Annotated in this window: 49 protein-coding genes and 2 pseudogenes (1 of these 51 cut by a window edge); 31 read left to right on the plus strand and 20 right to left on the minus strand. The window is 39.6% G+C overall.

Annotated features, from left to right (window positions below; all coding sequences use genetic code 11):
* Window positions 1–13: 13 nt before the first annotated feature.
* From gcvT to V6260_RS04830, 4 genes are all read left to right on the plus strand, one after another.
* The gene (gene gcvT / locus V6260_RS04815; protein WP_341592933.1) at window positions 14–1,096 is read left to right on the plus strand and encodes a glycine cleavage system aminomethyltransferase GcvT; all 1,083 of its coding nucleotides are present in this window, start codon (window positions 14–16) and stop codon (window positions 1,094–1,096) included.
* Between the two features lie 73 nt (window positions 1,097–1,169).
* Window positions 1,170–1,559, plus strand: a complete 390-nt coding sequence (gene gcvH / locus V6260_RS04820) for a glycine cleavage system protein GcvH (protein WP_002958029.1) — start codon at window positions 1,170–1,172, stop codon at window positions 1,557–1,559.
* A 161-nt stretch (window positions 1,560–1,720) separates the two neighbouring features.
* On the plus strand, window positions 1,721–4,612 hold the full coding sequence (gene gcvP, locus V6260_RS04825; protein ID WP_341592934.1) for an aminomethyl-transferring glycine dehydrogenase: 2,892 nt from the start codon (window positions 1,721–1,723) through the stop codon (window positions 4,610–4,612).
* A 336-nt stretch (window positions 4,613–4,948) separates the two neighbouring features.
* Window positions 4,949–5,233, plus strand: coding sequence for an addiction module antidote protein (locus V6260_RS04830; protein WP_341592935.1), 285 nt, complete (start codon window positions 4,949–4,951; stop codon window positions 5,231–5,233).
* Window positions 5,234–5,933: 700 nt separating this feature from the next.
* Here the strand turns inward: V6260_RS04830 and V6260_RS04835 are convergent.
* The 5 genes from V6260_RS04835 to V6260_RS04855 form a co-directional block, all read right to left on the minus strand.
* Window positions 5,934–7,124: a hypothetical protein gene (locus V6260_RS04835; RefSeq protein ID WP_341592936.1), complete on the minus strand. Its 1,191-nt coding sequence runs from the start codon at window positions 7,122–7,124 to the stop codon at window positions 5,934–5,936.
* Window positions 7,121–8,167: a nucleoid-associated protein gene (locus tag V6260_RS04840; protein WP_341592937.1), complete on the minus strand. Its 1,047-nt coding sequence runs from the start codon at window positions 8,165–8,167 to the stop codon at window positions 7,121–7,123. Before V6260_RS04840 ends, V6260_RS04835 begins: the two co-directional genes overlap by 4 nt.
* A 78-nt stretch (window positions 8,168–8,245) precedes the next feature.
* Window positions 8,246–8,611 carry a hypothetical protein gene (locus V6260_RS04845; protein ID WP_341592938.1) on the minus strand — a complete coding sequence of 122 codons (366 nt, stop codon included), beginning with the start codon at window positions 8,609–8,611 and terminating at the stop codon, window positions 8,246–8,248.
* A gap of 797 nt (window positions 8,612–9,408) precedes the next feature.
* Window positions 9,409–10,557, minus strand: a complete 1,149-nt coding sequence (locus V6260_RS04850; protein WP_341592939.1) for a hypothetical protein — start codon at window positions 10,555–10,557, stop codon at window positions 9,409–9,411.
* A 306-nt stretch (window positions 10,558–10,863) separates the two neighbouring features.
* Window positions 10,864–11,172, minus strand: a complete 309-nt coding sequence (locus V6260_RS04855; protein ID WP_341592940.1) for a hypothetical protein — start codon at window positions 11,170–11,172, stop codon at window positions 10,864–10,866.
* A 402-nt stretch (window positions 11,173–11,574) separates the two neighbouring features.
* Between V6260_RS04855 and V6260_RS04860 the strand changes: the two genes are divergently transcribed.
* Window positions 11,575–12,810, plus strand: coding sequence for a virginiamycin B lyase family protein (locus V6260_RS04860; RefSeq protein WP_341592941.1), 1,236 nt, complete (start codon window positions 11,575–11,577; stop codon window positions 12,808–12,810).
* 238 nt (window positions 12,811–13,048) lie between these two features.
* The gene (locus V6260_RS04865) at window positions 13,049–13,543 is read left to right on the plus strand and encodes a hypothetical protein (protein WP_210999023.1); all 495 of its coding nucleotides are present in this window, start codon (window positions 13,049–13,051) and stop codon (window positions 13,541–13,543) included.
* Window positions 13,544–13,725: 182 nt separating this feature from the next.
* Here the strand turns inward: V6260_RS04865 and V6260_RS04870 are convergent, their stop codons facing one another.
* Window positions 13,726–13,971: a DUF4235 domain-containing protein gene (locus V6260_RS04870; protein ID WP_058547062.1), complete on the minus strand. Its 246-nt coding sequence runs from the start codon at window positions 13,969–13,971 to the stop codon at window positions 13,726–13,728.
* A gap of 221 nt (window positions 13,972–14,192) precedes the next feature.
* Window positions 14,193–14,573, minus strand: a complete 381-nt coding sequence (locus tag V6260_RS04875; protein ID WP_341592942.1) for a hypothetical protein — start codon at window positions 14,571–14,573, stop codon at window positions 14,193–14,195.
* A 261-nt stretch (window positions 14,574–14,834) separates the two neighbouring features.
* Here V6260_RS04875 and V6260_RS04880 point away from each other — a divergent pair, with 261 nt between their 5' ends.
* A complete protein-coding gene (locus V6260_RS04880; RefSeq protein ID WP_341592943.1) occupies window positions 14,835–15,425 on the plus strand; it encodes an ACP phosphodiesterase in 591 nt (196 codons plus the stop codon).
* Between the two features lie 233 nt (window positions 15,426–15,658).
* Window positions 15,659–16,336, plus strand: a complete 678-nt coding sequence (locus V6260_RS04885; RefSeq protein WP_341592944.1) for a glutathione S-transferase family protein — start codon at window positions 15,659–15,661, stop codon at window positions 16,334–16,336.
* A 595-nt stretch (window positions 16,337–16,931) separates the two neighbouring features.
* On the opposite strand, the gene V6260_RS04890 is transcribed toward V6260_RS04885, so the two are convergent.
* The 3 genes from V6260_RS04890 to V6260_RS04900 all read right to left on the minus strand — a co-directional run bounded on the left by V6260_RS04890 (window position 16,932) and on the right by V6260_RS04900 (window position 22,067).
* Window positions 16,932–19,871, minus strand: a complete 2,940-nt coding sequence (locus V6260_RS04890; protein ID WP_341592945.1) for a TonB-dependent receptor — start codon at window positions 19,869–19,871, stop codon at window positions 16,932–16,934.
* Between the two features lie 616 nt (window positions 19,872–20,487).
* Complete coding sequence (gene dps, locus V6260_RS04895) at window positions 20,488–21,003, minus strand: DNA starvation/stationary phase protection protein Dps (RefSeq protein ID WP_341592946.1); 516 nt, start codon at window positions 21,001–21,003, stop codon at window positions 20,488–20,490.
* A gap of 632 nt (window positions 21,004–21,635) precedes the next feature.
* Entirely contained in the window at window positions 21,636–22,067 is a 432-nt protein-coding gene (locus V6260_RS04900; protein WP_341592947.1) for a CBS domain-containing protein, read from the minus strand.
* Window positions 22,068–22,398: 331 nt separating this feature from the next.
* Between V6260_RS04900 and V6260_RS04905 the strand changes: the two genes are divergently transcribed.
* The 4 genes and pseudogenes from V6260_RS04905 to V6260_RS04920 all read left to right on the plus strand — a co-directional run bounded on the left by V6260_RS04905 (window position 22,399) and on the right by V6260_RS04920 (window position 26,690).
* Window positions 22,399–23,232: a mechanosensitive ion channel family protein gene (locus tag V6260_RS04905; RefSeq protein WP_341592948.1), complete on the plus strand. Its 834-nt coding sequence runs from the start codon at window positions 22,399–22,401 to the stop codon at window positions 23,230–23,232.
* 241 nt (window positions 23,233–23,473) lie between these two features.
* Window positions 23,474–25,546, plus strand: a complete 2,073-nt coding sequence (locus V6260_RS04910; RefSeq protein ID WP_341592949.1) for a catalase — start codon at window positions 23,474–23,476, stop codon at window positions 25,544–25,546.
* Between the two features lie 100 nt (window positions 25,547–25,646).
* Window positions 25,647–26,116 (plus strand): annotated as a pseudogene (locus V6260_RS04915) (GFA family protein).
* Between the two features lie 100 nt (window positions 26,117–26,216).
* Window positions 26,217–26,690, plus strand: a complete 474-nt coding sequence (locus tag V6260_RS04920; RefSeq protein ID WP_341592950.1) for a VOC family protein — start codon at window positions 26,217–26,219, stop codon at window positions 26,688–26,690.
* A 30-nt stretch (window positions 26,691–26,720) separates the two neighbouring features.
* On the opposite strand, the gene V6260_RS04925 is transcribed toward V6260_RS04920, so the two are convergent.
* Window positions 26,721–27,485 (minus strand): DUF6515 family protein, encoded by a 765-nt coding sequence (locus V6260_RS04925; protein WP_341592951.1) that lies wholly within the window; start codon window positions 27,483–27,485, stop codon window positions 26,721–26,723.
* A 245-nt stretch (window positions 27,486–27,730) separates the two neighbouring features.
* Window positions 27,731–28,236: pseudogene (locus V6260_RS04930) on the minus strand (alkene reductase); the annotation flags it as partial.
* On the opposite strand from V6260_RS04930, the gene V6260_RS04935 reads away from it, so the two are divergent.
* Window positions 28,201–28,560 (plus strand): NAD-binding protein, encoded by a 360-nt coding sequence (locus V6260_RS04935; protein WP_341592952.1) that lies wholly within the window; start codon window positions 28,201–28,203, stop codon window positions 28,558–28,560. The pseudogene V6260_RS04930 and the gene V6260_RS04935 sit on opposite strands and share 36 nt — an antisense overlap.
* 186 nt (window positions 28,561–28,746) lie before the next feature.
* On the plus strand, window positions 28,747–29,019 hold the full coding sequence (locus V6260_RS04940) for a YdcH family protein (protein WP_341592953.1): 273 nt from the start codon (window positions 28,747–28,749) through the stop codon (window positions 29,017–29,019).
* Window positions 29,020–29,106: 87 nt separating this feature from the next.
* Here the strand turns inward: V6260_RS04940 and V6260_RS04945 are convergent, their stop codons facing one another.
* On the minus strand, window positions 29,107–30,003 hold the full coding sequence (locus V6260_RS04945) for a LysR family transcriptional regulator (RefSeq protein ID WP_341592954.1): 897 nt from the start codon (window positions 30,001–30,003) through the stop codon (window positions 29,107–29,109).
* Window positions 30,004–30,463: 460 nt separating this feature from the next.
* Between V6260_RS04945 and V6260_RS04950 the strand changes: the two genes are divergently transcribed.
* The 7 genes from V6260_RS04950 (at window position 30,464) to V6260_RS04980 (ending at window position 38,981) form a co-directional block, all read left to right on the plus strand.
* Window positions 30,464–30,700, plus strand: coding sequence for an acyloxyacyl hydrolase (locus V6260_RS04950; protein ID WP_341593073.1), 237 nt, complete (start codon window positions 30,464–30,466; stop codon window positions 30,698–30,700).
* A gap of 116 nt (window positions 30,701–30,816) precedes the next feature.
* Window positions 30,817–32,178 (plus strand): TolC family protein, encoded by a 1,362-nt coding sequence (locus V6260_RS04955; RefSeq protein WP_341592955.1) that lies wholly within the window; start codon window positions 30,817–30,819, stop codon window positions 32,176–32,178.
* Window positions 32,175–33,320: an efflux RND transporter periplasmic adaptor subunit gene (locus tag V6260_RS04960; protein ID WP_341592956.1), complete on the plus strand. Its 1,146-nt coding sequence runs from the start codon at window positions 32,175–32,177 to the stop codon at window positions 33,318–33,320. The genes V6260_RS04955 and V6260_RS04960 overlap by 4 nt, the downstream gene beginning before the upstream one ends.
* On the plus strand, window positions 33,320–36,508 hold the full coding sequence (locus V6260_RS04965; RefSeq protein ID WP_341592957.1) for an efflux RND transporter permease subunit: 3,189 nt from the start codon (window positions 33,320–33,322) through the stop codon (window positions 36,506–36,508). Before V6260_RS04960 ends, V6260_RS04965 begins: the two co-directional genes overlap by 1 nt.
* A complete protein-coding gene (locus V6260_RS04970) occupies window positions 36,508–37,191 on the plus strand; it encodes a response regulator transcription factor (RefSeq protein ID WP_341592958.1) in 684 nt (227 codons plus the stop codon). The genes V6260_RS04965 and V6260_RS04970 overlap by 1 nt, the downstream gene beginning before the upstream one ends.
* A complete protein-coding gene (locus V6260_RS04975) occupies window positions 37,188–38,480 on the plus strand; it encodes a HAMP domain-containing sensor histidine kinase (RefSeq protein ID WP_341592959.1) in 1,293 nt (430 codons plus the stop codon). Before V6260_RS04970 ends, V6260_RS04975 begins: the two co-directional genes overlap by 4 nt.
* Window positions 38,481–38,636: 156 nt before the next feature.
* The gene (locus V6260_RS04980; protein ID WP_341592960.1) at window positions 38,637–38,981 is read left to right on the plus strand and encodes a PDZ domain-containing protein; all 345 of its coding nucleotides are present in this window, start codon (window positions 38,637–38,639) and stop codon (window positions 38,979–38,981) included.
* Between the two features lie 265 nt (window positions 38,982–39,246).
* Here V6260_RS04980 and V6260_RS04985 read toward each other — a convergent pair whose 3' ends face one another.
* Both V6260_RS04985 and V6260_RS04990 read right to left on the minus strand, forming a co-directional pair.
* A complete protein-coding gene (locus V6260_RS04985) occupies window positions 39,247–40,104 on the minus strand; it encodes an MBL fold metallo-hydrolase (RefSeq protein WP_341592961.1) in 858 nt (285 codons plus the stop codon).
* 193 nt (window positions 40,105–40,297) lie between these two features.
* The gene (locus V6260_RS04990; RefSeq protein WP_341592962.1) at window positions 40,298–42,181 is read right to left on the minus strand and encodes a propionyl-CoA synthetase; all 1,884 of its coding nucleotides are present in this window, start codon (window positions 42,179–42,181) and stop codon (window positions 40,298–40,300) included.
* 186 nt (window positions 42,182–42,367) lie between these two features.
* Between V6260_RS04990 and V6260_RS04995 the strand changes: the two genes are divergently transcribed.
* Window positions 42,368–42,769: a nucleotide triphosphate diphosphatase NUDT15 gene (locus tag V6260_RS04995; RefSeq protein WP_024589726.1), complete on the plus strand. Its 402-nt coding sequence runs from the start codon at window positions 42,368–42,370 to the stop codon at window positions 42,767–42,769.
* Here V6260_RS04995 and V6260_RS05000 read toward each other — a convergent pair whose 3' ends face one another.
* Window positions 42,770–43,867 (minus strand): polysaccharide lyase family 7 protein, encoded by a 1,098-nt coding sequence (locus V6260_RS05000; protein ID WP_341592963.1) that lies wholly within the window; start codon window positions 43,865–43,867, stop codon window positions 42,770–42,772.
* A 566-nt stretch (window positions 43,868–44,433) separates the two neighbouring features.
* Here V6260_RS05000 and V6260_RS05005 point away from each other — a divergent pair.
* Window positions 44,434–45,606 carry a GGDEF domain-containing protein gene (locus V6260_RS05005; protein WP_341592964.1) on the plus strand — a complete coding sequence of 391 codons (1,173 nt, stop codon included), beginning with the start codon at window positions 44,434–44,436 and terminating at the stop codon, window positions 45,604–45,606.
* 345 nt (window positions 45,607–45,951) lie between these two features.
* On the opposite strand, the gene V6260_RS05015 is transcribed toward V6260_RS05005, so the two are convergent.
* On the minus strand, window positions 45,952–46,332 hold the full coding sequence (locus V6260_RS05015; protein WP_341592965.1) for a hypothetical protein: 381 nt from the start codon (window positions 46,330–46,332) through the stop codon (window positions 45,952–45,954).
* Window positions 46,329–46,634, minus strand: a complete 306-nt coding sequence (locus tag V6260_RS05020; protein WP_341593074.1) for a hypothetical protein — start codon at window positions 46,632–46,634, stop codon at window positions 46,329–46,331. Before V6260_RS05020 ends, V6260_RS05015 begins: the two co-directional genes overlap by 4 nt.
* A 272-nt stretch (window positions 46,635–46,906) precedes the next feature.
* Between V6260_RS05020 and V6260_RS05025 the strand changes: the two genes are divergently transcribed.
* Complete coding sequence (locus V6260_RS05025; RefSeq protein WP_341592966.1) at window positions 46,907–47,326, plus strand: VOC family protein; 420 nt, start codon at window positions 46,907–46,909, stop codon at window positions 47,324–47,326.
* Window positions 47,327–47,381: 55 nt separating this feature from the next.
* Here the strand turns inward: V6260_RS05025 and V6260_RS05030 are convergent, their stop codons facing one another.
* Window positions 47,382–48,278, minus strand: coding sequence for an AraC family transcriptional regulator (locus V6260_RS05030; RefSeq protein WP_341592967.1), 897 nt, complete (start codon window positions 48,276–48,278; stop codon window positions 47,382–47,384).
* Between the two features lie 185 nt (window positions 48,279–48,463).
* Between V6260_RS05030 and V6260_RS05035 the strand changes: the two genes are divergently transcribed.
* Both V6260_RS05035 and V6260_RS05040 read left to right on the plus strand, forming a co-directional pair.
* Window positions 48,464–49,609: an iron-containing alcohol dehydrogenase gene (locus V6260_RS05035; RefSeq protein ID WP_341592968.1), complete on the plus strand. Its 1,146-nt coding sequence runs from the start codon at window positions 48,464–48,466 to the stop codon at window positions 49,607–49,609.
* A 218-nt stretch (window positions 49,610–49,827) separates the two neighbouring features.
* Complete coding sequence (locus tag V6260_RS05040; protein ID WP_341592969.1) at window positions 49,828–50,274, plus strand: DoxX family protein; 447 nt, start codon at window positions 49,828–49,830, stop codon at window positions 50,272–50,274.
* A 51-nt stretch (window positions 50,275–50,325) separates the two neighbouring features.
* Here the strand turns inward: V6260_RS05040 and V6260_RS05045 are convergent, their stop codons facing one another.
* Window positions 50,326–53,421 (minus strand): beta-galactosidase, encoded by a 3,096-nt coding sequence (locus tag V6260_RS05045; RefSeq protein ID WP_341592970.1) that lies wholly within the window; start codon window positions 53,419–53,421, stop codon window positions 50,326–50,328.
* Between the two features lie 111 nt (window positions 53,422–53,532).
* Between V6260_RS05045 and V6260_RS05050 the strand changes: the two genes are divergently transcribed.
* From V6260_RS05050 to V6260_RS05070, 5 genes are all read left to right on the plus strand, one after another.
* Window positions 53,533–54,351 carry a helix-turn-helix transcriptional regulator gene (locus V6260_RS05050; protein WP_341592971.1) on the plus strand — a complete coding sequence of 273 codons (819 nt, stop codon included), beginning with the start codon at window positions 53,533–53,535 and terminating at the stop codon, window positions 54,349–54,351.
* Window positions 54,352–54,431: 80 nt separating this feature from the next.
* A complete protein-coding gene (locus V6260_RS05055; RefSeq protein WP_149594040.1) occupies window positions 54,432–54,740 on the plus strand; it encodes a hypothetical protein in 309 nt (102 codons plus the stop codon).
* 150 nt (window positions 54,741–54,890) lie between these two features.
* Window positions 54,891–56,153, plus strand: a complete 1,263-nt coding sequence (locus tag V6260_RS05060) for a TolC family protein (RefSeq protein ID WP_341592972.1) — start codon at window positions 54,891–54,893, stop codon at window positions 56,151–56,153.
* Window positions 56,150–57,397: an efflux RND transporter periplasmic adaptor subunit gene (locus tag V6260_RS05065; RefSeq protein WP_341592973.1), complete on the plus strand. Its 1,248-nt coding sequence runs from the start codon at window positions 56,150–56,152 to the stop codon at window positions 57,395–57,397. Before V6260_RS05060 ends, V6260_RS05065 begins: the two co-directional genes overlap by 4 nt.
* Window positions 57,398–57,405: 8 nt before the next feature.
* Window positions 57,406–57,671 carry the beginning of a CusA/CzcA family heavy metal efflux RND transporter gene (locus V6260_RS05070; protein ID WP_341592974.1) on the plus strand. The gene runs 2,872 nt beyond the window's last position, so 266 of the gene's 3,138 nt are visible here — the first part of the coding sequence; it begins with the start codon at window positions 57,406–57,408; its stop codon lies off the right edge, out of view.

Here is a 57,671-nt window from a genome sequence, read left to right on the forward strand (position 1 = left end):
GTGAAGGAATGTTATGACTGCTAAAACTGTACTACATGCTAAGCACCTTGAAGCAGGCGCAAAAATGGTTGATTTTCATGGCTGGGAAATGCCAATCAACTACGGCTCACAAATAGAAGAACACAATGCCGTGCGTACCGATGCAGGTATGTTTGACGTATCACACATGACCATTGTTGATATTGAAGGCCCTCAAGCAAAAGCATTTTTACGCAAGTTAGTAGCAAATGACGTTGCAAAATTAACAGTCCCTGGTAAAGCACTTTACACAGGCATGCTTAACGAGCAAGGCGGCGTAATTGACGACTTAATTATTTACTACTTTAGCGAAACCTTTTATCGCCTAGTTGTTAATTCAGCCACACGCGAAAAAGATTTAGCGCACCTAGCCAACGTATCAAGCGACTTTGATGTAACTGTTACTGAGCGCCCTGAATTTGCAATGATTGCAGTGCAAGGCCCTAACGCTAAAGCAAAAACAGCCACATTGTTAAATGCTGAGCAACAAGCAGCCGTTGAAGGTATGAAGCCGTTTTTTGGTGTTCAAGTAGGTGATTTATTTATTGCCACAACGGGTTATACTGGCGAAGACGGTTACGAGATAGTAGTACCGAACGAGCAAGCTGCCGATTTATGGCAACAACTGCTAGACGCAGGCGTTGCGCCTGCTGGTTTAGGTGCACGCGACACGCTACGTTTAGAAGCAGGTATGAACCTTTACGGCCTAGATATGGACGAAAGCGTATCACCACTTGCTGCTAACATGGCATGGACCATTGCATGGGAACCAGAAGATCGTGACTTTATTGGTCGTGACGTACTTGTTAAGCAACGCGCAGAAAAAAGCACTGACAAACTTGTTGGCCTAGTGTTTGGAGAAAAAGGCGTTTTGCGTAGCGGCTCAAAAGTAATTGTTGATGGTGGTGAAGGGGTTATTACCTCAGGTACTTTCTCACCAACACTTGGTTTTAGTGTAGCCCTTGCACGTGTACCACGTTCAACAGGCGATACAGCTCAAGTAGAAATGCGTAAAAAATTAGTAAACGTTAAAGTAGTAAAGCCTAGCTTTGTACGTAACGGTAAATCAATAATTTAAATAATTTGGTTATACCAATCACAATTATTATTGTGATTGGTATCCTCCCAATATAAACCAAAGGACAAATAAAATGAGCAACATTCCTAGCGAGTTAAAATACGCACCTTCACACGAGTGGGTTCGTAACGAAGGCGACGGTACATTTACTGTTGGTATTTCTGAGCATGCACAAGAGCTTCTTGGCGACATGGTATTTGTTGAGTTACCAGAAGTTGGCGACGAAGTAGACGCTGGCGAAGACTGTGCAGTAGCAGAGTCGGTTAAAGCGGCATCAGACATTTACGCACCTATCAGTGGCGAAATTGTTGCTATTAACGAAGAACTTGAAGACTCACCTGAAACAGTAAACAACGACGCTTACGGCGACGGTTGGTTATTCCGTATTAAAGCATCTGACGAGTCTGAGCTAGATAACTTATTAGACGCTGAAGGTTACTCGCACACTATCGACGAAGAATAATCATTTTTTGTAGATAACTAAAAGCCCCGTTTAATGTATAAAAATGGGGCTTTTATGATTTTACAGCTCACAACCCCATACTGAGTGAACTGTTAAATCGTCAAATATTTTAATTAATGCTAGTTACCCATTAGCATTTAGGATCATAGGAATCTGGATTCATGTCAAACGCCAAATCTCTTGAAGAACTAGAGCAAAAGCAAGATTTTATTCGCCGCCATATTGGGCCAAGCCCAGCACAAGTAAGCGATATGCTAAGTGCTTTAGAAGTATCGAGTGTGCAAGAGCTCATTGACCAAACTGTACCTGCAAGCATTCGCTTAGAGCAGCCATTAACAGTTGGCGAAAGCCGTACTGAAGTTGAAACACTAAGCTACCTAAAATCAGTAGCAAGCAAAAATAAAGTTTTCAAATCGTACATTGGCCAAGGCTACCACCCAACTAACGTACCGCACGTAATTTTACGTAACGTACTAGAAAATCCAGGTTGGTATACAGCGTACACACCGTATCAGCCAGAGATTGCTCAAGGGCGTTTAGAATCATTATTAAACTTCCAAACTATGACCCTAGATTTAACAGGTCTTGATTTAGCAAGTGCATCACTACTTGACGAATCAACAGCGGCTGCAGAGGCTATGGGCCTTGCAAAACGCGTATCTAAAGCTAAAAAAGCCAATGCGTTTTTTATCGCTGACGACGTACACACACAAACAATCGACGTAGTAACAACGCGTGCCGAGCAGTTTGGTTTTGAAATAATTGTAGGTAAAGCAGAAGATGCCGTTAACCACGACATTTTTGGCGCATTGTTCCAATACCCAACTACATCAGGCGAAGTGGTCGACATAACTGACCTAATTGCTGGCGTACAAAGCAAAAAGGCCATTGCCTGTGTTGCTGCCGACATAATGAGTTTATTACTATTAAAAGCACCGGGTAAGCTAGGCGCAGACGTAGTACTTGGTTCGGCTCAGCGTTTTGGCGTACCTATGGGTTACGGCGGTCCTCATGCTGCATTTTTTGCAACACGTGACGCATACAAACGTTCATTACCAGGTCGTATTATTGGTGTATCTAAAGACCGTTTAGGTAACGACGCACTACGTATGGCAATGCAAACGCGCGAACAACACATTCGCCGCGACAAAGCCAACTCAAACATTTGTACAGCGCAAGTATTACTTGCCAACATGGCCGCGTTTTACGCGGTGTACCACGGCCCACAAGGCTTAAAAACTATCGCGCAGCGTATACATCGCTTTGCTGATATTTTAGCAACAGGCTTAAAAGCTAAAGGCATCGCACTTAAGCACAGTACTTGGTTTGATACGCTAACAATCGTTGACGACAGCAAAGACGACGTAACAGCACGTGCAATTGCAAAAGGCGTAAACTTTGCAACAAACCACGAAGGCGAGTACTCAATTTCGGTATCAGAGACAACAACACGCGCCGATATTGCACAGTTATTCGATATTATTTTAGGCGAAGGCCATGGCCTAAGTGTTGATGCTATTGCAGCCGACGTTGAAACAAATGGCAGCGAGTCAATTCCTGCAAGTTTAGTACGTGACGACGAAGTACTAACGCATCCAAACTTTAACAGCTACCACAGCGAAACAGACATGCTTCGCTACATTAAGCGACTAGAAAGCAAAGACTTATCGCTTAATCACTCAATGATCTCGTTAGGCTCATGTACCATGAAACTAAACGCGACCGCTGAGATGATCCCAATTACGTGGCCTGAGTTTGCAAACCTTCACCCATTCTGCCCGCTGGATCAAGCAGAGGGTTATCAAATAATGATTAACGAGCTGCACGATTGGCTAGTTAACATTACCGGTTACGATGCGGTTTCACTTCAGCCAAACTCTGGCGCACAAGGTGAATACGCAGGCTTAATCGCCATTCGTAAATACCACGAGTCACGCGGCGATGCGCACCGTAATGTATGTTTAATCCCAAGCTCAGCGCACGGTACTAACCCTGCATCTGCGCAAATGGCCAGCATGAAAATTGTGGTAGTTAACTGCGACAAAAACGGTAACGTAGACATGGCAGATCTTAAAGCGAAAGCTGAAGAAGTGTCTGAAAACCTATCGTGTATTATGATCACATACCCATCTACACACGGTGTTTACGAAGAAACCATTCGCGAAATTTGTGACATTGTGCACGAGCACGGCGGCCAAGTTTACATGGATGGCGCAAACATGAACGCGCAAGTAGGCGTAACAAGCCCAGGCTTTATTGGCTCAGACGTATCGCACTTAAACTTGCACAAAACGTTTTGTATTCCACACGGTGGCGGCGGCCCAGGTGTTGGCCCAATTGGTGTTAAATCGCACCTTGCGCCATTTATGCCAAACCACAGCGTAATTAACGTGCCGGGTACAAACGTTAATAACGGTGCAGTATCGGCAGCGCCTTATGGCTCAGCGGCTATTTTACCTATTTCATGGGCTTACATTACCATGATGGGCTCAGAGGGCTTAAAACAAGCCACCGAAATGGCAATCGTTAATGCTAACTACTTAACACACGAGTTAAGCCAGCACTTTCCAATTTTATACCGTGGCCGCAACAACCGCGTTGCGCACGAATGTATTGTTGACCTACGCCCGCTTAAAGAGCAATCAGGCATTACTGAAATGGATGTAGCTAAGCGCCTACAAGACTACGGCTTCCATTCACCAACTATGTCGTTCCCAGTAGCTGGTACATTAATGATTGAGCCAACTGAGTCTGAATCAAAAGGCGAGATTGACCGTTTTATCGAAGCAATGGTGTCGATTAAAGGCGAAATTGAAAAAGTAATCTCTGGCGAATGGTCAATCGAAAACAACCCGCTAGTGTTTGCACCGCATACACAAGGCGACGTGTTAGGTAACGAATGGGAGCGTGCATACGACCGTTTTTACGCTGCATTCCCAGTGCCTGCAGTGGCTAAAAACAAGTTCTGGCCAACCGTTACACGTATAGATGATGTATACGGTGACCGTAACTTAGTATGTTCATGCCCAGCGGTTGAGACTTATCGCGACTAAGAGCAGAGACTAATTTTTTGACCTTTAATGGGTAGTAAGTTCCATTATAGTTTGGGGATTTATCAAAATTATAAAAGCCGTTGCAGCAATGTAACGGCTTTTTTGTGTGTTGTGATTCGCCATTAATCACATGAACGTAGGTTGGGAAGAGTGAAACGAAACCCAACAAATCACAAATATACTTACTCGCTCACAACCCAAGAGTATGTGTTATTTATTGTAGGCGCTTAGCTTGCTGACGCGCTGGCGGCAGCCTTAAAGCTATAAATAACATTGTGCGCCTGTAGCTTTTAGGCTACATTAATTTAGCAAGTTGAATAAATTAGAGTAATTATTATGGCGCTACAAACATCAGATTTTAACCCGTTTGACTATATGGAAACACAACAAGAAATTAATACATTTTTAGAAGAGTGTTTAGCTGATGATGATCCAAATACCTTTATTGAAGCACTTGGCTTATTAGTTAAAAAACATGGCGTGAGTGATATTGCTAAAGCAACGGGATTAAACCGTGAAAGTTTATATAAGGCAGTTAACGGTAAAACTAAGCCACGTTGGGAAACTATTTTTAAAGTGATGAGAGCACTTAATTTTCGCCTTACAACACAAGTAGCATAGGCTAGGTAAAGTGCAACGAAATCAAACAAACTCCAAATATACTTACTCGCTTAAAAGCCAAGAGTATGTGTTATTTATTGTAGGCGTTAAGCTTGCTGACGCGCGGGCGGCAGCCCGAATAAGTATTTGAATAGGTGTTTGAGGTTATCATCACCGATAACGTGAATACGTTTGGCATTTTTTAAAGATTAGAAACCTTATTCAAGGTTTTGTCGCGCTGGCTTGGTGAGCCAACGCGGGGCTATAGATTTTCAAATTTTACTCTGCTGCAAGTAATTCATCCTTGAAGCTGGGTTACTGTCGGCATCCATGCCTTCACTTCCTCATACTGCGAAGCTGCGCTTCGGTTATTCGTCACCTCTCAGCGCACCCAAACAACACGCTTAATCCTTCAATGCACAATCGATGTGAACGTAAACGCCATGAAAGCACATCCATGTACTACAAGCATGGCTTCATTTCATTATAGGTACTTAGGATTTGTCGGGAACAAAATCCTGCCATGAAATGCATTACTCATCAATTGCTTATTTTCAGGGCGTGATGACGGGGAAGGGGGTTAAACGTGGGATTGGTATTTAGTCTTAGCAAAAAAGACCTGACCCTCTGTATTTGATCTCTTTATTTTTCTCAATCCTGTTAAGGTTTGCGCCAGAGTGCCAAGTTTTAGAAGGAGTGAATTTTAAACTGGATTAAAAATTTAGTTATATGCTTTACAGAACAACCAAAAAGTTAAGCCAAATAAAACAAGTGCAATAAATATAGAAAAGCCTAATTTTAATAGCACTTTTGTTTCTGCACTTAAAATCTCTTCTTTTGCTTTGCGAATATCAGCAGCTTCATCTTCAAAATTTACTGCTAGTTGATCAAATATACTAACATATTCTTTTTTAAGTATTTCTAGGTTTGAGTACTGGCTGTATAGGCTGAATACTAAGATCACGACAAGAGAAGCCACTGTGACTAACACAGTCACATTTTTTGCAAACTCCATACTACCAAAGGTACTTGGTTCAATCTGTGTTGTTGCAAACCAAATACCAGCAGGTAGAGATAACAGTTTCGTCGCAACATTATCAAATTTATCATATACTTTATTGGTATATTCAGAACGTTTTTCTTGATATTCTTTTCTAACCTTATCAAAGGTATAGTTTTCAACATAACCTTGGTAGCTCAGTTGGACATTAAATATTAACGAACTCAAATGTTGTATCAAATAACTAAAACGTTTTTTAACATCAACATCTTTTAAGAAGCTCACCAATTCCTTGCAAAGTAAACAAGTAATTGCTTCCTTATGTAAATCTTTATTTAGTATTTTATTTAATACCTCAAGATCAATAGCGTGCTCTAAGTCTGATTCTGAGAGTGTAAAATCAAAAGTTAAGGCTCTTTCATAAAATATAGTTCGTTCGCCACCATCAGTTTCATTAGCTAGTTTTTGTATTAATTGAAAAACTTTGCTTATATTTTGATAATTGGTAAATTTGTCTGAACTTGAGTTGTCAGAAATACACTCACCAGTTGCGGTAAAGAACACGCTCTCAACGGGTGCTTTCACTGAGTCTTCATATGAAAGTAAATCGTCCCAATCCAGACAAACCACAAAGTTAGAATGAATTTTTTTTGTTTCTAAATCAACGTTACACAAAACATCATCTGCAAGAAATTTTTCATTAATTGAATCTAAATCTTGCGGACCGATAGGCTTATTACCTTTTAAAAACTTATATGTTCCAGAAGTTAGTCCAGCGTTTTCTAATCGACGTAAGTCTTCAACGATCTCATCTGTTAAATGAAGAAAGCCTTCAATAGAATTACTATCAGCTTGTAAATCTTCTAGCTGGCTGAATATCTTACTGTATGTTTCTGTTATTTTTGAGCTCATTCTTTATCTAGATCTTTCTTTCTGGCAGCAAGCTCTTCTTCAAGAGCTTTCTTTAGAGATATTGGAATTTCTTTTATAGAAAGAACTCCGTCTTTGTATTCAACTTCTCTGCCGAGCATATCACTATCAAAACTAATAGCGATACCGTTACCACGGCCTGATATCTTTTTATATGCTCTTAAACTTGCTTTATGAATTGCAATATCTTCAGGTAAATTGAAGTTCTCTCGTGCCTCTTTTACAAATTCTTCAGGCTGATCAGGAAAAACTCTATTCGCAATTTGGCTCAATAATATTTGATTACCTTCTTTTTGCTGTTCAGTAATAAAGTCGTGTGCAGTATTAACTTTTCCAGATATTTGATCTTCAGTAAATTCATAATTATTTGTTGCAAAAGTACGTATAGCTTTTTTTAGTTCTTTGGTTTCATGCTTAGCAGCTTCTTTGTCTCGTTGACAGCCAATAAATTCCTCAAAGTAATCTCGTACTTCAACGGCTAAACCAGTTCTGAATCGAATGTACCTTGAATTCATTTCTGTTTGCCATTGAGTAAGGTTAATCGCTGCCCCTAAGTGCAGTTTTTTTAAGTCTAGTACTTGGCTAGCAATAACATCTAGTTTTTTTGAAACATCAATACCGTCTGTTTTATTTAATATAGCTACAGCAAGCCAGTTATTACCTCTTGTTTCATATTGATAAAAAACCAAAAAGCCACCTTTTACTGAAGTTAATTGCTTACTTACTAGAATGCTTTCAAAGCGTTTTGATAGTTCTTTAGTAAGACCTGCAAAATCAGCACATTCGGCATCATCATCATAATATTTTTTTAATTTTTGCTCAAAAACAGGCTGAGCTTCTTTATCATCAAGTACTTGAAATTCACCGATACTGAGACTTGCATTGCTAAATAGGTCTAGCAAATCCTCAGTTAATACAGCCGCCAACCCGTCAATGTTATTCTCGGTATCTCGAAGTTGAACAGTTAGTTTCTCACCTGTCTTGTCACGTCTAACTTGATGAATAATTACGTTTTTGATTGCCATTGTTATACCTTATTTATTTTTATTAGATTTATTTTCTTATGAAATATTGAACAGTACTGAGTCTAGTATTGATGTGGTCTAAAAAGCACTCTGAGAAGGTTGTACCATCATAGGCACATAGCTATTTTTAGCTTTTAATTCTAAAAATAAAAGCTTCCTAGTGCCGCTGTCGTCCTGTTCCCAGTGCTTAAAGTGGTTAACAACATTAACAGATTCGGGATCTTTCCATGACCTAGTTTGTTTTACTTGCTTTAAGCATTGGTTAACTAGTTGGCAGGGGTTCGCTGTAGCATTACTTTTGCCCGATTGTAGTTTGACTATTTGGGCATCAGCACTATAAGACTGAACACTGAATGTGATTACATCGTTTACAGTGTATTTGTATACTTGTGCTGCGTTGAGTTGGGCACTCATTATTAGTGTAAATAATAAAATCCGTTTCACTTAAAATCCTTTTAAATAGTTGTTTATAAAGCAGTATTACAAATATTCCCCCATCCACAAAACTCGGCCAACTATGTGTAGTTGTTCTAAGCTTTCTTGTGGTACGAGTTGAGCCTCGTAGATTGGGTTGTCTGACAGTATTTAATACCGCCTTTAAATTTTTTTGTAGGCGCTTTACCAGTAAGTGACTAGCTAAGTCTATAACATAAATGTCATTTTAAAAATACCTGTAGGGCCACCCATTAGAAAAAACCAATGGGGTCGCCCAATAGAGAGTTACGGTTAAGCAGACAGCTGTGTTTTCTTGTACTCTTTATTCGAAAAGACCAAGTACTCATCACGTTGATTGGTATCAATATGCACCTCTTGGCTTACGCCTCAGTCATCATTTAGTACCAATATCAGCCTAAACTACAAATATCTTGAAATTATACTTTTAATCTCCATTATTAGCCTTAACAACACCCCTCCCGCTACCCGTAAGCTCAGCGCCCTGCGAGGGGTTAATAATTTCTATAGCATGGTAAAAGGATTTAGCCTTCATGCAGATCCCCAAAGCCCCATAACATTTGTGCAGCAAGTAGACTTTCTAGTGGAATCAAAGGCACTAAATTTTGACTAGACATCAAATGCCTAGCTTTTTAGTTTATTGCTCATCGAGTTAATTACTGTGTATAGACCACTGCGAATAGAGTTTAGTAATGCGTTTACCATGTGGTTAACCGTGGGAGAGTGCATGAGATAAAAAAGGGCAATGTTATTGCCCTTTTTTACACGCTTAAACTAGTTGTTATAAACTATAGCGCGACTAAGCTTTTCGCTAGCATTGCTTTTATTTGTTTTACTATTTTAGCTTCTGTTTCAGGTTCGAATTGTTGTATACGTGGGGTGTGAATATGCCCTGTAGGTATACTTGAATTAAGCGCATCGCGCAGGCGAATGCTTCGGTACGATATTTCGTTAGATAGGTAACCACCACCGCCGCCATTTACCGCAATACTATTTTTAAGCTCGCCGTACGAAGGCGCTTTATAGGTTTTTTCAAGCGTGGTGACTTCGTGATTGTCGATAACTTTATAAGGGCCTTTGGCTTGTTGCATGTAAGTTACAGGCAAGCTAAATTTTACAAACTCGTTGCCCGGGAGCGGTCGGCCATTTAGTTTTGGTATTACTGGGTTTGTTTGCGTGCCGCCATACACAACATTGGCATTATCGGGGGCGGTTACACTGCGGCGTTTACCCGGGAAGTGCTCTAAGTCAAATTCTGTTCTGCCCATACTTACGGTGACTACCATGTCTACATTATTAAGTGCGTAGTAGGGGGCAAGTAGCGACTCTATTATACCTTGATCAAAGTCTTCGTAGCGCACAGGCACCATAACGGTGTTAATTTCGGCGCTCACGCCGTTGTAATTAATAACTTGGCCGTCGAGTAATAACGCTGCAACACCAGAGGGGTTACTTTGGTTTATATTTTTATCAAGTAAAAATGGGTCAAAGCCCGTTAGTAATATTTTTTTAGTGCTGCCTGATGAAAAAGTAAGGTCGGTGCGGCCTCTGCTGCCTTTTTCAAGTAGGGTTAGTAAAGTATTGAGTTGAGCCTGCGTAATTGAAAATTTAGGTGAGGTTGTGCGTATTACTTTGCTTGAAAGTAGGCGCGCCCAGTAAAGCTCGCGGTCGTCGTAGTTATTGGTTTTAATTATGCGTTGCTTTGCATTTTCCCACAGTTCAAAACTAAAGCTTTGTACTAATGCTTTTGCACTTTTAAAGTTGTTAAGCTCTTTAAATCGTTGCTCAAAACTAGATACTTGTGGGGTAAATGCTTTTAAAACATTTGGCATTGCTGATTGGGCTTTGTTGATGCGCTGTTCTTCAACGGTTAAAGGATTACTTAAAGCAGCGAATGAAGAGGCTATTAAGCTGGTCGCTAATAATACTTTGATCATAATGTTCCTAATATAAGGCTATTGTTTTATATGTAATTTACTATCCTACGATTGCTAATCAAGAGCAACCAATTAACGTTGAATCGACTGATATTTGCTTTTGCCGAGCATTGGTATTGTTTAACTGGCCAATTAGCATTATCGGCTAATAAAAATTCCTGAGTTAAAAATTGATCTTTATGGGTTCTACTTTAAGTGCTCATAAAAGAAAAAAGCCGTTGCAGTAATGCAGCGGCTTTCGGTTATGGTTTTATGCGCTTCGACAATACGAGGATAAGGCCATATATCCTTTTAAAAACTCTTTTATTAATCGTCAGGCCCTTTTAAGGTAAACACTAAATGTTTACGCATATCTTTTAAAATTACGCCTTTTTTAAGCATTGCGCCGCTTAAACGCTTTTGCCATTTTAATATATCAGGCTCTGCGGCTGCTAATGCTTGCTCACTTTCAAACTGAAAACAAAGCAGTAGTGAACTTGGAAATAAGTGATATTCCACATCAAACCAACACTGCAACATACCAGGGATTTCTTCTCGCCCTTGTGCTTCTAGTTTATCGGCCACATTAAGCACAAGTGCTTGTTGTTTTACTTGCACTGCAGAGAGTTTTTTCATTATTAAAGTCCAAATTAGCGGCTAACACATACAGCCAGAATAAAGGCATTATACGCAAGCTTGTAGGCGGGCAACAACCGTAGGTTTGAGTGAAGCGAAACCCAACGCATAGGCAACTTAATAACCACAGCTAAAGATAAATACAAATGCTATTACTTGTAGGCGCTGAGCTTGCTGGCGCGTCGGGCGAAAGCCCGAAATATTGGGGTTAAGATGTAGAAATAGTTAGTATTAGTTTTTTAACCAGAAAAGCATATCTAAATTTTTGTGAATCATTATTTCGCCACAAAGCTAACGACTCCTGCGCCGACACTTAAACTGACACTATTCTCCTAAAAGCCAATCGCTCACATAGTAAACACTTTCGCCCTATGCTTTAATATTAAAAACAAGGGAGGCGTTATGCGTAAAAATCGATTTTTATTTAATAAACACGTTGTGGCAATGGTTACGCTAGGGGCTTTGGCTGCGCCGTTGCCTGTACTAAGTAACGAGTCGGGAGTGTTAGTTGAGCAGGTTTGTGCCAGTTGCCATAGTTTAAACAACCTTGAGCGCAGTGCGGGTTATAGCCAAGAAGATTGGCAAACACTAATAAGCTATATGGTTGATACCGGTGAAGGCACTGCCCTTAGTAAAGATATAAGCACGTATTTGGCAAAGCATTACCCTGTTAACACTAAGCGCGAGTCAACGGTGGTAAAAGGCGATTTAAAACTTACTTTTAAATACTGGCAAGTACCAACGCTTGGGCAGCGCGCTCGCGATCCCGTGCAAGGTAAAAACGGGATTATTTGGTGGGTTGGCCAGTGGGGCAACATTTTAGGTAAGTTAAATCCTAAAACAGGTGAAATGAAAGAGTACACGTTGCCAAGAGGTACGTACGCGCACAGTGTATCGCTTGACAAAAACCAAACCCCTTGGTTTTTAGGCAATAAAAATGGCACGGTTGGGTTTTTAGACTTAAAAACCGAAAAATTTAAAGTGTATAAAATGCCTGATAAAAACGCCCGAGACCCGCATACTGGCGTGTTTGATAGCGCAGGCATATTTTGGTTTACCCTGCAGCACAGCAACATGGTTGGCAAGCTAGACCCAATAAGTGGCGATATTAAACTGGCTACTTTACCCACTAAAGGCTCGCGTCCTTATGGTATTAAGCTTGATTCAAAAGGCACGCCTTGGGTGTCGTGTAACGGCAGTAACTGTTTAATTAAAGTTGATAAAAACACCATGGCGCTTAGCGAAATAAAACTTCCAGGTGCTAAAACACATACTAGGCGCCTTGCTATTACGCCTGATGATATGGTGTTTTATGTGAACTCTGGCATGGGTAAACTTGGCCGCTATAACCCCAAAAACGGTAAAATAACGCAGTGGGATAACCCAAGCGGTAAAAACAGCCACCCGTATGCCATTGAATACGCCGATAACGCTATTTGGTTTAACGAGTCAGCCAAGCGCCCCGAAACGTTAGTAAGGTTTGATTTAAAAGCTCAAACCATGCAAAGCTGGCAAGTTCCGAGTAAAGATGGGGTTTACTCTGGCTTAATTAGGCATATGCGTATGGGGAATAATGGTTTAATTATTCATCAAACAGCGACTAATCAAATTGCCGAAGTTACGTGGGCTAGTAAATAGTTAATTAGAGTTGTGCTTTTAACCTGCATTAAATAACTGCATGTTTTAAAGCTGTTTTCGGCATAATAATTTTACTAATGGAAGTAGGAGTATTTTACAAACGTTAGCAATATTTACTTTAGAGAAGTTAAGGTAGTTATAAAGTTTAATTTTAACGTGTTGATTAAATAGGATATTTTTAATGGCTTACGTTTTGCTTAGTAATAGGTGTATTTTTTAAATAAATAAAGGAGTTATTATGAGTACCGTTATTACTGGGTTATTTGATAATGCATCACAAGCAACACTGGCTATTTATAGATTAGAAGCGTTAGGCGTTAGCGAAGCTGACATAAGTGTTGTAGCTAACGACTCATACGCAAAGGAAGATTTTGCTGTTGACGAAGGAACAAAAGCTGCTGAAGGCGGCATTGTAGGTGCGGCTTCAGGTGGTATTATTGCTGCCATTGTTGGTGGTTTTACCGCCGTAGGTACAGTGGCAACAGGTGGTACTGGTTTATTAGTAGCAGGCCCATTAGTGGCCGCGTTTGCAGCGGGTGGTGCTGGTGCTGCTGTAGGTGGTACTTTAGGTGCTGCAATTGGTGCGTTTATTCCTGAGCACGAAATTAAATATTATGAAGATGCGATTGAAAAAGGCTCTATTTTAATAGGCGTTAAGTACGATAGCGATAACAAAAATGCTATTGAAGAGATACTTAACAACGCAGGCGCAAGTAACGTGTCTACTGCATAATCATTTATTGATTTAGTAAAAGGTGAAACTTAGTTTCACCTTTTTTTTGTGCTAATTTCTATGTACTAAGCAATTAAGCTTAAACATATATAGTCCAATCTCTTGTAAAGCTAGCTGCAAATCTCCCTTATAAATATAAGTATTTATAAGGGGGTTTGCTGTATAAGAGTGACTTACTTCGGTTACTTAGATTTTCGCTTATCTAGTACATAACGTACAGCCATTCTTGCAGCGCCAGCGCCAATCCCCGAAACTACTGCCCATGTAACAGCTTCTTTAAGATCAGTTTTTTCGCTTGGCTTGTCTTTAGGTGCAGGCTCATTGGTAACCTTTTCCCACGACTTTTGTAAAGTTTTCCTTGTTAACATACCTGCAGAAGCAGCTGCGAGACCTATACCTATAGTCGTAATTAGTTGTTTATTACTCATATTGTCCTCGTTTTATTTAATAGCGGCAGAGTTATTAGTTGTTAACTCTTAAGTAAGAATATTAATAACAGCAATTTACGTACCGATAGACGTTTTAAATAACGAGCATAGTTATACAAGCAAAAATTGATTCAACGTTTTGTGAGCTTAAGTACAAATAATTGAGGCAGTAGTAAAAGTAATTAACTCAAAGGTAACTCTGCTCACGCTTAGAAATATTATTAAGTTTGCGTGTCAGTACCTAGTAAGGCATTGATGTAGGTGAGTTCTTCACTAAAAATCCCGTTAAAAAATGCGCTTTGCTCAATGATTATAGCGTCGTTTGGTTGGGCTTTGTATTCTTGCTGACACCTTGTAAGTTCGGTGGTTAACCACTGGCAGGTATTGGTCGCTGAGTTTATTGCTTTTTTTAAAAATGATGGCCATTTTATTTTTTGTAAATTAAAGCGGTAAAGCACCACTGCAATATCCCCATAAGCCTGCTGTTCAGATGTTGGTATGTTGTTAGTATTTGAAGTGCCGTTTAAAAGCTTGGTATTGATCATCGCATGTTGCAGTGCAGCTTGTTGTGATCGACTTAAAAAGTTGTTTTGGTAATCCATGTAAGGCCTATATCTGCAAATAGCGGGAAATATAAAAAGAAAATTAGCAAAGTATTTTACGATTTATGCGCACCGAAAAATGAGCAGTAGTGATAACAAAATAAGGCTGACTCTTTACTGAATTAATAAAGCACAATTGTAACTGGTAGGGCATTTATTGTGTTGGATGTTTTTATTGCTTTACTTTGAAAAGCTGACATCTGAATTTTAGGTAAATTTAAGTTACCATCAAAATGCACTAACTACCAAAGCAGAGGACATGTGAATTATTTAGCTCACCTCTATTTAGCAAGGCCTACCGCGGATTCTCATTTTGGAAACTTATTGGGTGACTTTGGTGGTAAAAGGCACCTAGAACATTTGCCAAACACAGTTAAAAATGGGCTCGATAATCACTATTTAGTTGATAAATTTACCGATTCTCACCCATTAGTAAAAGAAGCCAAGCAGTACTTTTCACCCGAGCGAAAGCGCTTTGCTGGTGTGGCTATTGATGTGGTATTCGATCACTTTTTAATTATGCATTGGCAACGCTTTAACAAGCAGCCTTTAAATGATTTTAAGTACAACAGTTTTGCGCTTTTAAACAAACGTATACCGATTATGCCGCCGCGTATGCAACAGGTTGTAACCAGTATGACTAAAAACGATTGGTTTAAAGAGTACGAAACGATTAATGGAGTAGGGCTCGCGCTCGATAACATAGCCAAACGCATTCGGTTTACTAATAACTTTGCAGGTTCTGCTGAAGATATAACGCGTAACTACAATGAATTAGAAAGTGTGTTTTTAGCGTTTTTTCCAGAGCTAATTAAGCATGTAAATGAAAGCTGCCTTGAAAGAGGTTGTTAAAAATAGTAGTTATGAGCGCTTAAAATTGGACGCTTTGAGAGTGTTTTACAAAGCATACTGTGGCTCAAAAAGGCTAATATTCACCTTAGCATAAGTGATTTTTAAGATTGAAGTATCACGCAATATTCACAATTAAATCACGTTTTAACTGCGCACTTTCCTTAATTAAAACTTAATTTGAACACTTGCTCAAGTTGTGCTTTAATCGTTGCTCAATTATTGAGGAACTTTACATGATTAAATTTTATTTTCACCATACTCCTAACCCAATGAAGGTTGCACTTTTTTTAGAAGAAACAGGCTTGCCGTTTGAACTTGTTCCTCTTGATACTTTAAAAGGTGAGCAACATACACCTGAATTTAAAGCAATTAATCCAAACGCTAAAGCGCCAGCAATTGTTGATGGTGAAACTCGCGTGTTCGATTCGAATGCTATTTTAATGTACCTTTCTGAAAAGTATGGGAAGCTAGAAGGCAAGAGCGATGACCGCGCTGAAATGCTGTCGTGGTTAATGTTTATCGCATCGGGTTTAGGTCCGTATTCAGGGCAAAGTGTTCACTTTAGACACATGGCGCCAGAAGGGCTTGATTACGCGGTTAATCGTTATTTACGTGAAGCGCAGCGCCATTACGAAGTACTTGATACGCACCTTGAAGGTCGCGATTTTATTGTGGGTGGTACGTATACCATTGCTGATGTATCTGCATGGGGCTGGATTGATAAAGCATCGGTTGTACTAGGTGAAGAGGGCTTAGCACCATACCCAAATCTTAAGCGTTGGTTTGAAAGCATTGATAGCCGCCCTGCGGTTGCTCGTGCACGTGTAATCGGTACCGATATAGCCTTTAAAAAAGAGTTTGATGAAGACGCTAAAAAAGCGTTTTTCCCTTCAAATTATCCAAAAATGTAAAGCACACTTATTACATCAAGTAGGTCAGTTAGCTGATCTACTTTTAAACGATATAAAATTGAGTGAGCACACACCTTTTTTAGCCCCTTTATCGTAGTGGCAAACTATGGTGCAGCAGATATAAATCTGCGATATTTTAATACACACTTTAAGTTGATAAGTATAGCGGTTTCAGTATATCTACCTAAATAGGGTATAACATTAATCATGATGTATTGTGTTTAGTCGTTGCCAAAAGAATTTATGTCTTATGCTGACTTTTAAATTTAAGTTGCTTTTATAAAGCTAAAAAAGCCTGCATAAAGGCAGGCTTTAGTTTCTAGGGGCTGTTGATCTTTTAAGGTTAAATTTGCAGCAGTCTGTTTGGTATTTAGGCAAGGCAGAGCCTATGTAGTGTGGTTATTCCCCATAAATGGGCGATAACGCAGCATTAATGCCAAACAGGCGCTGCCCAAAGGGTTCTTCCTAGGGGCTATTTACTCTTTGTTGCTCGGTTTTTACTTAGCCCACTAGGTTACAAACCTCGCGCCGCGATTAAATAGCCCCTAATTTGAACAAATTTTAATCCGCAAAGATAAACAGCCCCTAGGGAAAATTAAAATTTAGCGCGAATACCAAAGCTGTAACGGCGATCCGCTTCAGTGTACTTCCAAGCACCACCTAGTTCAGATAGGTAGATTGAAGGCTCACCGGTTAAGTTAGTTGCATTACCTACTAAGGTCACGTTTTCGTTAATATCCCAGCTCGCAGAGAAATCTAACTGGCCTCTGTCGTCACGGTAGTTATTACCGTAAACAGTGCCTTCTGCTGAAATACTGCCGTCTGAGTTAATATTTTCTACACGTTTCTCGTTTTCAGTATCTAAGAAGCTGTCACGGTAGTTATAAGCTAGGCGAGTAGAGAAACCTTCGTATTCCCAAAATACTTGTAAGTTGTATGTGTTTTTAGAAATATCTAATAACGGGTTACCGTTTGGTTGCTCGCTGTCTGCGTATGTGTAGTTTGCGTTAATACCTAAGCCAGAAAATGCACCTGGTAGGTCAGTAAAGAACTGTTGATAACCCACTTCAAAGCCTTGTACTGAGCCGTTTTCACCGTTTATATTTTTAACCGTATCGATACCTGTAAGCCCTGCATCACGTAATGCAGCAACATGATTAAAGCCATCAGCATCTACTGGGAAGTCAGTTGCATCAGAATAAACTAGGTTATCTTGCGATACACCAGCTGTATCAAGCTGACATACTTGGTTCCATTGAGTTACGTTTTGACCAGCTACAGTACTTGAAGAAGCCTGACAGCTACTTTCATTACTTAAAAAAGACTCAACATCTTTATAAAATACGGCGAAAGAAATTACGTTACCTTGATCAAAGTAGTGTTCTACAGATAGGTCATATTGCGTTGCACGATATGGTTCTAAATCAATAGAGCCTTGTGTTGCGCCTGTAATGTCGTTATTAACGTCAAACGCAGGGCTTAGTTCGCTAAAGTCAGCGCGTCGCATAACTTTTGCAGCAGCAAAGCGAAATAATGTTTCATCTGAGTAGTTATACGTAACGTTTAAGCTTGGTAAAAAGTCGCTGTAGTCATTTTCACCTGTTACTTTTTCACCGTTTAAATAAACGCTTGATTCTAAATCTGTTGTTACATAACGACCACCGACAATTGCAGTGATGTTGTCAAAGTCTAAGTAAGCTGAAACATAAATTGCGGCTGTATCTTCAACTACGTTACGGTACGCACTTTCTTGAAACTCTTGGTTGTCTGAAAGGCTACCTGTAGAGGCTAAGTTAGTTCCTGCAAGCAACTGTTGTAACTGAGCGTAAGTATTTGCTGGGTTAGACAAACCGTTATAGCTTAAAAACGTTAGTAGGTCGTTTTGCCCAGTATGACCTAATTGGTCAAAAGAGTTGTCGTGACTAACGGTCGTAAAACTATTTGGAAACGCAGCATTAAAGTCATCAACCCATAAAGTGGCTAATGAACCGTCTGAATCATTAAATGCATTTTTATAAATGTCTTTAATTTCTACTTTATATTGCTCATATTCGTAATCGCGGTTAGTAACTCGTACCCCTGCTTTAACTTTAGATACCCAGCTTAAGCTGCTGATAGGTTCAAACATTTCAACATCAAAACGAATAGCTGTTTCGTCATTATCTGTTCTTTTATCTTCACTTTTAAACGTACGTAGTGCTAAGTTTTGTGGGTCGGTAAATGCATTAGGATCTGAATGAATGATGCTTGGTAATTTATTACCGTCTTGCGAAAACGCACCATCATATAAATGATTTACTAAATCAACACCGCCACTTGCTTCGAATGTTGATTTTTCGATTGGGCGAAGTGTAAATTCAGAATCGGGTCTTACGCTTTCTGATGATGCTACCGCAATTTCACCAGAGATTTTTATGCTGTCAGTAAGGTTCCACTCTGCACCAAGTGCGTTTGAAAACGAGTCAGTCTCACGAAAGTCACTGTATGTCTTCGGGATACCAAATTCGTTTGTTAACGTGTAATTATTTACGCCGTTAGCATCTTGGGTTGTATTTGCATTTGTTGATAATGAACCCGCAACACCTAATATAGAGTTACCACTTTGATTACCTGAGCGTTTAGTGCCACTTAAATCAAGATACACCATGCCATTACCAGATTGCGGTGCCCACTGAAGCGATAAATTTACAGCAGTACGTTTACGCTGTTCTACATATTGTTCAACACTGTGCTCGTCTCTTACGATAGCATTGCCACTAGGTGTATTACCTTCTTGACCATTAATTTCTATGTCTTGAGGTTTAACACGGCTAGATGTTTCATCTTGGCGAATTTCGCGATCTTGGAATGAAAACATAGCAATGGCACCAAATGTTCCCATTTCGTCAAAGTCCCAATTGTTACCAATTGAACCACTAAAAATAGGCGCTACATTCTCTGTTTTATCAGCGTACTCGCCATCTAGTGAAACTGCGCCCGTTAGCTTATCTAGCTCTAATGGGCGAACCGTTTTTAAACTAACTGTTCCGCCTAACGCACCTTCAATCATATCGGCAGTGGGAGACTTAACAACTTCTACTGTTTTTAAGAAACTTGACGGGTAATCTTGTAAGCTAATACCATCACGAGAATCACCTATAGTTGAACGACCGTTTAATTCAACTCGGTTTTGGGGTAAGCCACGAATAGAAACACTGTCACCCACGCCAAAGTCGGTATTAATAGATACGCCAGTAATACGTTGCAGCGCTTCTGCAATATTGTTGTCTGGTAGTTTACCAATATCTTCTGCAACAATAGCATCAACAATGCGTCCATCTGTACGCTTAAGCATAGCGGCGGCTTTCATACTTCCTAACATGCCTTTTACTTCAATAACCTCAATGTCATCAGAGGCGGTTTCTGTTGCAGCTGGAGTTTCTTGTGCTGCAATAGTAGAAGAAGCCATTAATAAAAGAGCTGCAGCACTAATTGCTGTAGAGCTACTTCTTTGGTGTTTGTGAATTAGTGTTGAAGTAATTTGATTGAGTTTCATGTATCTCTCCCGTTTGGGTACGACTTACGTCATTGTGTGTGTTGTCATTTGGTTTGGTTAACCAATTAAACCATTGTTTCTCTGTATCGTGTCATACAGGTGGTATGGTTAAAATTAATCCAAATAAGTTTTTATTACAACCTTTGTTTACCAAAAATTCACAACTTGTATTACATGGTGTTGCTTTTTTTTTCTTATTATTAATAAATTCAATTTGTTATTATGTTTTTTTTATTTTTAATTTTAAAGTCAATTTTACTAAATCATCATTACCAAAGATGGTTTTTTATATTATTTGTATTATTTAATATGGTTTTAAGTGCTGTTTTTAATTTTTTTTGCGGTATTTTTATACATTTTTATACATTTTTATTTGTTTTTTAGCGATTGTTAAAATAGTGATTAAGTACACCGAGGCCTAGATACGGCTTATGGCTTTGTGAAATGAGTTGGGGAGAAAGGATATTTTTTTTACTTCTTTGGTAATACCAATTTGGTATTGTTTTTATACGAATTCTGTATTAAGAGAGGGTTGATACAAGGTTTTATATAGTTATAAATGAATAGATCAAAAAAACCCAGCATATTGATGCTGGGCTTGCTTAATTTGAATATATTAGCTTTTTAGTTCGCCTGTAGATGATTCTAAATGGGCTCGGATAAACCACTGAAATTGCTCTAAATCGGCTAGTTGGCTGGTGATCATATCTTCAGATACTGGATCTAACTCAGAAAGAGTCTCAATTGCTTTGCGGTGATCCGCATTAACACCGTTGTACACGTTATCAAGCGCAGCTAAATGTTCTGTTACTAGGCCTTTGCCTACAGAGTATTCCTGCCAAGTACGTCGATCTACAATTGATTTAGGGGTGCCAACAGGGACTCCACCAAGTGTCGCAATCCGCTCAGCAATGGTGTCAGTCATTTCGCGTACAACGTCTACCTGTGGATCTATCATTTCGTGTACCCCAATAAAATTAGGTCCCACTACGTTCCAGTGAATATGCTTTAAAGTAAGTTGTAGGTCTATCAATGCAACCATGCGATTATCGAGTGTAGCTATTGTTTTTTGAGCTGATTCGTCACTCATACCCGGCGCGGTAAAATTAGTTACTTTATCTGTATTACTCATAATATCTCCTGTCATATGGCTTTATGGTTTATAGCTAAGGGTCAGTTATAAACATAGCATGAGGTATATAAAGCAATACTTGTGCCTAAACGTATATATTTATGGAGTCTGCATTTTATAAGGGGGAGGAGGTAATAAAGATCTATTTTTAACAAATTAGTTGAGCATTCACTTTTGAAATTTCTGCACTGATTTGTAAAATATTCAAAATTCTACTTAGTGGGTGCTGGGTACTTTAAGCTTTTTCTGTGACTTTTATAGTTGCTTGGTAAAACAGGCCTACCAGAATCAACTTTTGCTAGCGCTTAAAGCTGCTATATAGAGTAGTTAAGTCATCGATATGTATCATTGGGTGTTTTATTAAATGAGGTTATTAGGACCTGTTTATCTTTCGAAGTTAAATTTTCAGCTGTATGCTTGGTCTTTACTCTTTGTTGCCTACATGGATGTAGGCAAGGAGCGTAAGCAGGACGCGGAATTTTTTACTTATTCTTACATGGGTGTAAGCTATTAGGGTAACTCAGGAGCAGTTACCGAGCCCACTAGGTTACAAACCTCGCGCCGCGATTGAACAGCCCCTAGATTGAATAAATTTTAATCCTGAAAGGTCAACAGGCCCTAATATAACCCTATTAATTTTTATTTATTGAAAGTAAGCGAGCTGCAAGTTTAACAAAATCAGAAGATGTTAATAAGCCAAGCAACTTGTTATTTTCATCGACTACAGGCATACAACCATGTCTATTTTCTACAAAAAAAGTGACCACTTCTTGCAATGATTGATTCGGTGCTAATCGGATAAAATCTGTAGTCATAATATCCTCTACTTTAATTTTTCTCTCTCTGCGTTGTAGTGAGTTTTCACCAAAAGTTGTTACGATCCCCATCACTTTAGCAATCATTATTTTTTGAGTAAGGATACCAACAAGTAAGTTATTTTCATCTACTACGGGTATGTGTCTAATACTCTTTTCTTTCATTAAATTATGCGCATCATGTAGAGTGCTTGAAGTGCTTACTGTGAATAGATTAGTGGTCATTAACTCTGAAACTTTCTGAGTCATAGGGCTTCCTCTTTAAACAACAAATTGAAGTAATAATATTAACTGTTATTTGTTTATATATTCGAATCGAGATCAATTTTTAATCTGTTTATTTGGGCTTATTAGTAATTTATAGAAAATATTTAAACTTCATTTGTGCTTTTAGCCTTACTTGTACTAAGGGTTACTTATACCTTTTAATTATTTATTTCTATAGCTGCAATATCAGCAGTTTTAAAACCAGAAAACACAAAGTGACCCACTTCTAAATTCGTATTTTGGTTAATTTATTGTTAACATAAGGGGTTGGTAGAAATAATTAAATTAAACACTTAAATACAGGATATAAATAATGGATGAGTTAATAAATAATATTGATGTAAATCAGTATTTACCAGCTGCAATAGATTGGGCTACTAATATTTTGCTAGCGATTGCTATTTTACTTGCGGGCTTATGGTTAGCGGGCAAAGTACGCAATTTAATTATTGGCTTGTGTCATAAATATACTCATCTTGATGACACTCTATTTCGCTTTTTAGGCAGTATGGCTCGATACATCATTTTAGCGTTTGTATTTATTGCAGTGTTAAACCGCTTTGGTGTACAAACTGCCTCTATTATTGCTTTGCTAGGTGCTGCGGGACTTGCTATAGGCTTAGCGTTACAAGGTGCAATGTCGAACCTTGCAGCGGGCGTTATGTTACTAATATTTAGACCTTATAAAGTAAATGACTTTATTGAGGCCGCTGGGCGTTTTGGTAAAGTAACAGAAGTAGATATGTTTACTACTATTTTACAAACGTTCGATAATCAACAGGTTATTATTCCAAATAGTCAAATTTGGGGCGCGCAAATTATAAACCACTCACATCATCCAATTCGTGGTGTGGATATGCATTTTGGTGTTGCTTACGGTGAAGATACATCGGCTGTACGTAAAGTTATAGATGCCGTACTTGCAGCACATCCACACATACTAAAAGATCCAGCTCCTTTTGTTGAAGTCGAAACACTTAACAACAGCTCAGTAGACTTTTTAGTAAGACCTTTTTGTAAGGGCGAGCATTACTTTGAAATTTTATACACGGTGCCAGAGTTAATTAAAAAAGCACTTGATGAAAATAATATTGAAATACCTTTCCCACATCGTAAAGTAATTTTAGTTAACGAAAGCAAAGATTAACTAAATTTATAACGATTTAAACGCATGGGCACTTTAAAGTGCCCTTTTTTGTGTGAAAAAGTTACATACCTATGTAACCTTTTCTTTTATAAACCACTTCAAATACTACATTTTTATCTGTACAGCCCTTTTTTACTAGGTTGGATGAATGGTCTTTATTTTGCATTTGCATAATCGCTTTTAGCTTTAAAGCTCATAAAAACTATTGACCCATTAAATCAAACTGTATGAAGGACTAAACATGGCTGAATCATTTAAATACTCAGGTCATAAAGGGCATGGCGGTGAATTGCATCAAAAAGCGTCGGATGAACACCCTACCATGACCACCGCGCAGGGCTGCCCTGTAAGTGACGATCAAAACTCATTACGTGCAGGAAAGCGTGGCCCAGGATTGTTAGAAGATCACATAATGCGCGAGAAGATCTTTCACTTTGATCATGAACGCATTCCTGAGCGAGTAGTGCACGCTAGAGGCTATGGTGCACACGGATATTTTGAAACTTACGACACGCTTGAAGATTTAACCTGTGCAGATATTTTTCAGCGAAAAGGTGAAAAAACCCCAGTATTTACTCGTTTCTCTACAGTTGCGGGCAATAAAGGGTCTCCAGATTTAGCACGTGATGTACGTGGTTTTGCGGTGAAATTTTATACCCAAGAAGGAAACTGGGATTTAGTGGGTAACAATATACCGGTATTCTTTATTCAGGATGCAATGAAGTTTCCAGACTTAGTTCATTCAGTTAAAGCCGAGCCAGATCGTGGTTTCCCCCAAGCGCAAACAGCACATGATAACTTTTGGGATTTTGTGAGTTTATCGCCTGAGTCAATGCATATGGTTATGTGGGCGATGTCTGATAGGGCTATTCCGCGTTCTTTACGCTTTATGGAAGGCTTTGGCGTTCATACCTTTAAATTTATTAATGCCAAGGGCGATGAGAAATTTGTTAAGTTTCACTGGAAACCAAAAGGCGGTATGCAATCGGTAGTATGGAACGAGGCACTTAAGCTTAACGGCGCGGACCCTGATTTTCATCGCAGAGATATGTGGGAATCTATTGGCAACGGCGACTTCCCTGAGTGGGAGCTAGGTGTGCAGGTGTTTGATCAGCAATTTGCTGATGAATTTGAATTTGATGTTTTTGATGCCACCAAGCTTATACCTGAAGAGCAAGTACCAGTGAAAATTGTTGGCCGTATGGTGCTTGACCGTGTTGTAGACAACTTTTTTGCAGAAACAGAGCAAGTCGCATTTTGTACTCAAAACATTGTACCAGGGCTTGATTTTACACCCGACCCGCTACTGCAAGGTCGTAACTTTTCATACTTAGATACTCAAACTAAGCGTTTAGGTGGCCCTAACTTTACGCATATTCCGGTCAATGCTCCAAAATGCCCAATGCGTCATTTTCAGCAAGATGGCCACATGGCAATGCAAAATCCAAAAGGGCGTGTAAATTACGAACCAAACTCGTGGAGCGGCGGTGAAAATAACCCGCGCGAATGCCCTGCACATGGCTTTAAAAGCTCAAAGGAACCTGAGGTAAGTGGCGGTGATAAACTGCGTTATCGCTCAGAAACATTCAGCGATCACTACAGCCAAGCACGTCAGTTCTATTTAAGCCAAACAGACGTTGAGCAGGCGCATATACAATCTGCGTACGTGTTTGAGCTTTCTAAAGTTGAGCACTTACCAATACGAGAGCGTTTGGTATCGCATTTATTAAATATTGACGAAACTCTCGCAAATAAAGTTGCAGAAGGACTTGGCTTGCAAGAAATGCCAGACCCAGCTGAAGCTGCTATGCCAACTCGTGACGATTTACCTACTTCAGATGCGCTTAGTATTTTAAAAAATGCGCCTAACACCTTTAAAGGTCGCAAGTTAGGTATTTTAGTAAGCGATGGCTTTGACGCAGATATTTTTGATTCAGTTGTAAATGAACTTGAAGCCGAAGGCGCAAACTTTGAAATTATTGCAGCGCAAGTTGGCGGTGCATGTTGTAGTAAAGGTAAGCATATAGCAGCGGACCAAGTAATTAATGGTGGCCCTTCGGTATTGTACGATGCGGTAATGGTCCTGGCGACTCAAGAGGGTGCTGAAAAACTTGCTGCTATTGCAGAAGCTAAAGATTTTGTAAATGATGCGTATGCACATATGAAATTTATAGGCTACACACAAGAGGCTAAGCCTTTATTTAAAGCGGCAGGTCTTGATGGAAAAGCAGATGATGGTTGGATAGATTTAGAGGCACACTCGGCCGATAAATTTATAAGTACATTGCGTAATTCAAGATACTGGAAACGTTAGTAAGCTCAATAATTAAAAAACCACAGCATTAATTGTTGTGTTTTTTTTAGCGCACCTAGCTAAGGTATTAATTCAAACCAGCAATAAAACTGGATTTATTATGAAGCTCAATGGCGCTTGTCACTGTGGCAAAGTGAAATTTACGGTTAACTCAAAACACCCTTATCCTTACAATTTATGCTATTGCTCTATATGCCGTGAAACCGCAGGGAGCGGTGGGTTTGTTATTAACTGAACGCGCAATACAGCACACTTGAAGTCACAGGGCGTGAACACATAACTATTTATCATGCAAAAATAGGCGATAAAATCAGCCCTACAGAGCGTCATTTTTATAAGCATTGTAGTGCTAACTTGTGGTTATACGATGCACGTTGGCCTGAGCAAGTTCACCCCTTTGCTGGTGCAATAGATAGTGAGTTTCCCATACCGCCAGAGCGCACTCATTTGATGCTTGGTAGTAAAGCAAATTGGGTAAATGCATCCATAAATAAAGGAGATAAGCAGTTTGAAGAGTACCCTGATGATATTATCGCAGCTTGGCATCAGCGTTTAAACCTCGAAAAGTAACGCAATTTTTCGTATGAGCTAAGCTTAAATTTAGGGGCAATTAAACGCATATTTAGTTAATTAAATATTGAAAATCACCGCGTAAGTAAAGGAGAATATTATGGCAGTTTCAGCAATACCAAAAGGGTTTAGTTCAATAACACCTTATTTAATTATTGATGGCGCTCAGCAAGCCATTTGCTTTTATTGTGATGCATTTGATGCACAACTTGTTATGCAAATGCCTTTACCTGAAGGCGGTATTGCACATGCTGAAATTATTATTGGCGACTCCCATATTATGATTTCAGATTCATGCTCAGATGAGTTTTTTAAAAGCCCAAGTGAGCTTGGCGGCACACCGATAAGTTTAATGCTGTACGTTGAAGATGTAGACGCAGTTTTTAATAAAGCCATAGAGCTAGGTGCCACGCAAATACGCCCAGTGCACGATCAATTTTATGGTGATAGAGCGGGCACTTTAAAAGACCCATATGGCCATATGTGGACCATAGGTACGCACAAAGAAGATTTAACAGATCAAGAAATGAATCAAAGAATGGCTGACCTAATGTCAAAAGAGCAAGATGCATAAAGCAGCTTGCCCTTTTGTTGTGAGGGGTTCTTAACCTAAATTTATAGCTAAATATTTTATTTCATCGCCGCTTACTTGCGGTAAAAAATAAATATCGCCGTATTTAAAATACTGCTGCGAGTTAATAATTACGGCCTGTGCAGCCTGAGGCAGTGAGTCGTAAGTTTGGCCCAAGCTATAGTCATTCACATTGCCCACTTTTATTGCCTGATTAAGGCGAGTTGATGGCTCATCAACCACCGTATAACCATCGTTATCCGCAATGTAGTATACATTTTGATAAGTGTAGTAAGTCGTATTATGGTGTTTAAAATGCCTATAATTTCTTGGTAGCGTATTTATACGCAGGCCTCTAGGTGGTTTAACAACATGGTAGCCTCTTTTAGCTTTTCGGTAATAAAGGCCGTCGTTAAACGTAAACGAAATACCATTAAATCTGATTGATGCGCTACTGCGTGGTAAATGGTTTATAAATCGATTTTTTTTGTAAGCGACTGAATTATGATGGTTTGTTAAATAGTTATATTTGCGCTGGTTATAGTTGTGTTGTTCACGCTTTTCCTGCTTGTACTTAGCAAGTTTACGTTTTTCCTGCTTACGGTCTTCTCGTTTTTCTTTTTTATGCTCAATACGCTGCTTTTTTTCGTGGCGGCGTTCATCGCGTTTATATTCAACACGTTTGTCGTGGTCGCGTTTAAAGCTTTTATCATTCTCTCGCTCGTTTTGTGCTCCAAGCGCAGAGCCTGATACTGCGCCAATAGCGAGCAGTGCAGGTAGTAAAAAAGTAAGTTTCATAGTATTGCCTCGTTTATGTTTTTACATAACTGGGTTCAATACTAGCGGCTCAAACTGAATGTTAACTGACATACAACAGTAAACGGAGCTATGCTTACAGCTTTTTACATTTTACTTACGGTTCTTGACATAATACCTTGTTTTTGACGGTTTTAAGAACGTTTTAATATACCAAAATGATTAGTCGCGTCACAAAAAATGGATACGAAATTAGTAATTAAGCCTTTCTTGGCTTTGCAGATTAATTACTTTTGATGAAAATGATAATTGCTATAACCCACTTCAGTACCGCCATACATAGTGGCTACATCAGCTTCGTTAAGTGTCCAATTTTTCGCTATACGCTCTGGTAAATCTGGATCATTATCCCAATCAGCTTCAGCAATCGATAAGTAAGCAATACTTGCTTGCTCAAGTAATTTAACGGCCTGGATATAAGTTTGATGAGGGGGTGATTTAACAAGTCCAAGTACACTCGTGTTTCATCTGTGCTTTCAAATAAAGGAGCAAAGCGTACTCCTAAACGGTTTGCGCCTACAATATCACTTACCGCTTCAACTATTTCTTTTAAAAATTGCAGGCGATTAGTAAGTGTTCCACCGTATTGATCGCTACAGTTATTAGTATACTCAGAAATAAACTGATTAACTAAATAGCCGTTAGCATAATGAAGCTCCACACCATCAAAGCCTGCTTCTAGAGCATTGCGTGCAGTTTGAGCATACATATTTACCAGTTCGCTAACCTCAGAAAACTCGGCTTTGAAGTTTATTATGGCGATGCTACTCGTTTAGATTTACTTCATGCAGCGTGGGCAGCATCGGCAGAGTTATTGGTAATTGCCATGAGCAATACGGAACAAGCCAAACACTTGGCTGAGCTGGCTAAAAAGCATTTTCCGCGGCTTAAAATAGTAATTAGTGCATACACCCGCGAAGCCGCTTTAGAAGCATTAGGGGGAGAGCCCTACGAGGCTTACCGCTTACAGCGTTTGTTTAAACAAAAAGATGCCCATGTAATGCCTGATCTTTATAAAAATCGCAACGAGCAAGAAAGTTATATATCGGCGTATTAGCATCATCAGCATCTTGAGCAAGTAATGAGTATAGATAGCGAAAACCTAAGAGCGACCGATAACGTCTGGAGAGCTAAAAAACCAACGTAGCGTTAGTTTATATCAAGCTATTATCAAATTATTCAATAAAGTAAGTTTATTAAAATGGGTATTATGAAAATATAGGTTAGTTGCTACTATTTTTATATGCCCAAGGGGTTACCTATTAAAACAAAGGAGAACAATTATGTTAGGCAAAACCACTCAATAGCTAACGAATTCCCACAGTACACAAACACATCGCTTATAAAAAGTGATGTAGAATTTGCACTGCAAGTTGAAAAATACAACCTACTTGATACGCAAATTCGCGAGTTAGAACTTGAAAAAGCGCCAATTGATGACGAAGCAATGCATCAGTTAAAGCATGATCGTGCAGTACTAAAAGACATCATCTACAAGCGTTTAACCAGTAAGTAACGGTTTTATTTAAAACCTTGAAATTAAAACGCAAAATACAAAAAGCATAAACCTAGATTTGTGCTTTTATATTTCACGGTTAAATAATTATATTTTTTCCCAGTAGGGATCGTCACCAAAGTAGCCACTAAAGTAGTCTATAAAGGCCCTTACTTTTGGCGCTAATAAGCGCGAACTTGGGTAAACACTCCAAATAGCGGTGTCTGATGCAAGAGGGTAGTCTTGTAAAATTTGTATCAGTTCGCCGCTTTGTAATTTTTTATAGGCACACCAGCTCGACATTAACGTAATACCTAAGCCATGCACGCACGCGTCGCGCACTGCTTCACCGTTGTCGGCTTGTAATACATTATTAGTTTTAATGCTTTGTGTGCCCTGCGGTGTAATAAACGACCACGTAGTTAAACCATGTAAATTAACACAGGTATGATTTTTTAGATCTTGTGGCGTTTTAGGTGTGCCGTGTTTTGCAAGGTACTTAGGCGATGCGCAAATTAAGCGTTTATCGCGGGCGATTTTTCGGGCTATAAGGGTTGAATCATTGAGAGCAGCGTCGCGTATTGCTATATCAAACCCGCCGCCAACCATATCAATAATGCTATCGCTTAGGCGTAAATCAATTGTTAGGTCGGGGTATTGCTCAATAAAGCCCTCTAGCGCAGGAATAATATGCATACGCCCAAATGAGGCTGGTGCAGTAATACGTAGCTTACCTTGTGGGGTAACACTGCCTATACCTACCGATGCACGCGCCATTTCTACATTAGCAAGTACTTCTTCGGCGTGAGGTAAAAAGGCTTGGCCTTCTTCAGTTAACGATACTTTACGTGTTGTACGGTGCATAAGTTTAACGCCTAGGGCTTCTTCTAGCTTATTCATTTGGGCACTAGAAACCGCAGCAGATAAACCTAACTCCTTGCCTGCTAAGCTAATATTGTGTGTTGTTGCGATTCTGACAAACAAATTTAAATGGGCAATATTCATTATCAAATTTTTCAATAAACTGATTGTTTAAAAAACTATATTATCAATAGTTAGTTGTGTAAATACACTAGCGGCTTATTCATTGTGACTTTTCCTGTGGCGCTTACTATAAGCGCCTTTTTTTCTGTTTTTTATCTCGTTTAATTTTTTAAGTTTAGAGTGAGCCTGCCTGATGAGCCATAATACATCATTACTTTTAAAGCATTTATTTAAGCAAATTTGACCTATGTTAGTTGGCTTGTTTTCTATTATGGGAAGTCAATTAATCGATAGCATTTTTATTGCTGAATTAGGCGCGGACCCATTAGCCGTAGTGGCGTTTAGTATTGCTATTTTTCAGGTGGTTTTAGGCGTACAAGTTGAGTAAGGTATTGCTGCAACAGCGACTATTTCAACAGCCCTTGGCGAAAACAAACTTAACTACGCGCGCTATTTAGGTAGCTTAATTATTATTGGTAGCATTGCAGGTAACCGTGTTTTTGCCGAGTTTGGTATTGGTTTAAGCCTATTAGACGGCACTAAATTTGCGGGAAAAAACATAACTACACATTACCAGTTTGAAGACCGCATTGGCATAGCTATGAAGTTTGGCGATAGGGAACAGCATAGCGAGTCTTTTCATTATTCAAACGCTGGTATTAAAAAGCCCAATCCAGGCCTTGATTTTATATCGCTAAGCTACTCACGTGCACTTTAATATTATCTACCTCGGTGAACAATATTTCACTGAGGTTTTTAGTTAACCCCTTTTAACCCGTCCTTAACCCTTGCTCTAATAAACTATATGTAATGATGTAAATTAGGCACAGTTAAATGGTTCATTTTAAAAAGCGCTCAACGGTTTTATTGCTTGCACTTAGCTGTACGCTTGCTGCGTGTAGTAGCCAGCCAAGCTATACAGGTAATAGCACCGAGCAATCGCTAAAGCAACATACAAACTGGCAGTACACGCAAAGTAACGCACAGAAAGTAAATTACATTACCGATTTGGTGAGTATTGAAGGGCTTGATTCACTTATTGAGCAAGCTATTGCTAATAACCCATCATTTAATCAAGTGCATGTTGCATTAAAACTAGCTTATGAGCAGCGTGCTGTAACCGCAGCAAGTCAGTGGTTTAGTGTAGATGTAGGGTTTGACGCGCAGCGCAGTGAAACAGAAGGCACGCAATACAGCTCATCAGTAGGTATAAGCTGGGAAGCCGATATATGGCAAAAAATTTCTGACAACGTAGCCGCGCAAGATATGACTATTGCCAGTAACCAAGCCACTTATCAAGGTGCAAAAGATGCGTTAGTTGCAAGTGTTATTCGTACTTATTTAAATATTATTTTACAGCAAAATTTGCTCGATATAGAGCAGCAACGTTTAGTTGTTTTACAAAATAATGAACAAAGTATTGTAGAGCGCTACCAATATGGATTAGGTGATTTAGAAGCGCTTGATACCGCCCGTACTAGCACGGCATCTACTCGCGCAACCATTGCCGATTACCAAGAACAAATAGCAAAAGCAAAGCGTGCTTTAATGCTAATTGTAGGTACTGATAAACTTCAAAACCTGCCAAGCACATTAACCTTGCCAAGTGTTATTGAGCCATTAAGTTCATTACCAGAGCAAGATTTAGCGCGCCGACCTGACTTACAAAGTGCCTATTACAACATTCAAGCAAAGCATTACTTGGTTGATGTATCGTACAAAGAGCTACTTCCGAGTATTTCGCTTTCGGCATCACTGAGTGATTTTGCAAGCACGCCAAGCCAATCATTATTAACCAGCCCAGTTTGGAGTTTATTAGGCAGTTTAAGTACCCCTTTATTTGAAGGTGGAGCATTGCGTGCGCAAGTTGATATTGCAAAATTAAATGCCGAGCAAGCGTTTTGGCAGTACCAAGATACGCTGCTAAGTGCGGTAAACGAAGTAGAAAATGCCCTCGGACAGGAGCAATCATTAACCGAGCAGCAACTACAAATTAGCAGTGCACTTGCCAGCGCTAAACGCAGCTTTAGTAACTATCAAAGTAAGTATCAACAAGGTTTGGTTGATATTTTAGATTTGTTAACAGTGCAACAAAAGGTATACGACCTGCAAGCCCAGCTTAGCCAAATAAACTACACCCTTTTAACTAACCGCATAGATTTAGGCCTGGCTTTGGGCCTTGGAGTATCGTCATGAAAATTTCGCCAACACCGGTTGTTGTAACGCTTGTTGCTATTGTTTGTATAGGGCTTGCTATTGTGTATAACGGTCAAAAAATGGCTGAAAAAGCAAATAGTCCAAAACCTGTCGCTATTAAAGCTATTGCCCCAAATGTATCGGTAATTAATGCAGCTCCGAGTACTTATAAGGCTTATGTTAGCGGCCACGGTGAAGCTAAAGCGCATTGGTCACTTAGCTTAAGAGCACAAGTTAAAGGCGAAGTAACCAGTATGAGCGAGCAATTTGCGACCGGTAACTTAATAACTAAAGGGCAGGTGTTTGCACAAATTGATGACACCGAATACTTACAAGCTCTAGCTAGCGCAAAAGCAACATTGGCTGATGCAAAACTAGCACTGCAAGAAGAGCAAGATTTAGGCAATCAAGCAAAGCGAGAGTGGGAACGTTCAGGGGTAACACAAGCACCTAGCTCGCCACTGGTATTTAGAACGCTTCAGCTAGAGGCCGCACAAGCCACATTTGATAATGCCCAATATGCACTTAAAACCGCACAGCGTGATGTAAATAACACCCAGCTAAGTGCACCATTTGACGCTGTTATTTTATCGCGCGATATAGATTTGGGTACTTATGTGAGTATTGGCGATACGCTTGCCACGCTAAACAGCACTGACAAAGTAGAAGTAACAGTACCGCTTTCATTAAGCCAGTGGCAAAACCTAGCAAATAATAAATCAGGCGATGTTATTTTAAGTGATGTAACCACCAATACTAAATGGAGTGGTTACATTGAGCGTTTTGAACAACACCTAGACGAAAGCTCTCGCCAGCGCAGTGTAATTGTTGCCCTAGATAAACCATTCGAGCAAGTGACGCCGTTACTGCCTGGCACATTTTTAGCGGTTGAAATTGCCGGTAAACAATTAAGCAACGTAATTGAATTGCCTGCTTCAGCGGTATCGCAAGATGGCTTAATTTGGTACGTAAATGATCAAAATAACTTAGTAAGCACTCAAGCCAATAAAGTATTTGAGCGTGGAGATTACGTATACATTTCACCAATAGAAGGTGTTAGTAATTTAAAAGTAGTGGCGCGCCCACTTGTTAGTTACTTAAACGACATGAAAGTAAATCCAATAGTTGAGGAGATACAATAATGAGCCCTCATCAAACACCTCAATTCCCCAGTAATAATAACCTGCTGCACGGTATTATTAATTGGTTTGCAAATAACTCTGTTGCCGCTAACTTATTGTTAGTTAGTGTGATTGTAATGGGTATTATGTCGCTTACGACTTTACGCAAAGAGGCTTTTCCGAGTTTAGAGCCTGATACTATTTCGGTATCGGTGGTTTACGACAGTGGCGATGCATTGCAAGCCGAAGAAGGAATAGCATTAAAAATTGAAGAAGCGCTCGAAACCGTGTCGGGTATTAAACGTATTACCTCTACATCTGATGCAAGCGGCAGCCATGTAAGCATTGAAAAAAGTACCGATTACTCACTCGATGAGTTACTTGTTGATGTGAAAAACCAAGTTGACGCTATTAATAACTTTCCCGCAGATGCTGAGCAACCTGTTATAGATAAAGCTCGTAGGCAAGATCATGCATTAACGCTGCAACTTTTTGGGGATGCCGATCGCCATACATTACAAAGCCTGGGTGAAAAACTTAAAGCCGATTTATTAGCGCAATCAGGTATTAGTGACGTAGAGCAATCGGGTGTGCTCGACCCGATGATGTCCATTGAAATCGATGAAGGTAAATTACAAGCTTATGGCTTAACTATTAGTGATGTAAGTGAGGTCATTAATAATGAGTCATCAAGCCCGCTTTCGACTAGTTTGCGCGATAGCAGTAAAATTATACGCTTAAAAGCCGCCGACCAAGCTTACTGGCAGCGCGACTTTGCCAATATTGTATTGTTGAGTACTGCATCAGGCACACAAATTAAGTTAAGCGATGTAGCAACCGTTACCGACTCATTTGCCGAAGATAGCAACTCATTAAGTCGTTATAATCAACAAAATGCCGTAGGCATTGAAATTTTAATGGGCGATAACAGCGATATAGCTACTATTGTTGAGCAAGCTAATAATGTAATAAAAACGTGGCATGAAAGTGGTTTATTACCTCAAAACGTAGAGCTTGAAAGCTGGAACGACAAAAGTACCATGATCACTGAGCGTTTATCACTACTTACTAAAAACGCGGTGACCGGTATTATTATGGTGTTTGTAATACTTGCCATATTTTTAAATGTACGCGTAGCACTGTGGGTTGCTGGTGGCTTGCCATTTGTGTTTTTTGGTACGCTTTATTTTATGACCGATGGCTATACTGCACTGACGATAAACGAAATGACCACATTTGGCTTTATCATGGCGCTGGGCATAGTGGTAGACGATGCTGTTGTTGTAGGCGAGAGTATTTACACCACACGTAAAAAACATGGCGATACATTAAATAATACAGTTTTAGGCACCATGAAGGTTGCTGTGCCAACAATATTTGGGGTGTTAACCACGGTAGCTGCGTTTGTAGCGCTTTCGAATGTGTCAGGTAATTTAGGTAAAATTTACTCTCAATTTGCTACCGTAGTAACTATTTGTTTACTGCTTTCGGTAGTTGAATCAAATCTTATTTTACCATCACATTTAGCCCACATAAGTACTAAACGCCAAGTTAAAAAAGGCTTAGGAGGTCTGTGGTCAAAAATACAACATGGTGCTGATAGCGGCTTAAGCTGGTTTAGCAAAAACATTTACTGCAAGGTTATTGAATTTTCACTGCGCTTTAGATACGCCGTAGTGGCTGCGTTTATCGCCTTTTTTATATTAGTTATTGGCATGCCGATGACTGGCACAGTTAAAGTAGGCTTTTTCCCAAGTATTGCAGGCGATACCGTAACAGCCAATTTAGTTATGCAAAACGATGCAGCTTATGGGCAAACAAATACAAATTTACTAACGCTTGAGCAAAGTGCATTACAAGCTGAGCAAAACTTAATGACTAAGTTGAGTTCTGACAAAAGCGAAATAACCAGCCTTCAAGTTGTTAGTAGCAGCGACACCAGCGGTGAAGTAAGTGTTGAGCTATTAAACGAAGGCGCTTTTACAGCAAGCGAATTTGCTCAAGAGTGGCAGCGCTTAGCAGGTAGCCTTGAGGGCAGTAAAAAATTACAAATATTAGCCACGCGTAAGATGGTCGATAACTTTAAAGTTGAGCTTAAAGCGTGGGACGACGAAACTGTAATGGCAACGGGCGCACTATTTAAAGAACGCCTACAAAACACCGCAGGCGTTAACGGAATAGACGACAACTTAAACCCAGGTCAGCCCCAGCTCAAATTTACTCTAAATGCACAAGGGCGTGCACTTGGCATGGATACAGCCAGTTTATCAAAGCAAGTACTGCAAGCCTTTGGTGGCGCAATTGTACAGCGCTACCAGCGTAATAAAGACGAAGTTAAAGTACGTGTACGTTACCCTGAAAATGCTCGTAAAACACCTGCCGATATAATGCAGTCGCGTATTCGCCTGCCTGATGGCACGGTTGTCCCTTTAGTTAACGTAGCCACCGTAAGCAGTGAATATCAGCAAGATGAAATAACCCGCATTGATGGACTTCGTGCAATTTATTTAAGCGCCCAAGTGGATAAAAACGTGATTGCTCCAAACGAGTTAGTTGCTAACTTAAAGCGCGACTTAATCCCTGAGTTAACACAGCAATTTCCTAACTTAAGTGTGTATTTTGCAGGAGAGGCAGAGCAACAAAGCGAAACCACCAGCTCAATGAGCACTATGTTTGTAGCTGCTTTATTAGTTATTTATGTGTTGCTGGCTATTCCGCTTAAATCGTACATTCAACCTATGTTGATTATGGTAGCAATTCCGTTTGGCATTGTGGGCGCTATTTTAGGGCATTGGTGGAACGACTTAACCATTAGTATATTGTCATTAAATGGTATTTTGGCGCTCAGTGGTGTAGTTGTAAACGACAGCTTATTACTTGTTTCGCGCTTTAACGAACTAGTAAAAGAAGAGGGCATGAGCACGCACGATGCCATTGTTGAGTCGTGTACGAGCCGCTTACGTGCAGTGTTACTTACCTCAATTACGACGTATGCAGGCTTAGTGCCGCTACTTAGTGAAACCTCAATGCAGGCGCAGTTTTTAATCCCTGCGGCTGCATCACTTGGCTACGGTATTTTGTTTGCCACGGTTATTACCTTAATACTTATACCGGCATTATTGATGATTCAAACCGATGCTAAGCGCGGTATTGATGCTGTGCTAAAATCGCTAGGTGCTAAAAATAAAACGCAGGAAACAGCCTCTTAATGATAAACGTACTACTGGTTGAAGACGACATAGATTTGGCAACCACCATTGTTGATTATCTCGAAATTGAGTCAATAGAGTGTGACCATGCAAGCAATGGCGTAATGGGTTTAAATTTAATAGAACGTAATCAATATCAAATGATTATATTAGATGTAAACATGCCAAAAATGGACGGTTTAACCATGTGTAACACATTGCGTGAGCAAGGCATTGATACACCAGTATTAATGCTGACAGCGCGCGATAGCCTCGACAATAAGCTTGAGGGGTTTGCAGCCGGTAGTGACGATTATTTAGTAAAACCATTTGCCATGAAAGAGCTCGTAGCGCGGGTTCAAGTATTAGCAAAGCGTAAAAGTGGTGAGGTAAAGCGACTTGCATTTGCTAACTTAACACTTAATTTAACCGCGCATACAGCAACAGTGGCAGAGCACAGTTTAAAGTTATCACCCATTACTTTTAAGTTATTAGAAGTGCTTGTACGAGAGCAGCAAAAACCTGTAACCCGACAGGTAATTATGCAAGCAATATGGGGAGACGAGCAGCCAGACAGCAATAGCTTGAAAGTGCATATTCATCATTTGCGTAAACAGCTAGAGCAGGCTCATTGCCAAGCCGTACTAGAAACAATACCCAGTATAGGGTTTGCGCTAAAATTAAAAAATGAGACACAAGCATGAAAATTAGACCCAGTTTGAGGTTGTATTTTTTTGCCACCATGGTGCTTTTAAGTTCATTAATGGCAATAGGCTTTTCGTTTTTAAGTGTTAATTATTTTATTGATGGCTTAGACCGAGGTTTAAATGGCGTAATGCATGCGCTTTCGCAATCTACTGAGGTTAAAAACGGACAGCCTACAGAAATGATTGGCTTTAAAATAGCGAGTCGCTGGGAAGACATGCCGAGCGAAATTCAGCAACGCTTTACAAAGCCTACAGAGATAGGCGTACTACAAAAAGGCAAAGTAAAGCCATCGTTTTTTTCAATGCCCGAAGACCTCTATTTTGTAGCGTATTTTCAAAACCCTGCAGGGGAGCCACGTTACGTATCACGCATTATGCTTGAAAAAGAGCGTCTTAAAAAACAAAGCTCACCCGATAAACCTATAAAAAAGTTGGCATGGATAGCGTTAACAGGGGTTACGGCAATTGCTTTATTTACTTTCTTTTTATTTATGGTAATGAAAAAAATAGCTAAGCCGGTTGAATCGCTACGTGGTTGGGCTAAGTCGTTAAATCAAAATAATTTACAAAACACGCCGCCCGATTTTACCTATAACGAACTAAATACATTGGCAACGCTAATACGCAGTAGCTTGCTTTCTGCTCACGAGAGCCTTGAGCGAGAGCAGCGCTTTTTAAGTTATGCGAGCCACGAGTTACGTACGCCAATTTCGGTTATTCGTAGCAACGTTGAGTTACTTAACCGCTTAAGCGAAAAATCCCCGCTAAGTGATAAACAACAACTTACACTGCAGCGGATAGAGCGCGCCGGTCTAACTATGAGCGATTTAACCGAGACGTTATTGTGGCTTAGCCGAAATGACGGCCAGCAAAGTGCAACAGAGCCTGTAAACCTAGCCGAAAAAATAACGACCTTAAGTAATGAACTTGATTATTTACTCAATTCAAAACAAGTTGATGTACTTATAAATACCGATAACCAAAGTACAACTATTAATACCGAAGCCACCGCATGCCACATTGTGCTTACTAACTTAATACGTAATGCGTATCAGCATACGCAACAAGGGCAAGTGCGAGTTACTCAACAAGGTAGCCGTGTGATTATAGTAAATAGCAGCGAACAAACTGATACGCTACATGCGACTAATAACACAAACAAGCCTGCCAATATTGGCTACGGTTTAGGATTAGAGTTAAGCGAAAAAATAATAAAACAACACGGTTGGGTATACGAAGTAAACGATATGCCAGGGCGTTATGAAGTGGTGGTCGATTTTAGTTAATACGCTTTTTTATACTTAGGTTTTTTTACATTCAAAAATATTTTATTTAACGCTGAGAATATAAAAAACTTAGTGATAGTAATGTGTTAAGTAATTTGTTAAAACTATAAATAGTAAAGAATACTAACGATAGACTTACATGGAGTGTTAATTCATATGTTCAAATTCATAATTATTTTAATCACAATTATTTCTTTTAATGCCTTGGCAGCAGAAGAAGTGAAACTTGGAGTTGTAGGGAACGTTGGGGCTGATGGCTTTTTTAGCCCGAAAGTAACATCATTTGTTATTGAAAAAGTAGAGCCTAATTCACCCGCTGAAAAAGCTGGGATTGTTGCTGGACAAAAAATAATTTCTATAGAAAACTGTAAGATTCCGGGATGCCCTGCCAGTGAAGCAAAAGAATTAATGCGCAAGGAGTCTGGAGAGATTTTACAATTACTTTTAGAGAATGAAGATGGTAGCCAAATACCTTTAAAAATTCCTATGAATGCTTGGTAAATCTAAGAAGCTTTAAAAATCCCCTAAATATACCCAGCCTATAAAGCATGGTTATTCCCAAAGCGTGGTTTTGTGTAGATGAGCTAGATACAGTAAACGTTAGCGAGCTTTTAGAGTATTACTTACTCGGTTTATATGTAGATTACTGCTTAAAGTAACTGGGATAGATTAAAAAGGTTTGATCAGTAATAACCTTATTTAACTAATTAACGAATACATTGGTATTGCTTAAATACGGCAATACCAATGATTATTAGACTAAAACTTATAAATCGCTGCGCCAACCCATACCAGACTCTTCCATTAAACGCTCGTACACACCTTCTATGTTAAGTGGTAACCATGCATCAAACTGCTTAAAGTCACTAAATTGGTCTAATTTTACATTGTGCTTAATTTCGTCAAGCGTATTACCGGCTAAAACGCCTGCTGTTACTTGGCTATACAAAAGCTCTAAATAACTTAAGTAACGCGCTACATTTGCCTTGCTGCCAATATCGGCATGTCCGCCTACGAATGTATTAAAGTCGTATTTGAGTACCGCTTGGGTTGAATTAATCATGCCTTGAATATCGTAACTCCACAGTTTTTGCCACGGCATTCTGCCAATAACAATCCAATCAACTACAAACAACGTTTTTTGCTTTTCGAATAATATACTGACCGAACCACGACCATCGTTTGGACCATGGTAGTTAAGCTTTACTGTGGAATCACCAAGAGTAAGCAGTAGCTCGTCATCAAAAGTAAGGCTGGGCGTTACTGTTTTCATTTGTGTGTTTTTAATATCTTGTGCAGCGAGTTTATGCGCTACAAAGGTGGTGTGCGGGCTTTTAAATACCTCGGCTCCGTAAATATGATCGCTGTGATTATGGCTATAAATTACATATTTTACCGGTACGTTAAAGCGAGTTTTAATTTGCTCGCTTAACCATGTGGCGGCTTTTTTATTAAGCGGGTCGGTAACAATTGCGCCCTCAGGAGTGATTAAAAAGACTGAGCGGTGTCTGTCGTCTATAAAGCGGTGTAAGCCATCTCCTAAGTCTTCTATTTCATAGGCTTGTGTGGCAAAGCCTATAAATAATAGGGCTGTGGTTAATAGTTTTTGTAGCAAGCGGGGCATACACCATTCCTTTTAAAATTGATTAAATTAATAACGCTATTAAAAGAAGAAAGCATTAAGCCGTAAAAAATTTCAGTTATTGGTTAAATTAAAACTTAAACCTAAACCTAAACCTAAACTTATGTAAAAGGATCAAATATAAGGGTGAAATAAAAAGCCATTATAAAAATGGCTTTAGATAGGTTGGTTGGGCTTATCTTTGTGTTAGTTGTTGGTTTATTTCTTCAAAGATACTGGCATCATCTATGGTTGAAGGTATTTGTAGCTCTTCGCCATCAACCAATTGGCGCAAATTTTTACGCAGTATTTTACCCGAGCGTGTTTTGGGCAACCTATCTACGCTAACTATATTTTTAAGGCACGCAATAGCGCCAATTTGATTACGAACACTTAAAACAAGCGCTTTTTCTACGTCGGTACTTGAGCCCATAAAATCATTTTTAAGCACGATCATTCCCATAGGGAGTTGCCCTTTGAGGGGATCGTTCACACCAAAAACAGCGCATTCGGCAACAGCAGGGTGCGCGGCTACTATCTCTTCCATTTCGCCGGTAGAAAGCCTATGCCCTGCTACATTTATAACGTCGTCGGTTCTGCCCATAATAAATAGGTAGCCGTCTTCATCAATATAACCACCATCGCCAGATAAATAATAGCCTTCGTATTCACTTAGGTAGCTTGCTTTAAAACGCGGGGTATCTTGCCAAATTGTTGGTAGGCAACCCGGTGGAAGTGGCAGTTTAATTACCACGGCGCCTTGCTCGTTTGGTGCGCATTGCTCGCCATGCATATTCAATATTTGCACATCAAATCCTGGAGTAGGCACGGTAGAGCTGCCAGGTTTTGTTGCTAAGTTCTCAAGCCCTACAGGGTTACAAGCAATAGCCCAGCCGGTTTCTGTTTGCCACCAATGATCGAGCACTGACAGTTTGGTTTTTTCTTTAAGCCACTCGTAAGTGGGAGGGTCTAATCGCTCGCCTGCTAAAAACAAATGTTTTAAGCTAGAAGTATCGTATTGATTAAAACCATCGGCATTGGGGTCTTCTTTTTTGATTGCTCTAAATGCGGTGGGGGCACTAAATAATGCATTTACTTTATATTCTTCAACCACGCGCCAAAATACACTGGCATCGGGCGTTTTAACCGGTTTACCTTCATATAATACGGTCGCGCAGCGATACATTAGCGGCGCGTAAACTATATAAGAGTGCCCAACTACCCAGCCAATGTCAGACGCTGCCCAAAATACGTCGCCGGGGTTCATACCATAAACGGTTGCCATGCTATATTGCATTGCCACTGCGTGACCGCCATTTTCGCGCACTACGCCTTTGGGTGTGCCTGTAGTACCCGAGGTATATAAAATATAAAGCGGATCATCTCCATTTACAGGCACCGGATCTGCGCTTGCAGCCATTTGCATTGCCTGAGTCCAATCTATGTCTCGTTTAGGCTTAAGAGTGGCGGTTACTTGTGGACGCTGATAAATAACGCAGTGTTCTACTTTGTGCGTAGCTAAATCTATTGCGTTATCAATAAGTGGTTTGTATTCAATAACGCTGTTTACTTCAACACCGCATGAGGCGCTAAGTATAAGTTTGGGCTTGGCATCATCAATGCGTACAGCCAATTCGTGTGCAGCAAACCCACCGAATACCACCGAATGAATAGCACCAAGGCGAGCGCACGCCAACATACCAATAACCGCCTGTGGGATCATTGGCATATAAATAACAACGCGATCGCCTTTTGTAACACCTAAAGATTGTATTACGCCTGCAAATTTAGCCACTTCTTGTTGTAGTTGTGAGTAGCTATAAGTTTGCTTTGTATTAGTGACTGGGGAGTCGTAAATCAGTGCAGTTTGCTCGCCAAATCCGGCAATAACGTGTTGGTCTAGCGCTAAAAAACTGGTGTTTAATTGCCCGTCACTAAACCAATGGTAAAGCCCGTCGTCGTCTTGTGTGTGTGCTTTTGTGGGGGGGTTATACCACGGAATGTTTTTACTTTGTTCGAGCCAAAATTGGGCTGGGTTTTGTTTAAAGGCATTATATTGCTGTTGATATTCGCCTGACATGTAAGGCTCCTAAAGCTAAATTTGTGTGTGAGAGACCTTACAAAATGTAGGCTTTTTTTAGCAAGCAAGCTATTCGACCTTGGTCGGTTAAAAGTTAATCAATATACTGGTTTTAAAAATACAAAATTGACAATATAAAGCGTGTGGTTCAGCATGGCGGGCAGTAAAAATAAGAGAAAATACGATATGAGTAACGTAGTAAGAGTTGGTGTGGCGGTTATCATAAAGCATCAAAACACAATTTTACTAGGTGAGCGCATTGGCGCGCATGGTGCTAATACATGGGCAACACCTGGAGGGCATTTAGAGTTTGGTGAAAGTGTTGAGCAATGTGCAATACGAGAAGTGTTTGAAGAAACAGGTTTAAAGGTAAGTAAAATTACTAAGCTTGATTTTACCAATGATATTTTTACAGCAGAGAACAAGCACTATATTACGCTGTATGTAAAAGCTGACTTTGAAGGCGGAGAGCCTGAGCTTAAAGAGCCTAATAAATGTTTAAAGTGGCGCTGGTGCGATATTAATAATCTACCAACGCCATTGTTTACATCACTAAAAAATTACTTATCTGAGGCTGTACTAGCCTAGTTATTTTGTTGGCGGTGTCGCTGGGCTTAACTCTAGTTTACTAAAGCTTACTTGAGCGTAATCGCCATTTTGTTTATCTGTAGTCCAATCGCCAGTACCTAAACATGCGGCATACCAACGACCTGGGGCGTCTTTGGTACTACATTGATTGTATGCACCGGCTTTGAAGTAATTAGAATCACCAGCATAACCAAGGGGATGATCTTTTTTGTCTACTTTGCCATAAGCATCAACGTTATTAGCAAGATTTATCGAGTAATTTACGTCTGGCTTACCTTCTGCAGTGAACGTTAGATACATTGTATTTTTATATACATTTACTGTGTAGCTAAAATCTTCACCTAACGCAATACCTTCAGAACCAGGTTCATTAGGATTTTCCCATGTGTTACCCCATACAGGGTAAGCAATGTCTGTACGGTCAGGATCTGCTTTTGGTAAGTTTCGCTCGTAGTTCCAAAATACAGAGCCTGTTTTATGGTTTGGCCATTTCTTATAGTATATTTTAAGTGGTTCATTACCCCAGCCAAATCCAGAATTTTCTGCGACAAGAGCTTTGTTCTTTTCTGCATGTATTTGCCCAACTACAACAGAAAATGCAGCATCTCTATCTGAGTTTTTAGCTCTTAATGCAACATGGTCTACTTTTAATGTAGCCTGCATTTTTCCGCCTTCAGCACCAAACTTTTCAGCTAAAGGATGAGCAGCCAACGCAAAGTTATTACCCGGGTTATTTGTTTTAATTTTAGTATTTGATCCACGGATCATTTGTCTAAGTTCACTACGGGTATTAGTAGAGTTAGCACTTGTAAGCGCTTTATTAGGGGAGGTAAATACCATGTAGCCTTTATCATCAAGATAGAAAAAATCAGGATGTGCGTAAGTCTGAATTTCTTCTACATCTATTTCATCAATTTTACCGTCGTTGTTTAAATCCACTGGTACATTTATTTTCCAGTGTGATAGATCAAACTTTGTTGCAGGTACCGGCGCATCGCTTTGCTGATTAGTGCTTAGGGTATTTGTACAAGCCGTAAAAAGTAGAGGTGTGATAACGGCTAAAGCCGTAAGTTTAAATTTAGATGTATTTTTTATCATTATTGTCTCTGTGTGATGAAGTAAAAATTGTTCGGTATTGGCATCGCTTTACTTTAATCTAACATACCAATTTGAAGATTAAAACTTACCAATTATTAGGGTGGTGTTATTTTTTAAAGTTATTTTGTTATACCAATTTTATTGGGTTTATTTTTATGGTGTTCGTTCTGTGTACTTAGTTATCCATTGAGTGATTTTTGGCATTTATGCTGCGTTATCGCCAATTTATGGGGAATAACCACATTACATAGGCTCTGCCTTGCCTAAAAACCAAACATACAGCTGCAAAATCAATCACGAAAGGTCAACACGCCCTAGGATTGTTAATAGGTGTTTATAACTGCTTGAATCATGAAAGTGTCCTTTTTTTTGATATTTCAGCTGTGTCCAAAATTTGAACTGAATATGGCATTACTCTGGATAAAATTTAGAGACATTGTAATTTTTCATTTAAAAATAAATCATAAAGTATGTGTTTTTGTTTTTAATTTAATATAAAAGTAGAAAAAATTATCCATATCAATACAATAACGTCTCTATCTTTGTCTGTGTTGTTGGAGTTTCAGTTGCTGGATTTTAAAGGGATTAAGTCTACTTTTTTAAGCGCTCTTGGTATTTCAGGTCTTTTTTTTGGTTTAATACACTTTGAGGCTTTATGGCATGACAAACTAACAATTATAAATTATTTAGTATTTCCCTTACTTATTATTACAGCCGTATTTGCAACTCAATTTAATCGAAGTCGTATTGCTATTTTATGTTTGTTATGGGGGCTTTATTTAATAAGTGAAAACCCCAATTTTGTGTGGTCTAAATGGTTAGATCGTAACTCTCAGTGGCTACTTCTATTTGGAGCTAGTTTATTAATGCTGTTGGCATTAATGAAAGATCGGGCTATCTTCTCAATACACACTCTTACTCGCGCCCTACTTATTGTCTTTTGTGGTGGGGTTGCATTTCTTTGGCTTAAAATAGAATTATTCCCTAATACTGAAACATGGAAACAGATAGCGCCATATATCCCAATTTTTTTGCCATTGAGAGTAATTGGAATTGTATTATTATGGCGAAGTTTACGAAATTATGATTTAACACAAACGACATTATTTGTAACTTTTGTTGTTTGGTATTTAAATCAACTTCACGTAATTACATTACCTTGGTCTGTTATTGCGGTTGCTATGTCATCTATATATTTGTTGGCGGTAAGTACAGATTCATATTATTTAGCATATAGAGACGATTTAACGAGCCTCCCTACACGTCGAGCTTTAAACCAACTCGCATTGTCTCTAGGGCGAAAATACACTGTCGCTATGCTTGATATAGATCATTTTAAAAAATTTAATGATACTTATGGACATGATATTGGTGATCAAGTATTAAAATTGGTTGCCGCTAAGATGGCTGGTGTAAAAGGTGGTGGTAAAATTTATCGCTATGGGGGGGAGGAGTTTACAGTAGTATTTCCTCGTAAATCTATAGACCAAGCGATCCCTGAGTTGGATGCCTTGAGAGAGAGTATTGCAACGTATGACATGGTTATACGAAATCCTAAACGGACTGACAAAAATTCCAGAAAATCAAAAAAGCCCAGTGATTATAAAACAGTTAATGTTACTGTTTCTATCGGTGTAGCACAAAGAGAGTCTAAGCAAACTTTTGACCAAGCATTAAAAAATGCTGATTTGGCTTTGTATAGGGCTAAAAAAAATGGCCGTAATAATGTAAGTAAATAGCTTTACCTATGTAGATATTTAAGTTTTTTTGATCTAAATATCTGCATAGAAAAGCAGCCATTCCATCGATATAAAACACAACTAAACGAACTTTGATCTTTAAAGCCTAAAGCTTGGCAGGTGTAGTTATTATTTAGGATAAGTTATTTGGCACTTTTGAAGAATAAGATAAATTAAAGCCTTGTGAATACAACATTATAAGGCAGCTTCATAGCTATAACCTTGTCGTTATTACGTTCCATCAGTGGAAACACCTATTTAAAAGTATTTATAAGGTATCAGGAATAAAAGCTAAATGTAGAGCGCTATTTGGCTACCCTACAAGTAGAATTAAACGTAAGTAAGTTATTGTGGCTTTTTACTTCTTGGGGCACCTAATAAAATACAAGTATGGCAAATACATACAGATAAAAATGCACTAATACCTAGTGCCCCACCATAGCCATCAAGTTTTGGTACAAGAAATTCAAATAATATTGAAAACAAAATAGATGAGCTTGCTACTGTATAAATACCAAAACGATGCGGGGCGCTCATGCCAATAAATGTACCGCCAAAAAATATAATCGCGTATAAATCAGGGTTTAAATTCAATGCGCTAAAAATTAAGTAAGCAATAATAGAAAGTGAAGAGGATGCTCTTATACCATCAAAGCGACTATGTTTAGCTAAGTAAAACGTTAAAAAAGCACCAAGCAGTACAAGTAACGGGTATTCAATACTCATAGTACGATTCCTTTAGCTAATACAAAAAGTGCCACGCTTGCAAAAGCGACACTGCCAAGTTTACCTCCAAAGCCTGTAAACATATTCATAGTAAGCACATACAAACCTGAGCCAATGAGCGAAATAATAGCAATTTCCCAGTAACTGGTAATTAAATGGGTTGAGCACATACCGGCAAAGCTACCAGCATAAATTGCAGCATAAGGATGGTTTTTATAACGCGCAGGAAAAGGAATAAAAGAGCCAATAAGCCCCGTTAGCGCGGCAGAAATTACTAAAGGCAGTGCAAAAGTAGTGTGCATAGCAAAGCAAGCTACAAAGCCTAAAAAGAAAGTAATGAATTTTAAAAGTAAGAATTTAATCATAGCGGCGCATTTTAAACTAATCCTTTTAAGCTTTCTAATACTCTATAACAAATAAATGTTATAAGTAATTACACATTTAAAAAGCGTGTTTTTAAACTATTTTTAGGTATTAAATATACCTAATAGTACTGCTGTTAATGTTCTATAAATCACAATTTATGTATAATGGCGATAATTTAATGTATTAAAGTGTTAACCAAGGGTTATTTATGTCTAACTGTTTGCATCTGGCTATTCCGGCTGGCGATTTAAAAGTGGCTAAAGCGTTTTATTGTGACGTACTAGGCTGTAAAACGGGTAATAGTGAAGAAGGTCGCTGGGTAGATATAGATTTTTGGGGCAATGAACTTACCTTGCACCAAAGTGTTGAGCGCTTACCAACAGTTCGCCATGATGTTGATATGGGAGCCGTAGCAGTACCTCACTTTGGTATTCACTTATCTGAAGATCAATTTAACGGGTTAAAAACACGTATTGAAGATGCTGGTATTGAATACTTAGATAAACCATACCGCCGTTTTATTGGTGATGAGTTTGAGCAAGAAACGTTTTTTATTGAAGATCCAAATGGCAATGTGCTTGAAATGAAAACCATGGTAAACCCAGAGGTTTTATTTAAAAAAGCGTAATGAGTGTTTTATTTATTAAATATTAGGCCACTTTTGTAGTGGCCTTTTTTGTGGGCTAGTTATGTAGCTGAGTTAATACTTCGCTTGGCGTTTTATTAAAGTGGCGCTTAAACTCGCGGCTAAATTGCGAGGGGCTGGTATAACCTACCTTTAATGCGGCCTCATTTGCTTTACTGCCGCTGCTTGTAATGAGTTCTTTTGCTTTGGCTAAGCGTACTTTTTTTAAATACTGCAAAGGGGATTCAAACGTTACTTGCCTAAAAGCACGATGAAACGACGATATGCTCATGTTTACGTCTTCAGCTAACCCTTCAACCGTAATTTGATTGGCATAGCTACTATGCATAGTTGAGAGCGTACGGGCGATACGTGCATAATGCCCATCATGCATAGCAAGCCCTATTAAAGTATGTCCTTGTGGACCACAAAGCACGCGATATACCAATTCTTTTACTATATCCTCGCCAAATATCTCTGCCTCAATGGGATTATTTAAAACAGTTAATAGCCGATGAGTAACGAGCTCCATTGGTGTATCTAAAGTTGCCGACTGCACTGCGTCAATTTGTGCTAAAGACCAGGACGTTGAAAGAGGCTTATGCTGCATTATTTGATTAACGAGTTTGTGTAGCATTGCAGGGTTTATATCTATGGCAATGCCCATAACAGGTAAGTCGTTATCGGTGAATGCTTCACACTCTAATGGCACCGGTACGCCAAGGACTAAGTAGTCGCCTGCACCGTATTTTATTTGATGTTCAGGGAAGTGAATTATTTTATGACCTTGCCCAACAATAATAATACCTGAGTTATATATAAGCGGTTGGCGCGGCGAGCTTTTAGTTGCTCGATGAAAATACACGCCTGGAATAATAGTTTCCATGGTGCCTTCAAAGCTGAGTAATTGATTATGCTCGGCGTATTGTTGCAACATATTGGCTATGGTGGGCATAAAAGGGGTCTTTAATTGAGTTCATTTTGTGTAAAATAACAACACTGATAGTTTTAGGCAAGTTTTTGCGAGTTATTGAGCTTTTTTTATATTTGTTTTGCTACTAATATGCACTCATTGGAATTTAGCTTAGCTAGTAACTAAGCATTCTATTTAGTATTTAACCGTCACCTAGGAGCAAAATAATGAAATTTAGCTACGTAAATCCAACTCTTATCCAATTCGGTCAGCAACAAATTGCGGCACTATCTGATTTGATCGCAAAAGATCAAAAAGTACTTGTAGTGTACGGCGGCGGTTCAATTAAAAAGAACGGCGTGTACGACCAAGTTGCAGCAGCACTTGAAGGCTTTGACTGGGTTGAGTTTTCGGGTGTTGGCGCTAACCCAACAATTGAAGTGCTAGACCAAGCAGTAAAAATTTGTAAAGAACAAGACATCGACTTTGTATTAGGCGTAGGCGGCGGTTCAGTAATCGACGGCGTTAAATACATTGCAGCATCGGCTGTGTACGATGGCGAAGGTTGGGATATTCCTACTGGTAAGCACACTATTACTAGTGCATTACCAATTGGTGCAATACTAACATTACCAGCAACGGGTTCAGAGTCAAACCAAAACTCAGTTGTGAGCAAAGAAGCAACGAAGCAAAAACTACCGTTTGCATCACCAGAAGTACTTCCTAAGTTTGCGATTATGGACCCAGATGTAATGAAAACATTACCACAGCGCCAACTTGTGAATGGATTAGTAGATGCATGGGTACATACCTGTGAGCAGTACCTAACATTCCCTGAAACAGCATTGGTTCAAGAAGGTTACGCAGAGGCACTATTAAGAACGCTTAAAACTTTAGGTGATAACTTTGAAAACCAAGATGACGCATGGCGTGCAAACCTTATGTGGGCAGCTAACCAAGCACTTAATGGTTTAATTGGTTCTGGTGTATCGCAAGATTGGGCAACACACATGATTGGCCATGAGCTTACAGCGGCTTACGGTGTTGACCACGCACGTTCACTTGCTATTGTTCAGCCTTCTTTACTGCGCAATCAATTTGCAGTTAAAAAAGCAAAACTTGAGCAAATGGGTAAAAACGTATTTGGTCTTGAGCAATCTGACGACTTAGCAGAGAAAACAATTGCAGCAATTGAAGCGTTTTACCACAGCCTTGACGTAGCGACCCAGCTTACTGAACATGGCGATGATAAAGCCGCTGCTATTGACAATATTATTGGCAAACTTGAAGCTCACGGGATGGTTGCTCTAGGCGAAAACCAAGCTATTACTCTAAAAGAAAGCCGTGAAATTTTAGAGCAAGCGGTTGCTTAATTTTCAAAGCTAAGCGCTTACTTAAATATACTAAGTAATACGTTAATAAAAAACCGTCAATCTTTGGGTTGGCGGTTTTTTTTAAGGATTATTATAAATATTGCGTTGCTAATTAACCAATAAATTCCGTATTAATGTTTTTTAATGATGATAGTAAACTGTGTTCAACGGTTAGGAAAAACCTAACGATTAAATAAATTAAAGCAGGACTAAAACTCATGAAATTACTAAACACATTACTTAGCTCAAAAGCAGGCGTAGCAGCATTAATTTTACGAGTACCAGCTGGCCTTATTTTAGCGGCACATGGTGCACAAAAACTATTTGCTTGGTTTGGCGGTTACGGGCTTGAAGGTACAGGCCAATGGATGGCGAGCATTGGTTTAGAGCCTGGCTATTGGTTAGCAATGATGGCAGGTAGTGCTGAGTTTTTTGGTGGCATTGCATTAGCAATTGGTTTGTTAACGCGCCCAGCAGCTGTAGTTGCCGGCTTTACTATGCTGATTGCTATTTTTAGCGTACATATTAGTAATGGCTTATTTATGGCAAACAATGGCTATGAATACGCATTAACGTTACTTGTAGTAACTGTAGTTTTAGCAATTCAAGGAGCGGGAAGCTTTTCTCTTGATAACGTATTAGCTAAAAAGCTAGCTAATAAATAGAGTGTGTTAATTAAAAAATAGCGGCCAACTTAGCCGCTATTTTTGTTTAAATTATTCAGCAGATAATGTTAAAGAATAACTGTACTGCTTTTGCTCAAGTAAATATTCTTTATGGGTACTTGGGCTCCATGAATCATCGCCACCTACGCCCATATGTTGATGATCAATATGTACATGTACGCAGTCATCAGCAATGAGTTCGTTAGTGTGTTTCGCTTGCGTTAACATACTTTGCGAATACTCACTGGCGGCAAATAAAAATGCACCGGTTACGGTTAAATTATTAATACGCAGTAATTGGCAATCGCTACGCACGCCGTTATCGGTTGGGAATATATACGGTGTATGTAGCGCATTTAAGCTCAAGCTGTAATAACCTAAACGTGCTGCGGCTTTGCGATCTGGGTAGTTTTCAAAAGGCCCTAAACCACGCCAGTTTACTTTTGTATCGCTTTGCTTGTTAAGTGTTGTACTTAGCCCTATGCGTGACATGGGCGGCAAAGCATCGTTTAGTTGTACATCAACATTTAAGTTAATTTCACCGGTATTATTAAGTGTATAAAGCCAAGTTGTTTTTGCTTGTACTGCGCCATTAAATTCATAACTAAATACACAGGTAATACGTATATCTACCTTTGATTGCACAACTTCAAACGAGCGACATGTACGCTGCCACTGACCGATACCCGCTCTTAGCCAGCGCGCTTCCCATGCATTAGGATCTAGGTTATCTACTTCGCTTACGCCTATGTCATTATCAAGTGGGGCGCGGTAAAAATTATCAACAAATGGGCTTTTAATAACTTGGTTTTGATTGTGTAGCCATTGTTCAATGAGACCTGATTGGCTATTAAACACAAGTTTAAAGCTATCGCCTTCAATACTTAGCTGTGTGGTGGTTTCGCTAATATTTATAGCGCCATGTGCTGAGGCAGCGAGAGTGGGCGTAAATACATCAGCGCTTAAACTGTGGTTATTTATAAGCTTAAATTGCTCGGTGTTTAATACATGCTCGGCACTTGCAAAGCTTGAGTCGTTAATTAGTGCTACATCTAAATTAAGGTGATATTGCGCACCTGCTTTAAATACCGTTTTTGTATTAACAGTGATTGTTTGCGTACTTTGCGGAGCGATAATAATAATTTGCTCGCCTTGTTCAACACACACGCCATTTTGCATTAATTGCCAAACCAGTTTTTCGTTATCGGTAGCTCTAAATACATAATCGCTAAATACATCAATGATGTATTGATTTTGATTTTGCTCGTTCAGCGTAAATTGTAAATGCTGCTGGCTGTATTTAGCTTCAAACAGGCTAGGATGGGGCGTGCGGTCTGGGAACAATAAGCCATTTATACAAAATTGGCGGTCATTTAGTTCATCACCAAAGTCGCCGCCGTAAGCCCAATAATGCTCACCGTTTCCATCAGTTTTAGATAAACCTTGGTCTACCCAATCCCAAATAAAACCACCTTGTAGGCGTGGGTATTCTCTAAATGCTTGCCAGTAATCGTCAAAACTACCGAGGCTGTTACCCATTGCATGGGCGTACTCGCATAAAATAAGAGGGCGCGTTTCACCCGGTAGGCTTAGCCATTTTTTAATTGAATATTTTGGTACGGCGTCATCGGCAACATGTGTATCAACACGGGCATACATAGGGCAAATAATGTCTGTTGCTGTTGTGTTTGCGCCGCCACCTTCGTATTGCACAGGGCGCGATGGGTCAAAGCTTTTTGACCAGCCATACATTGCATCGTGATTTGCGCCGTGTCCGCATTCGTTACCCAATGACCAAATAATAATTGAGGCGTGGTTTTTATCGCGCTCAACCATTTGTGTATAACGCGACATAAATGCGCCAGCCCACTGCGGATCGCTTGCAAGCCTACCCATAGGAAACATGCCATGGGTTTCTATATTAGCTTCGTCCACTACGTATAAACCTAGCTCGTCACATAATTCGTAAAAACGAGGATGATTAGGATAATGAGCAGTACGCACAGCATTAAAATTATTTTGCTTCATCAGCTTAATATCTTCAATCATGTCGGCGGTGCTTACTGTGTGGCCGTTTTCAGGATGGTGTTCGTGGCGATTAACACCGCGTATGAGTAGCGGCTTGCCGTTTAAACAAAGTTGCCCGTTAAGCATTTCTACTTTTCTAAAGCCAATATTGTAGGCTTCTGCGTCTATAGTATTGCCTTGCTCATCTAACAGGCTTACAACACAGCGGTATAAATAAGGGGTCTCGGCGGTCCATTTTTTAGGGTTTTGTATATCAATTGTTTGAAATACAACATCGCTCCAGCCCCCTTTTTCGTCAACACGTTTATTGTTAGTGCTTTGTATTTGCGGCTCACACAGTGCTTGTTCACCATCAAAAACCTGTACGGCTACTTTGAAGTTATTTGGCGCGTCTATCGCGGTTTTAATATGTAAAGTCGCATCGCGGTAGCAGGCGTCTAAATCGGGGGTTATAAATACATCGCGTATTTGATTTTGTGGTTTGGTAAGTAAATTAACATCGCGGAATATACCGCTTAGCCACCACATGTCCTGATCTTCTAAATAACTGCCATCGCTCCAGCGGATAACCATAACCGCAATACAGTTGGTGCCAGCCACTAACAGTTCGCTTAAATCAAACTCGCTGGGTAAGCGGCTATCTTGCGAGTAGCCTACCCATTGGCCGTTACACCAAAGATGAAAAGCCGAGTTAACGCCTTCAAAAATAATATGGTTACGCTGCGCTAATTGCTCTTCCGTAATAGTAAATTCAGTGCGGTAGCAACCTGTTGGGTTATCGCTTGGTACAAATGGCGGGTTTACTGCAAATGGATATTTAACATTACAATAAATAGGTTTATCAAAGCCATGTAATTGCCAATTAGAAGGCACCGCAATACTTTGCCAATCATGACTTAGTGTTTCACTTAGTAATGACTCATCAACCGCTTCGGGTTTATCAAATAATTTAAAATCCCATTGGCCGTTTAAACTTTGTTTTTGTGATTGTGTGTTTTTACGGGCGTGGTCAACGCTTTTAAATCCATTGAGTGGGCTGTGTGCTTTTACTTGATTAACTTGCACCGAAATTGGGTTTTCCCAATCGCGGCGGTTAATTATGTGCTGTAGTGAGTTCATTCGTGTCCTATTGCATGTGTGGCAATTATAGTGGCTTAAATATAGCTAAAATAATGCGTTGAGGTTATGCTTAAAGCTCTCTTTTGTTTATCCAAAACTATCATTTTAATTATGCGTAACACTATTGTAGATGTGCTTGATATTGGCCCAGAGTGTGCAGAACGGTTTATTGATTTAACTACGCTGTCGCAAATGCCAAACCTTGAAATAGAGCTAGCAGGTTGCTCTAATTTATTGGGTGATTATTGTATTGCACGTACCAACCCGCTTGAACACACGCTTTTTTATACTTTGGCTGGTCAGGGCACGCTAAAAACCATTAATAACCAATATTCATTAACTGAAAATAGCTTAGCTATATTGCCTGCGCGGCAAAGTTTTGAGGTTCAAATAGCAAGCGAAAAGTGGGATGTGATTTGGCTAAACCTTGCAAATACCAAGCGTTGGCAGCATTTGAATTTAGCGCAGGCTAAGGTATTAACTAATCAGCAGCTAGCGCCATTACATTTAGCTATGGAGCTTTTATATAGCGAAAGTAACGCTACTTTGCGCGAAGGCGTTATGCCTATTTTAAGCCACTATTTAAACACTACGCTTCAAAGTGAGCCGCAAATAGGCGGGCAAAACAGATTAACCAGTTTGTTTTTAGAGGTAGAAGAGCGCCTGCAGTTTGATTGGACAATAGACGCTATGTGCGAACACGTGCATTACTCAGCACCGCATTTACATAGGTTATGCCAAGCACAATATGGTAAAAGCCCAATGCAGCAGCTTATTTATTTACGTATTAAACGAGCTAAAAGTTTACTACTAAATACCCGCTGGCCTGTTGCTCATATTGCCGCTTATGTGGGGTATCCTAATATATTTAATTTTTCTAAACGGTTTAAAAAATCAGTGGGTGTTTCACCAAGTGAATTTAGAAAATAACGTGAGTGGCTCTCTACATTTGAATAAATTTAAGGTATTGTGCGATTTCTTAAATTTCATTTTATAGTTTTAGGTAGGTAATGCGCTCAAACTACTTTTTAGTCGTGATACTTTTAGTGCTTGTGCACAGCTTTATAAGCTGTGATGCTGCCGCGTATCATTTACAAGAAGAAGTAGATCATGCCACGCATATTCACGCTCATAGCGATACCAATGACGACGATGCGCAATCACCTACAGAAATTCATGCCCATCAGCATTGCCACTGTGGCTACTACAGTACGATCAACCATTCAATAAGCCCTGAACAAAGCCAAGCCACAAACAATGCTTGTTACAATGGTTTAAATTACCCACCAGATGTTCCGCCACCTAATTTTTATAGCTAGTTTCTAATTTTAAATACTTTGTAAATAACTGCCTGCGCATAAGCGTTGTTAGGCTAGTTTTGTGCATATTTAGGTTGCTTGATCGCGCATGTTTTTAAAACAAGTGTAGTGATTAAGCCAACTCTGTTTGTTAAAAAACGGACATGCTATATGAATAAAAAACCACTAATGCTGGTGGCGCTACTGTGCGCATTATCCACACAGAGCGTTTTGGCAAAAAAAGAGCCTCAAAACGTATTAACGCTTAAGCAAGCGCTAATAAATACCGAGCAGCAAAATGCAGTGCTTAAGCGCTATCCTTATCATCAAAAAATCTTAAGTGCCTTAAAAGACCAAGCTGCACTTAAGCCTAATCCCGTTGTAAGCTTTGAAGCTGAAAATATTATGGGCACTCAGGCTTATAGTGGCATTAAAGGGGCGCAATACACACTGGCGCTAAGCCAATTAATAGAGCTGGGTGATAAACGTCAACAGCGCGTAAATTACGCAACAGCTAATATAAAAGCGCAAACAATTGAGTATAAAAATACCCGTTTGGCGCTTTTAGCTACAACGGCTGAGCGTTACTATCAAGCACTAAAATACCAAGCTCTAATTGCACTAAATACAGAGCGAGGAGATACAGTACAGCAGGCGCTTAAAGCAATAGAGCAGCGTGCAAATGCAGGCGCTGCATCCCTTGCTGATGTAACTCGTATGCGCTATGCATTAAGCCAAGTTGAATTAAATAGTGCTGTACTAAACAGTGAGTTAGAACGAGCTCGTTTGGCACTTAACGAACTTTGGCAAGAGCAGGTAAATAGTGACTATTATGCTGGTGATTTAAGCACAATGACACCTATTAAAAGCGAGCAAGCATTACTTGATGCGGTTAATAGTGCACCTGAGTTTGCATTGCTACAGCAACAATATTTGCAAAAAACTGCCAACTTAGCACTGCAAAAATCAACGGGTCAAAGTGATTTAACGCTTGGCGGCGGTGTGCGCTATAACCAGCAAGCTGACGCCAGCTCGTTTGTGTTTTCGTTTTCAATGCCGCTGCAATTAAGCAATTCTAATAGCGGTAATATTGAGGCGGCGCAGCATCAACTTACCCTACTTAACGAGCAACAAGGGCAATTGCGTATTCAGTTGCGCCAACAAATACGCACGCTGTATGCGTACTACCAAGGTAAAACTGATCAAGCACAACTTTTAGCGCAGCACGTTATTCCTCAAGCGAAAACGCTTATAGAACAAAGCTTAAAAAGCTATCAACAAGGGCAAATATCGGTATTGCAATTGCTAGATGCACAGCAAGCTTTATTTGATTCTAAACGGGCACTTATCAACACCCATAGCGAACTATATCAAGTACTACTTACTCTTGAGCGCTTAACTGGCCAATCTTTAATTGAGACTCATCAATCATGAATAAAACACTAATCGCATTATTAATTACACAATTTTTTGCACTCCCATTATTAAGTAGCACGGCTATGGCGTCGGCTAATCATCACGCAGAAGGTCATGAAGAAGGCCATGAAGATGAACACCAAGAAAAAGGCCCACACGGCGGATTTTTACTAACCAATAACGCGCTTGATTTAGAGCTTAAATTAACCCAGTTTGCAGGTAATACCGAGCTGCGAATATATGGATTTAATAACGATAAAGCTGTGGATATAAATCAGTTGGACGTAACCATAAACGTGCAGCGTTTAAGTGAGGAGCCACAGTTTATTCGCTTTAAAGCCGAAGATGATTATTTAGTTAGTACCGTGAGCGTGAATGAACCGCACTCATTTAAGCTTGATGTAATGGCAAGTTATAAAGGGCAAAAAATTAACTACCACTATGAGCAAGAAGAGGGGCGTACAACGCTAAGTGGGGCAGCAATTGAACGTGCCGGTATTAAAACCGAGATTGCAAAAGCGGGTAGCGTTGAACTAACCGATACTTTATTTGGTGTTATAGCACCCACCGCACACGGCACCGTAGAAGTAATGGCTCCTTATACCGGTTTAGTTAACGATATTTTTGTAAGCATTGGTCAAAACGTTAAAAAAGGCGATAGGCTTGCAAGTATCACTAACCGTGAAACACTGCAAAATTACACCATAAAAAGCCCAATGACAGGCGTTATTACCGAGCAATATTTAAAGCGCGGTGAGCTTGCTAGTAGCGCGTTAATGCAAATAGTCAATCTTGAAACTGTATGGGTTGAGCTCTCGGCGTTTCCTGAAAATATTGAAAAACTCGCTATAGGGCAAAGCGCTAAAGTGTACGACTTACATCATCATTTAAATGCCCAAGGCGAGGTGTTTTTTATAGCACCTATGATGACGGGCGGGCACATTGCGCGTGCGCGAATCGAGCTTAAAAATCAAGATGGCCATTGGCGCCCAGGCATGCACGTAAATAGCGACGTTAGTATCGAAAATGTAAATGCTGCTGTGCGAGTAAAAGCTACCGCTTTGCAAGAATTTAACGGTAAAGCGAGTGTGTTTATTAAAAGCGGCAATGTGTTTGAAGTACGCCCTGTAAAACTCGGTGCTAAAAACAGCGAGTGGGTAGAGGTACTTGAGGGGCTTTCGCCAAACAGTGAGTACGTAACACAAAATAGTTATGTAATTAAAGCCGACATATTAAAAAGCGGCGCAAGCCACTCACACTAGGAGGCAGCATGATTAACTGGATCGTTTCGTTTGCGGTTAAACGCCGCATGATGGTGCTTGCACTCACGCTTTTATTTGCAGGCTTTGGTGTATACAACACCCAAAATTTAGCAGTCGATGCCGTACCCGATATAACTAATGTGCAAGTGCAAATTAACACCAAAGCACCCGGGTTTACCCCGCTTGAAGCAGAGCAGCGAATAACCTATTTAATTGAAACCGCCATGGCGGGTATTCCTAAGCTTGATTACACTCGTTCGATTTCGCGTTATGG

It is taken from the genome of Pseudoalteromonas aliena (assembly GCF_038155085.1).
GTDB classification, from domain to species: Bacteria; Pseudomonadota; Gammaproteobacteria; order Enterobacterales; family Alteromonadaceae; genus Pseudoalteromonas; species Pseudoalteromonas aliena_A.

Excerpts from the sequence above, each read along its gene's own strand:
- V6260_RS04955 (WP_341592955.1), top strand. The coding sequence starts at position 30,817 with ATGGTTCATTTTAAAAAGCGCTCAACGGTTTTATTGCTTGCACTTAGC.
- V6260_RS05025 (WP_341592966.1), top strand. The coding sequence starts at position 46,907 with ATGTCTAACTGTTTGCATCTGGCTATTCCGGCTGGCGATTTAAAAGTG.
- dps (WP_341592946.1), bottom strand. The coding sequence starts at position 21,003 with ATGAGTAATACAGATAAAGTAACTAATTTTACCGCGCCGGGTATGAGT.
- V6260_RS04980 (WP_341592960.1), top strand. The coding sequence starts at position 38,637 with ATGTTCAAATTCATAATTATTTTAATCACAATTATTTCTTTTAATGCC.
- V6260_RS05020 (WP_341593074.1), bottom strand. The coding sequence starts at position 46,634 with ATGCACACTACTTTTGCACTGCCTTTAGTAATTTCTGCCGCGCTAACG.
- V6260_RS04910 (WP_341592949.1), top strand. The coding sequence starts at position 23,474 with ATGGCTGAATCATTTAAATACTCAGGTCATAAAGGGCATGGCGGTGAA.
- V6260_RS04975 (WP_341592959.1), top strand. The coding sequence starts at position 37,188 with ATGAAAATTAGACCCAGTTTGAGGTTGTATTTTTTTGCCACCATGGTG.
- V6260_RS05015 (WP_341592965.1), bottom strand. The coding sequence starts at position 46,332 with ATGAGTATTGAATACCCGTTACTTGTACTGCTTGGTGCTTTTTTAACG.
- V6260_RS05030 (WP_341592967.1), bottom strand. The coding sequence starts at position 48,278 with ATGCCCACCATAGCCAATATGTTGCAACAATACGCCGAGCATAATCAA.
- V6260_RS05065 (WP_341592973.1), top strand. The coding sequence starts at position 56,150 with ATGAATAAAACACTAATCGCATTATTAATTACACAATTTTTTGCACTC.
- V6260_RS04885 (WP_341592944.1), top strand. The coding sequence starts at position 15,659 with ATGATTAAATTTTATTTTCACCATACTCCTAACCCAATGAAGGTTGCA.
- V6260_RS04965 (WP_341592957.1), top strand. The coding sequence starts at position 33,320 with ATGAGCCCTCATCAAACACCTCAATTCCCCAGTAATAATAACCTGCTG.
- V6260_RS05040 (WP_341592969.1), top strand. The coding sequence starts at position 49,828 with ATGAAATTACTAAACACATTACTTAGCTCAAAAGCAGGCGTAGCAGCA.
- V6260_RS05000 (WP_341592963.1), bottom strand. The coding sequence starts at position 43,867 with ATGATAAAAAATACATCTAAATTTAAACTTACGGCTTTAGCCGTTATC.
- V6260_RS04850 (WP_341592939.1), bottom strand. The coding sequence starts at position 10,557 with ATGATCAAAGTATTATTAGCGACCAGCTTAATAGCCTCTTCATTCGCT.
- V6260_RS04990 (WP_341592962.1), bottom strand. The coding sequence starts at position 42,181 with ATGTCAGGCGAATATCAACAGCAATATAATGCCTTTAAACAAAACCCA.
- V6260_RS04835 (WP_341592936.1), bottom strand. The coding sequence starts at position 7,124 with ATGAGCTCAAAAATAACAGAAACATACAGTAAGATATTCAGCCAGCTA.
- V6260_RS04920 (WP_341592950.1), top strand. The coding sequence starts at position 26,217 with ATGGCAGTTTCAGCAATACCAAAAGGGTTTAGTTCAATAACACCTTAT.
- V6260_RS04945 (WP_341592954.1), bottom strand. The coding sequence starts at position 30,003 with ATGAATATTGCCCATTTAAATTTGTTTGTCAGAATCGCAACAACACAC.
- gcvH (WP_002958029.1), top strand. The coding sequence starts at position 1,170 with ATGAGCAACATTCCTAGCGAGTTAAAATACGCACCTTCACACGAGTGG.
- V6260_RS04995 (WP_024589726.1), top strand. The coding sequence starts at position 42,368 with ATGAGTAACGTAGTAAGAGTTGGTGTGGCGGTTATCATAAAGCATCAA.
- V6260_RS04830 (WP_341592935.1), top strand. The coding sequence starts at position 4,949 with ATGGCGCTACAAACATCAGATTTTAACCCGTTTGACTATATGGAAACA.
- V6260_RS04875 (WP_341592942.1), bottom strand. The coding sequence starts at position 14,573 with ATGGATTACCAAAACAACTTTTTAAGTCGATCACAACAAGCTGCACTG.
- V6260_RS05050 (WP_341592971.1), top strand. The coding sequence starts at position 53,533 with ATGCGTAACACTATTGTAGATGTGCTTGATATTGGCCCAGAGTGTGCA.
- V6260_RS04855 (WP_341592940.1), bottom strand. The coding sequence starts at position 11,172 with ATGAAAAAACTCTCTGCAGTGCAAGTAAAACAACAAGCACTTGTGCTT.
- V6260_RS04960 (WP_341592956.1), top strand. The coding sequence starts at position 32,175 with ATGAAAATTTCGCCAACACCGGTTGTTGTAACGCTTGTTGCTATTGTT.
- V6260_RS04890 (WP_341592945.1), bottom strand. The coding sequence starts at position 19,871 with ATGAAACTCAATCAAATTACTTCAACACTAATTCACAAACACCAAAGA.
- V6260_RS04985 (WP_341592961.1), bottom strand. The coding sequence starts at position 40,104 with ATGCCCCGCTTGCTACAAAAACTATTAACCACAGCCCTATTATTTATA.
- V6260_RS04900 (WP_341592947.1), bottom strand. The coding sequence starts at position 22,067 with ATGACTCAGAAAGTTTCAGAGTTAATGACCACTAATCTATTCACAGTA.
- gcvP (WP_341592934.1), top strand. The coding sequence starts at position 1,721 with ATGTCAAACGCCAAATCTCTTGAAGAACTAGAGCAAAAGCAAGATTTT.
- V6260_RS05045 (WP_341592970.1), bottom strand. The coding sequence starts at position 53,421 with ATGAACTCACTACAGCACATAATTAACCGCCGCGATTGGGAAAACCCA.
- gcvT (WP_341592933.1), top strand. The coding sequence starts at position 14 with ATGACTGCTAAAACTGTACTACATGCTAAGCACCTTGAAGCAGGCGCA.
- V6260_RS04840 (WP_341592937.1), bottom strand. The coding sequence starts at position 8,167 with ATGGCAATCAAAAACGTAATTATTCATCAAGTTAGACGTGACAAGACA.
- V6260_RS04940 (WP_341592953.1), top strand. The coding sequence starts at position 28,747 with ATGCCCAAGGGGTTACCTATTAAAACAAAGGAGAACAATTATGTTAGG.
- V6260_RS04925 (WP_341592951.1), bottom strand. The coding sequence starts at position 27,485 with ATGAAACTTACTTTTTTACTACCTGCACTGCTCGCTATTGGCGCAGTA.
- V6260_RS05060 (WP_341592972.1), top strand. The coding sequence starts at position 54,891 with ATGAATAAAAAACCACTAATGCTGGTGGCGCTACTGTGCGCATTATCC.
- V6260_RS04905 (WP_341592948.1), top strand. The coding sequence starts at position 22,399 with ATGGATGAGTTAATAAATAATATTGATGTAAATCAGTATTTACCAGCT.
- V6260_RS04860 (WP_341592941.1), top strand. The coding sequence starts at position 11,575 with ATGCGTAAAAATCGATTTTTATTTAATAAACACGTTGTGGCAATGGTT.
- V6260_RS05035 (WP_341592968.1), top strand. The coding sequence starts at position 48,464 with ATGAAATTTAGCTACGTAAATCCAACTCTTATCCAATTCGGTCAGCAA.
- V6260_RS05055 (WP_149594040.1), top strand. The coding sequence starts at position 54,432 with ATGCGCTCAAACTACTTTTTAGTCGTGATACTTTTAGTGCTTGTGCAC.
- V6260_RS04870 (WP_058547062.1), bottom strand. The coding sequence starts at position 13,971 with ATGAGTAATAAACAACTAATTACGACTATAGGTATAGGTCTCGCAGCT.
- V6260_RS04970 (WP_341592958.1), top strand. The coding sequence starts at position 36,508 with ATGATAAACGTACTACTGGTTGAAGACGACATAGATTTGGCAACCACC.
- V6260_RS04865 (WP_210999023.1), top strand. The coding sequence starts at position 13,049 with ATGAGTACCGTTATTACTGGGTTATTTGATAATGCATCACAAGCAACA.